This is a genomic window from Sphingomicrobium lutaoense (assembly GCF_014195685.1).
Classification (GTDB): Bacteria; Pseudomonadota; Alphaproteobacteria; order Sphingomonadales; family Sphingomonadaceae; genus Sphingomicrobium; species Sphingomicrobium lutaoense.
This window is the reverse complement of the sequence record NZ_JACICF010000001.1, coordinates 505,317-561,934: the sequence shown is the minus strand read 5'-3', so window position 1 is coordinate 561,934 and position 56,618 is coordinate 505,317. Positions and strand designations below refer to the sequence as shown.

The window sequence follows — 56,618 nt, the reverse complement described above, 5'->3', positions numbered from 1 at the left end:
CCGAGGCGATGGGGGCCGATCTTGCCTATATCGGCTCGCCCTTCATCGCGACCCACGAAGCGCGCGCGATGCCCGAATATAAGCAGGAAATCGTCAAGAGCGGGGCCGCCGACATCGTGGCTTCCTCGCTGTTCACCGGCGTGCATGGCAATTATCTGCGCGGTTCGATCGAGAAGGCGGGAATGGATCCCAACAATCTTCCCGAAAGCGATCCGTCGAAGATGAACTTCGGAGGCGCCAAGGCCTGGAAGGATATCTGGGGCTCGGGCCAAGGCATCGGGGTGATCGACGAGATCGTCGGTGCGGGCGACCTCGTCGACCGGCTGGCGCGCGAATATGAAGAAGCCAAGGCGCGTATCTGCGCCTAGGCCCGCCTATCGGCGCGAATAGAAGTCGCGTTCGAGACGACCCATCAACGCGCGTGCGGGACTGGCGACCGGCTCGCTCACCACCTGCCCTTCATCGAGCCGGCGAACCCGCTGGTAAAGATCGATGCTTTGCCGAATGAGGTTCTGCGCCGCTTGCGGAAGAAGGGCGACGACCTTTTCATCGCTCTCATTGGCCTTGCCGAGGCGCCGTTCGGGCCGCTGCCCCTCGATCACCGTCAACTCGCCCGTTTCGATCGCGCGCTGTGTCAGCAGCCAGGCAACGATGTGCATGATCCGCGTCGTGACCTTCAGCGACTCGCAGGCGAACCCGACCCGCGCGAACGGTTCGAGCAATTGCCGGTCGTCCCGCCCCGCTTCGTCAAAATAGGATCGCGCTTCGTCGGCGAGGACCATGGCCTCGGTATAGAGCTGGTCAACCAGCCGCGGCGTGATCCGCATTTCGGTTGCGCTTGATTCGTCCATAAGCTTCGTTTTGCCATGCCTTGGCGGTCGAGAAAACGCCCGAAAGGCTCCAAATGCTCCGTTAACCGCACGCCGTCCCGCGATGGGACAGCGAGCTCAAGCAATGATGTCAGGGGTAATCTGGTCGTCGAGATCGGCGATCCGGTCCTTCAAGGCGAGCTTGGCCTTCTTAAGCCGCGCTAGTTCGAGCTGGTCGGCCTTTCCGCTTGCCCGTTTGCGCTCGATTTCCTCGTCGAGCAGCCGATGTTCCTCCTTCAGCCGGGCGAGAAGTTCGGCGGGATCGTCATCGTCATTCATCGCGCCACCCCCAGACGGCCATTCACGCCAGACTGCACCAGCCCAGCGACGATGACAATGTCGGACAGGCGACAAACCCCATCATTCGTGGTTTAATAGGCGAGTCGTCAATCCACCGATGGAAAGGACATCCAATGGACAAAGCCCATGTCGAGGCAATCGCATCCAAGCATAAAGCACTTCATATGCGGATCGAAAGCGAGGAACATCGTCCTCGTCCTGACATGGACTTGCTGAGTAGGCTTAAAAAGCAAAAGCTTGCACTGAAAGACGAACTGGTGGGGCACTAACCCGCCGCTGCTCAAAAAAATGGGCCGGCATTCCTCTCGGAAGCCGGCCCATTTTTTTGTCTGGATGATAGGATAAATCAGTCGGTGCGGTCGTCGCGGCTCACGCGCTCAGTGCGTTCGTGCTTTTCCTGCGCTTCGAGCGTCATCGTGGCGATCGGCCTGGCTTCGAGACGGGGCAGCGAGATCGGGTCGCCCGTCACTTCGCAATAGCCATATTCGTCGTCATAGAGCCGGCGGATGGCGGCATCGATCTTGCCGATGAGCTTGCGCTGCCGGTCACGGGTGCGCAGTTCGAGGGACCAGTCGGTTTCGCTCGAGGCGCGGTCGGCCAGATCCGGCTCGCGAAGGCTATCGACCTGGAGCTGCGCCATGGTGGCCCGGCTTTCCTCGACGATCGACTCTTTCCATTCCCGCAACTTGTTGAGGAAATAGGCCTTCTGCCGGACATTCATGAATTCCTCGTCGCTCGACGGACGATAATCGTCGTCGAGCACGAGCTCATCGAATTTTTCAGAGCCATTCAGATCGTGGATCGCGGTCGCCAAGTAACCCTCCCAAAATCACAGCCCTCTAGCACCGCAATTTTACCGAAATGCGGCAAAGAGGGGCGAATTATGTCAGGCTTTTTCGGCACTTAGACCAGCCCGACGGTGTCCCCGAGTTGCGCCTATAAATAGACTAACGGTGATTAACAAGAGATGAGTGGAGAGGATCGGCGGTTCTTGTGGACTGTTGCGTGGATACCGCATCATAAAGCGCGGAACTGCGTCGTTCAGCTATTTCTGTTTGTCCACAGTTAAATCTCATATGGAGCCGTAATGAAAATATTGCTCACCAATGATGACGGAATCCATGCGCCGGGACTCGAAATTCTTGAACGCATCGCTTCAAAACTGTCGGATGACGTAACGGTCGTCGCGCCTTCGGAAGAGCAGTCGGGGGCCGGGCACAGCCTGACGCTCACCCGCCCGCTCCGTATTCGCAAGCATGGCCCGAAGCGCTTTTCGGTGACCGGAACGCCCACCGATGCGGTGATGCTCGCACTCGGCAGCATCATGAAGGACGATTGGCCCGATCTCATCCTGTCGGGTGTCAATCGCGGAGCCAATCTTGGCGAGGACGTCACTTATTCGGGCACTGTCTCTGCGGCGATGGAAGGGGCATTGGCGGGCGTGCCGTCGATCGCCCTCAGCCAGGCGAGCGCTCGTCCCGGCGATGCCGATGGCGTCCAGTTCGAAGCCGCCGAAGCGCATGGTGCCGCGGTCCTCGAAAAACTCATCAAGGCGCTCCCCGAGAAACGCACGCTCATCAACATCAATTTTCCGCCGCTCCCGGCCGACAAGGTCAAGGGCGTGCGCGCCTGTTCGCAGGGTTTTCGCGATTATGCCCGCCTCGAGGTGATCGAGCGCAAGGATCCGCGCGGCTTTCGCTATTACTGGTTCGGTCTGGGCGAAACAGTGGAGACACCGGGACATCGCACCGATCTGGAAAGCGTGGCCGACGGCTTCATCTCGGTGACGCCGCTCGATCTCGACCTCACCCATCATGAAGCGATGGCCGCTCTCGACGGTCTTCTCGAAAGCTAGCGGATCAGACGGTGATGAAAGCGCGCTCGCTGCCTTGCAGGCGAACGGCGGTGAGCTGTCCGGTGGCGTAGCAGCCGGTGTCAATTCCGATGCGATTCTTCTTGGATTCGGGCTTTCCGGTGATCGTGTGGCCGTGAACCACCACCACGCCATGGTCCTTGTCGGACTTGAGGAACCGTTCGCGAATCCACAGTAGGTCGCTTGCCTGCTGCTCATCGATCGGGGTGCCGGGACGGATGCCCGCATGGACGAACAGATAATCGCCGATCTTCTTCTTCAAACGGAGATTCTCGAAGAAAGAGCGGTGGCTCTCGGGCAAGGCTTCGCGCAGGAGTGATCCGGCGTCGCCGCCCGCATCATAGAGCTCCTTGCGACCGATACCGTAGCTTTCCATCATTTCCTTGCCGCCATACGACAGCCAGCCGGCGGCCTTTTTGCCCTTGCCGTTGAGCACCTCGAGCATCGCTTCCTCATGGTTGCCCTTGAGGAAATACTGCTTCTCGCCCGGCAGATTGCCCCCGATCAGCCGTTCGACCACGCCGCGACTGTCGGGGCCGCGGTCGATATAGTCGCCGAGAAAGACGAGGCGGCTCTGGCCATCATAATCGGCAAGATCGGCCTCGATCGCGCCGAGAAGCGCTTCGAGCTGGTCGATACAGCCATGAATATCGCCGATGGCATAGACCCGCTTGCCGTCCGGCAAGGTGGCTTTACCCTTTGACTTGGCCTTGCGCAGGAGACTGATGACCACTGGACTGGTGAGACTTTCCTTCTACGGCCCCTAGGAGCCATGTCCGAGCCATGTAATAGCAAGATGCCTAGATGGAAACCACGGAAGGATACGGCAAGGGGTCTGCATAGTTAACCCTTATACCCATGCCGTTGGTATTCACTGAGAGCATGGCTGTCCGAGGACGAACGGTCGCGGGCGGAAGCTTCCACGGAATTTGTGTCACCCCTGCGATTGTAGGTGGCTGGAAAGCAGCTCAGGTTGCTCTTAAGGCACGGCGGAGTAGATTGTCGCGGCGAGGAGAATGAACGCGTGAAAATCGTCATCATCGGCACCGGATATGTCGGTCTTGTGTCAGGGGCCTGTTTTGCCGACTTCGGCCATGACGTGATCTGCGTCGACAAGGACCCGGCCAAGCTCGACATGCTCGCGCGCGGCGAGATGCCGATCTGGGAACCTGGCCTCGAAGGCCTCGTCAAACAGAATGTCGCCGATGGGCGTTTGTCCTTTACGGGCAAGCTTTCCGAAGCGCTTCCCGATGCGCAGGCAATCTTCATCGCGGTCGGTACGCCCTCGCGGCGCGGCGATGGCCATGCCGATCTCACCTATGTCTATGACGCAGTGCGCGAAATCGCGCGCGCCCTGAGGGACCCGGCGGTGATCGTTACCAAGTCTACCGTGCCGGTGGGCACAGGCGACGAAATCGCCCGCATCCTCGAAGAAGAGGGCGCGCCCGAAGGAACGGTGGTGGCCTCCAACCCAGAGTTCCTGCGCGAAGGCGCGGCGATCGTCGATTTCAAGCACCCTGATCGCATTCTGGTGGGTGCCGAGGACCAGAAGGCGCGCGATGTGCTCACCGAAATCTATCGCCCGCTTTTCCTCAACAAGGCGCCGATGCTGTTCACTTCGCGGCGCACGGCGGAGCTGACCAAGTATGCCGCAAATGCCTTTCTCGCGACCAAGATCAGCTTCATCAACGAAATGGCCGATATCTGCGAAGCGGTCGGCGCCGACGTGCAGGAACTGGCGCGAGGCATCGGGCTCGACGGGCGGATCGGCCCCAAATTTCTTCACCCGGGCCCGGGCTATGGGGGAAGCTGCTTTCCCAAGGACACGCTTGCGCTCCTGAAAACTGCCGACGACTTCAATGTCGACGCCAAGATCGTCAACACGGTGGTCAGGTTCAACGACGACCGGAAGGCCGCGATGGCCGAGCGCGTCGCCAGGGCGCTTGGCGGCAGCCTTGAGGGCAAGAAGGTCGGGATCCTCGGCCTCACCTTCAAACCCAATACCGACGATATGCGCGAAGCCCCGTCGATCCCGCTCGTGCGCGGACTGATCGAGGGCGGCGCGCAAGTGATGGCGTTCGACCCCGTCGGGATGAAGGAAGCCGCCAAGGTGATGCCCGAAGAACTCGTCTATTGCGAACAACCCTATGGCGTGGCGGACGATGCCGATGCGCTGGTCATCTGCACTGAATGGGACAGCTTTCGCGGTCTTGATCTTGCCCGCATGAAAAAAGCCATGCGGGGCACGGCACTGGTCGATCTTCGCAATGTCTACGAGCGCGACGAGGCCGAGCGCGCAGGCCTCGACTATTATCCGATCGGGCGCTGAGGCGCGCTAGACGGCGGGGCCCTGCAAGGGGAATTTGGGGATCTCGACTTCGAAGGCGTCGCCATTCTCGGCGACCATCTGGTAGCTGCCTTCCATCGATCCGGTCGGCGTGGCGAGCGGGCAGCCCGAGACATAGTCATAGCTCGAACCCGGCGCAATTACGGGCATGTCGCCCACCACGCCTTCGCCGATGACTTCGCTCGCGATGCCGCGTCCGTCGAGAATGAGCCAGCGTCGGCCGAGCAGTTGCACCGGTCCCTTACCCTTGTTCTCTATGCGGATATGATAAGACCAGAACCAGCGGTCCTCGCCCGGAGCGGATTGTTCGGCAAGATAGTTCACGGCCACGCGGACGGTGATGTCACCGGTGGTCGCGCTATGTCCGAACAGCATGTCGAGGGCCTTGGTCGCGGTCATGGACGAAGGCTAAGCAAGCCCGGCGGCTCCGCGCAACCGCGTTATCAATCTTTCACGCGCCGGAAGGATGTTCGCGGCTCGGTCGGTCAGCAAGTCACGCTCCAGAAAATGGCCGCTAAGCGCCAATCCCGCGAGAACATCCTCCCAGGATGCGAATGATTCACCCGAGCGCAGAAAAGGCGGCAAGGCAAGCAACCTGCCCTGGTAAGGCTCGGCCGCTCCGGCGCTGACGGCCCGGCCCGACCGGGGCGATACCGCGACCAGATCCTCGCTGCTGCCGGTCACCGCGCATTCCGAAAGGTCGAGGCCGAACCCCAGTTCGGCGAGCATGAGCAGTTCGAAACGGACCAGCGATGTGCCCCAGCCGCTCGCCGAAGGTGCGGCCTCGATCGCCGCCAGCAGCCCCGACAGCGCATCATGGAGCCGTGGGTAGGCCTGCCCTTCGGGAAGCGCGGTCGCGGTGAGCGCGCAGGACCAGGCAATCGCCGCCGCCGGGAGCGGTTCGCCGAATAGCGGGCCGCGACTGTGAGTGAGTTCGACCTGCCCCTGCGCCAATTGCTGTTCGCTGCGCGCGCTGATCGCGGCCTGCACATCGTTGCCAGGCTGAAGAACGGGGCCGAGGCGCTTGCCACGAGCGCCGCGTACATAAGCGGCTAGCAGCCCTTCTTCGCGTGTGAACAGGCGGACAACCCCGCCATGCTCGCCATGGGCGCGGAGCGCGGTCACAATCGCGGAGAGCGTCAGCCGCATCAGCCGCGGGGATGGAAATAGTCATGGATCTGGCGCGCGGTCGCGCGGGAAATGCCCGGCGCCTTTTCCAGATCGTCGAGCGCGGCCGACTTGACCGCCTTGGCAGTCCCGAAATGCATCAGCAGGGCGCGCTTGCGCGCGGGCCCGACTCCCGGCACTTCGTCGAGCGTCGATCCCGTGAAGCTCTTGGCCCGCTTGGCGCGGTGCGTGCCGATGGCGAAGCGATGCGCCTCGTCGCGCAAGCGCTGGAGGTAGAAGAGCAAGGGCGCATTGGGCGGGAGCCGGATCTCACGCCCTCCGGGCATGTGGAAGACCTCCCGACCGGCGTTGCGGTCGGGCCCCTTAGCGACCGCGACCACCGGCACGTCCTCGACGCCCGCTTCCTCCATGATGTCGAGGACGCTCGACAATTGTCCCTTGCCACCGTCGATGAGCAAAAGGTCGGGCCAGTCGCCTTTCGAACGGTCGGGATCGTCCTTGGCGAGCCGGGCGAAGCGCCGCGTGAGCACTTCCTTCATCATGCCGAAATCATCGCCCGGCGTGATGTTCGACTTGATGTTGAACTTTCGATAGCTGTTCTTTTGGAAGCCTTCGGGCCCCGCGACGATCATCGCGCCGGTCGCATTGGTGCCCATGATATGGCTGTTGTCATAGACTTCGATCCGTTCGGGCGGTCCGTCGAGTTCGAAAGTCTCGGCCAGTTCGCGCAGCAGTTTCGCCTGTGTGGTGCTTTCCGCCAGCCGCCGGTCGAGCGCCTCGACCGCATTGCGGCTGGCCTGTTCGATGAGCCTGCGTCTTGCCCCACGCTGCGGCCGCGACAGTTCGACTTTCCGTTCGGCCCGCTCGGACAGGGCCTGCGCGATCAAATCGCTTTCGGGCAGGTCGCGATCGACGAGGATGCGCGCGGGCGGCGGCACATCTTCATAAAATTGCATCATGAAATCGGTGAGCACTTCATCGAGCGGAACACCTTCGGTGCCCTTGGGGAAGAAAGCGCGATGCCCCCAATTCTGCCCGCCGCGAACGAAAAAGGCCTGGATCGACACCTGCCCCGCTTTCTCGGCCAGCGCAAAGACGTCGCCATCGCCCAGCCCCTCGGCATGGATGGTCTGCGATCCCTGCACATAGGTGAGCGCGCGCAGCCGGTCGCGATAGATCGCCGCCAGTTCGAAGTCCTGCTCCTCGGCGGCGCGGGCCATCTGTTCGCCCAGCTTCTTCTGCACTCCCGTGGACTTGCCCGCGAGGAAGAGTTTGGCGTCCGCCACCAGCTCGGAATAATCCTCTTCCGATATCCGCCCCACGCAGGGCGCCGAGCAGCGCTTGATCTGGTAGAGGAGGCAGGGCCGGTCGCGCCCGCGGAAAAAGCCGTCCGAACAGCTGCGCAACAGGAACATCTTCTGGAGCGCGTTAAGCGTGCGCCGAACCGATCCCGCGCTCGCGAAGGGGCCATAATATTGGCCCTTGGTCCGCCGTGCGCCACGGTGCAGCCGCACCTGCGGGAAGTCATGATCCTCGCGCAGGAGGATGAAGGGAAAGCTTTTGTCGTCGCGAAGCAGCACATTGTAGGGCGGCCGGAATCGCTTGATGAGCTGCGCTTCGAGAAGTAGTGCCTCGGCTTCGCTGTTGGTGGTGACGATGGTCATCGACCGAGTCTGCGCCACCATGCGTTGCAGCCGCTTGGTCAGGCGTGCGACCTGCGTATAGTTGGACACCCGGTTCTTGAGCGCCCGGGCCTTGCCGACATAGAGAACATCGCCCTTGGCATCGAGCATGCGATAGACGCCGGGGCGCACCGGAAGCGTCCGCACGACATTGCGGATCGCCTTGATGCCTGCCTCGATATCGGGCTTGGCCCCGCCGCCCTTGACGGTCGAAGTGGCCTTGTCCTCGTTGAAACGCTCCTTGGCGCCGGGCTGGTCGGGTCTGTCGGCCTTGCTCACGGCATTGGATTTAGGAAGTTTCCCCGCCGGGATAAAGCTGCACGGCAACTTTCACTGCCGTTCAGCGAGGCGAAACGGCGATTTGGCTATATCGGCGCAATGATGATCAAAGCCATGACCAGCCTGGCGATCGCTGCCCTCGCCTTCACGGCGACGAGCGCCGACGCGCAGGTTCGCGCCAAGCTCTTCAGCCGCGACAGCCTTGCCGCTGCCGTCACTCCGTACGCTGCGGAGGCCCGGCACGGTGGTTGGCAGATTGGCCCCATCGCGCGGGGGCGCAACTATTCGCTTGGCATGCCGCTCTATGCGCGCGATTTCGGCCATGGCGGCTTTACCTTCGATTTTCCCTATGCCAGCGCCCGCGCAGGCCATGTACATTACGTGACCCGGCCGGTTCGGACATTAGCGGGCGCCTCGATCATACGGGTTCGTTACCAAGTTGAGGCTTCGCCCGGAACGCGATTCATCCCCCAGGAAGATAGTCATCGTCCAGCGACAGTTAGTCTCTACTTTCAGCGGGCTGGAGACAATTGGTCAGGGCGGGGACGGTTCGCCGCGTACCGGTGGTATGCACCACCAGCTGAGGTAAGACAGATCAAACCGGGACAGTTCGAGATGAGGGTTAGGCTAGACGACCCTGCGTGGGTTGGCGTCACCGGTGGGATTACCGCGGGAAATAATCCGACCGCTTATCGTGCCGCATTGCGGCATGCAGGTCGGATCGGCCTAGTTTTTGGCTCGGCGGGCCTGCGCGGCCACGGCGTGTTCGCCACGGCGCCCGCCCGTTTCACCGTCACCGATTTCTCGATCCGCTAGGCCGCCGCGCGCGCTTCGTCGCCCAACATCCATTCGACCGCATGGCGGGCGTGGATCTCGGTGGTGTCATAGACCGGAAGCACGTTGGCGCGCGCATCCACCGCAAGGACCAGTTCGGTGCAGCCAAGCACCACCGCATCGGCCTGCGCCCGCGCCAATTCGGTGAGCAGGGTCTTGAACGCGCGCTGGCTGTCGCGCCGCACCTCGCCCCGCGCCAGCTCGGAAAAGATGATGCGATCGACGGTCGCGATCCAGTCGGGCGAGATGTTCATGATCTCGATCCCGGCGGCTTCATAGCGTTCGCGGGCAAACGGCTCGGTCATGGTGAAACGGGTGCCAAGCAAGGCCACCCGCCTGCGGCCATCGGCCTTCAGCCTGGCGATCGTCGGATCGGCGATGTGCAGCAAGGGTAGCTTGGTCGCTTCCTCGACCGCCGGCGCATATTTGTGGGTCGTGTTGGAGGCGATCATGATGGCCTCCGCGCCGCCCGCCACCAGTGTCAATCCCGCCGCGACGATATAGCGCTGCGCGGTCTCGACATCGCCGCGCTGCTGGGCAGCCGCATAGGGAGCCAGATCGATGCTTTCGATGATCATGCGAGCGCTGGAGAGGCCTCCGAGGCGGCGCGCGATCAGACGGTTGATATGATCGTAATAAAGCGCCGTCGAGTTCCAGCTCGTCCCGCCGATCAATCCAAGTTTTTTCATGGTCCTCCCGATAGCCCGCGCAACCGGGGCTACCGGCTGGGGGCTCTAACCCAGTAAGCGAATTTTAGGCGACCTTGCCCGATTTGTTCCTTGAACCCAAGCCCTTATCGCCCCCTAAGGCGATTTTTCCTCGCGGGCCGAGGTCAGTCGAGCGACTTGACGATTTCCTCGACCATCTTCTTGGCGTCCGACAGGAGCATCATCGTATTGTCCCTGAAGAAGAGCTCATTCTCCACGCCTGCATAGCCTGCGCCGCCCATCGAGCGCTTGATAAAGAGCGTCGTGCGTGCCTTTTCAACGTCGAGAACGGGCATGCCGTAGATGGGCGAGGTCTTGTCGGTCTTGGCAGCCGGATTGGTCACGTCGTTGGCACCGATGACGAAGGCGACATCGGCTTGCGCGAATTCCGAATTGATGTCCTCCAGCTCGAAAACCTCGTCATAGGGGACATTGGCCTCGGCCAGCAGCACGTTCATATGGCCGGGCATGCGCCCCGCGACGGGATGGATCGCGAACTTCACCTCGACACCCTTCTCCTTGAGAAGGTCGGTCATTTCGCGAAGGACATGCTGCGCCTGCGCCACCGCCATGCCATAGCCCGGCACGATGATGACCTTGTCGGCCTGTGACAGGAGGAAGGCCGCATCCTCGGCGCTCCCCGCCTTGTAGGAGCGGTCGATTGCGCTTCCCTTGTCGCCGCCCGCCGAAGCATCCTGCCCGAACCCGCCAGCGATCACCGAGACGAAGCTGCGGTTCATCGCCCGGCACATGATGTAGGAAAGAATGGCGCCCGAAGAGCCCACCAGCGCGCCGGTGATGATCATCGCCGTATTGCCGAGCGTGAAGCCCATCGCCGCCGCGGCCCAGCCCGAATAGCTGTTAAGCATCGACACCACGACCGGCATGTCCGCGCCGCCGATCGGGATGATGAGAAGAAAGCCGACGAGAAAGGCCAGCGCGACAATGATCCAGAATTCCATCCCCTCGCCCGCGCCCGCATCGCCGCTGAGCGCATAGAGGCCGGTCAGCGCGAGGATCCCGCCAAGCGTCCCGAGATTGATGACATGGCGTGCGGGCAGAAGGATAGGCGCACCCGACATGTTCCCGTTGAGCTTGGCAAAGGCAATGACCGAGCCCGAGAAGGTGATCGCACCGATGGCCGCGCCCAACGCCATTTCGATGCGACTGACCGCCAGGATATTCCCGTCCGCTCCGAGGATCCCGAAGGCCGAGGGATTGAGAAAGGCTGCCGCAGCGACCAGCACCGCTGCCATGCCGACAAGGCTATGAAAGGCGGCCACGAGCTGCGGCATGGCAGTCATCGCGATCCGCCGCGCGACCGTCAGGCCAATGATCCCGCCAAGGAAGATCGCCATGCCGATTTCGGCGATGCTGGCAATTTCGTGCGTGGCCAGCGTGGTGACCACGGCGATCGCCATCCCGACCATGCCATAGCCATTGCCACGGCGGCTGCTTTCCGGGCTGGAAAGCCCGCGCAGAGCGAGGATGAAACAGACCCCGGCTACCAGATAGGCAAGGAGTACCCAGGCAGGCACGTCGGCCGCGCCCGCCGCCAGAAGCAACGCAAATTCCATCATTTGCGCTCCTTCTTCTTATACATGGACAGCATGCGCTGGGTGACGGCAAAGCCCCCGAAGATATTGACCGAAGCGAGCGCTACCGCGGCAAGGCCGAGCCATTTGGCGCCGGGCACCCCGGCTGCCGCCGCGGCGATGAGGCCGCCGACGATGATGACCGAGCTGATCGCATTGGTGACGGCCATCAGCGGCGTATGCAGCGCCGGGGTCACCGACCAGACCACATAATAGCCCACGAAACAGCTCAAGACGAAAATCGACAGGATGGAAATGAAGTCCATGCACGCCCCCTTTTCTTCACGCATCTTGTGGCAAGCATGGCGGGCGCTGTCGAGAGGCTGTAGGGGGAGCGCCCCGGCGGGTGGTTAACCCGATCGAGGTTTCCGATTTAATAACCTTTTTGTCCGATAGGCGAAGGGGCAATTGCAGGATGCGTTTATGGCCGAGCGCCGCGACATCGATGGAAAGGCTGCCAAGGGCCGTTCGTCAAAGCTGTTCATCTGGACGGCGGTGGCGGCGATCCTGTTCGGCCTCGTCGAGTTCGGCTCGCCGCTCGACGATGTGATGCGCGTGCTCCGTAATTTGGCCCATGAGAATGAGGCCAGCGGCGAAATCGTTCTCATTGAGATCGACAAGAAAAGCGTCGAGGAACTGGGCGCCTATCCCTGGCCGCGCTCGATTCATGCCGACATCATCGACCGAACGCGCGAGGCCGGAGCCAAGTCGGTCTATTTCGACATGGTCTTCGCCGGGCGCACCACGCCCCGGGACGATTCCCGCCTCGTCGAGGCGATCCGCCGCGCCGGCAACGTCACCATTGCCGCCGTCGAGGAACGCGACCGCGATTCGGCAGGCTCGCAGCTCGAACTGCCACTCGAAGATCTGCAGAAAGCCGCCGACCTCGCCTCGATCAATGCCTATTTCAACTTCCAGACCGCGGTCTGGGACCTCCACTATCGCGAGGATGTGCTCGGCAAGGACATTCCCAGCTTCGCGTCGAAGATGGCGGGGGTAGACGGTAAGGTCGGCGAGCTCTTCCCGATCGACTATTCGATCCGCTACGACAGCGTGCCCAAGGTCAATGTGGTCGACCTGCTACGCGACGACAGCAAGCTCGACATGCTGCGCGGCAAGACCGCGGTGGTCGGGATCAGCGTGATGCAGCTCGGCGACCAGGTCTATATTCCGGGCAAGGGCCGTGAGGCCGGCGTCTATGTGCAGATTCTCGGCGCCGAAACGCTGATGCGCGGACGGCCGGTTCAACTCGGATGGTGGCCGTCGCTTCTGGTCGCACTCCTGGGCTGCGCCATCGCGGTCTTCGCGTCGCGAAGCACGGTGCGGGTCGGCGGTCTGGTCGCTGCGGGCGCGACGCTGGCCCTTGTTCCCATCCTGACCGAAGCGCATCTCATCTTCGTCGACATCGCGCCCGGGCTGTTCGCCTTGGCCATCGTCTCCTCGATCCAGGGCTATCGCTACTTCCAATCGCGCGGCTTCGTGAACGAACTGTCGGGACTGCCCAATCTCGTGGCGCTGCGCGGCGACAAGCGCGGCAAGGAATTGCCGCTCATCGCCGCCCGCGTCCACAATTTCGCCGAGATCGTTTCCACCCTGAATGCCGAGGGCGAACGCCAACTGGTCGAACAGATCGCTTCGCGTCTCGGCATCGGGCGCAAGGAAGGCGGAACGCTGTATCAAGGCGATGAAGGCATCTTCGCCTGGTTCGCCGAGCCGCGCACCGCGATCGGCAATCATCTCGAAGCGCTCCACGCCCTGTTCCGCAGCCCGGTCAAGATCGACCAGAATGCGTTCGACCTTACCGTCAGCTTCGGCGTCGAGGTCGGCTCGGGACGCAGCCTCGCCAACCGTCTCGGCAGCGCGCTGGTCGCCGCCGACGAGGCTGACGAGGAAGCGATCAAGTGGAAATATCACGACCCCGCGCGCCAGCAGGAAGTTTCGTGGCGCCTGTCGCTCCTTAGTCAGCTTGATGAAGCGATCGAGCAGGGGCAGGTCTGGCTCGCCTTCCAGCCCAAGCTCGAACTCGAAACCAAGAAGCTCGTCGGTGCCGAAGCGCTGGCCCGCTGGACCCACCCTGAAAAAGGGCCGATCAGTCCCGCCGAATTCATTGCCGCCGCCGAACAGCATGACCGCATCGGCAGACTCACTGATTTTGTCCTCGCAAATTCGATTGCCGCGATCGCCGATTTCTCGCACCACGTCCCGGGTTTCAACATCGCGATCAACCTGTCGGCAAGAAACCTCACCGACCATAATTTACCCGACCGCGTGCGCTCGCTACTCGACCGGCACGGCGTCGCCGCGCACCAGCTGACCCTCGAATTGACCGAAACCGCCGCTCTCGAGGGCAGCGGGGCCGACATCGACCTTCTCAACCAGCTGCGCGACATGGGCGTGCAGATTTCGATCGACGATTATGGCACCGGCCTGTCGACGCTCGACTATCTCAAGAAGGTGCCTGCCACCGAGATCAAGATCGACCAGAGCTTCGTTCGCGGCATGCGCGAAAGCCGCTCTGATCTCATCATGGTCCAGTCGACCATCGCGCTTGCCCATTCGCTTGACCGCAAGGTCGTCGCCGAAGGCGTCGAGGACCGCGATATCCTCGACCAGCTCGAGATGATGCGCTGTGATATCGTTCAGGGCTTTATCGTCGGACGCCCCATGGGCCGCGGCGAAATGGTTCGCAGACTAACCAAAGAGAAACGCCAGAAAGTCGCCTGAAGGCGAAAAGGTTAACAAGGACCTTGCAGGCCATTATTTGGTAAATTCCTTGCTAACCATTTCCATTAGGGTTAATAAGTCCTCAGCACGTGTGCTTTGCACGCCAAATGCAGGGGATATGGTATGAAGAAGAACAAGCAGCCTGTGCGCAGCTTCTGGGACTGGGTCCTGGGCGGCGGATGGGGCGGCACCGGCGGCGCCGGTTAAGCCTCAGGCTAACTGAACGGAAAGACCCGGTTTCGGCCGGGTTTTTCTTTGCCTGTCAGATACTTGGGGAAACTAGGGACAACGCGCCCATCTCCCCGATTTCACATTATCCGAAGCTGGCAGAAGCGCCCGGAACAGGCTGATCTGGAGCCAGATTTTCCGCGCTTATACAGGCCAATAACACAGTCCGTAAATTTACGCCGCGACTCGTATTTGGCGCGAGATCGAATCGGCGACGAAACGAGCGCGTCCGGCCGGAAATAATCTCCGCCAGCGACGCCGATTTATTGAATAAGATCAGCCCTTGTCAGGCGGATTGCAGCCGTTCGTGCACTTTCCGGCCGTCCTGGGTGAGCCGGATGCCCGCAACGATTTCGTCATCGTCGGGCAACACCACTCGTCCGGCATCCTTGTCCCAGAAGGCCGTGAGGAAGTTGGCGAGGTTCCGGCTGAACAGCGCCGAGGCATCCGCCGCGAGCGACCGGGCGGGCTGGATGGGAGTGATCAACTGGACGCCGTGGCGAACAGTGGTCGAACCGGCTTCGATACCTTCGACATTACCGCCCGCTTCGGCAGCAAGGTCGACGATCACACTGCCGGGCCGCATCGAGGCCACTTGCGCATCGCTGATCAGCCGGGGCGCGGGGCGCCCGGGGATGAGTGCGGTGGTAATCACCACGTCCTGCTTGGAAATATGCGAAGAGACCAATTCGGCCTGCGCCTTCTTGTAGGCTTCGGAGGTTTCGCCCGCATAACCCCCCTCGCCTTCGCCTTCGATCCCCTCTTCTTCCTCGACGAAGATCGGCTTCCCGCCGAGCGAGCGGATCTGCTCCTTGGTCGCCGAGCGCACGTCGGTCGCGCTTACCTGCGCCCCCAGCCGCTTGGCAGTTGCGATGGCTTGGAGGCCCGCTACGCCAACGCCCATGATGAAAACGCGCGCCGGGCTGACCGTCCCTGCCGCGGTCATCATCATCGGAAAGGCGCGCCCATAGGCCGCCGCGGCATCGATCACTGCCTTGTAGCCCGCCAGGTTGGATTGGGAGGACAGGATATCCATCGACTGGGCACGCGTGATGCGCGGCATCCACTCCATGGCGAGCGCCTCAATACCCGCTTCGGCATAGCCAGTGACGGCATCGCTCCGGCGAAGCGGATCGAGCGCCCCGATCAGAAGCGCGCCCTTGGCCGCCCCCTGTAGGGCATCGGGCTCGGGCCCCTGCACGCAGAGAATGGCCTCGGCGCCATCAAGAACCCCGGCACGATCACCGAGCGCAGCCCCCGCTTCGGCAAAATCGGAATCACGGATTCCCGCCTGCTCTCCGGCGCCCTTTTCGACTGCGATCCTCGCACCAAGAGCGCTGAGCTTCTTGACGGTCTCGGGAATGGCGGCGACGCGTGTTTCCTCACCGCCTTCCTTTAGGATCGCGATTTTCATCCGGTCAGTTGCTGATCGCGTAGACGACGACAGCCGTGACGATCGCGGCGAGGATCGTTCCCCATTTCAGGAGGGTCAGGAAACCCGCATAATTCCTGCGATGTGCCGGATAATCCATTTCGGTCGCGGTCGGATATGCCTTCTTCTCGGCCATGAAAGTCCCTTTATCTATCTCGAAAGCGGCCCCTGCGAGCCACAGGTCATGCTTATTCTGTATCAAGCCTCAACGCGCTTCTAAAGGGCTTTTCCTCCCTTAACCACACCTTCACCATCGCCCGCTAGGATCCCGGTCAAGGAGTCGATATGCGCGAAGATGATATCCGGTCCCTGTTGCTGCTTGATTCAGACGCGGAGCAACGGCGCCTTCTGGCGTCGGTGGCAGGCCGCGCTGGCTGGACCGTGGTGAGTGCCGCCGACAAGGAGACCGCCGAAGGCCTGCTCCAGGGCCCGCATGGTCGCGAAGTGCGCGCCGCCATCCTGTCGAGCTGGGATTCTGAAAACGGTCCGGGCCTGATCGCGGCCATCCGCGACCAGAAGGAAGATTTGCCGGTCATCGTCCTCGCCGAGGACGGCTCGATCCCCCTCGCAGTGGAAGCCATGCAGGCAGGCGCATCCGATTTCCTCGCCAAGCCCGTCGCTCCCGAGCGCCTGACCGAGGCGCTCGCGACCCATGCCGACCGCCGCCGCCCGGCGGGCGAACTCGCGCCGCTCTCCGAAAAACTGGCTCCCACTCTCAGCCTCGAACAGCTTGTGGGCGCCGCGCCCCAGTTCCGCGCCGCGCTGGCGGTCGCTGCCAAGGCCGCGCGCAACCGCCTTCCCGTGATGATCATCGGCGAACAGGGCGCGGGCAAGGAAAGCTTCGCCCGCGCCATCCACGCCGCCAGCCTGCGCAATCGCGCACCCATCGTGGTGGTCGACTGCAAGGCGATCTCGCCCAACGCGATCGACAGTGAATTGTTCGGCCATGTCCCGGGCGCCTTCCCGGGAGCGTTCAGCGAAAAGGTCGGCAAGCTCGTCGAGGCCAATGAAGGCACCATCCTCCTCGACGACATAACCTCGCTGCCCGCCGAAACGCAGGCCGCGCTCGACCGCGTTCTCGCCACGGGCGAAGTGCGCCCTGTCGGCTGCAATGGTTCTAGCAGCGTCGACGTGCGCCTGATCGCGACCGCCTCGGGGCCGCTGCCAGACGACTTCGATGCTGGCCTCAAGGAGCGAATCGAGACCACGATCGTCACGCTTCCGCCGCTCCGCGACCGGTCGAGCGACATTCCCGCGCTTGCCCGCCATTTCCTGTCGCGCATCGCCGACCAGCCGGGAATGCGCGCTCTGTCGATTGGCAATGACGCCTTGGCCGTCCTCATGCGTTATGGCTGGCCGGGCAATCTGCGGCAGCTTTCCGCCGCGCTGTTCCGCGCCGCGGTACAGTGCGACGGCAACAGCCTGACCGCGGAGGATTTCCCCCATATCGCGGTCCAGTCGCGCTTTTCGGGGCGGCGCACCGACGCCGCGCCGCAACTGTCCAAATCCTCGAGCGACCGCGCTCTCGAAGGCTCGGGCCCCGTGACCATCTATGACGAGGAAGGACATATCCGCACCTTGTCCGACATCGAGGCCGACCTCATCCGCCTTGCCATCGGCCATTATCGCGGACGCATGACCGAGGTGGCCCGCCGCCTCGGCATCGGTCGTTCCACGCTGTACCGCAAGCTGGGCGATCTCGGCATCGATACCGCTGCCTGACGAGGCCCGTCGACAGGATGGGGCAAGCGGCCTAATCCTTCCGATATGAAAATCCTTATCACGGGTGCCGCCTCCGGCATCGGAAAAGCCTGCGCCGACCATTACCGCGAGCGCGGAGCCGATCTCGTGCTCGTCGATCGGACCGCGGGCAACGGCATCGTCGAGGGCGATGTTTCCGATCCCTCGCTCTGGGAGGGGCTCGACCTTTCGGGCCTCACCCACGCGGTGGTGAACGCGGGCATCGGCGATGCCGCTCCCGTCCATGAGATGCCGTTCGAGAAATGGCGGCGCGTGATGCAGGTCAATCTCGACGGTGCATTTCTCACTCTACGGGCAGCGCTGCGAGCCATCGACAGGGGCGCGATCGTGATCACTGCTTCGGCCACCGCCATCAAGCCGACCCCGATGACCGGTGCCTATGGGGCTTCCAAGGCAGCGGTCGCGCACCTGGCGCGCATCGCGGCCGCCGAAAATGCGCGCCGCGGCGTGCGCGTGAACGTGATCGCGCCGGGCGGTGTCGATACCGCCATCTGGGACGGTCCGATCATCGACGGGCTCGTCGAAAAATTGGGAAGCCGCAAAAAGGCGATTGCCGCGATGGGCGCCGATATACCGGTCGGGCGATTTGCAACGCCCGAGGAAATCGCCCGCCAGATCGGGATGCTGCTCGAGGAAGAGACCATCACCGGGACCATGCTGGTCAGCGATGGCGGCTTCACGCTCTAGCCGATTTTCGGCGTCAGCGCCTGGTCGCGGAGCCCGCGCCAGACCTTCAGTGCCTGGACCGTCTCCGGAACATCGTGGACCCGCACGATCTGCACGCCCTGCTCGGCGGCCTTGAGCGCCAGCGCGATACTGCCCCCCAGCCTCTCGTCCGCCGGCGCTTCGCCCGACAATGCGCCAATCAACCGCTTGCGACTGGCACCGAGAAGGATTGGACAGCCCAGCCCGTGGAAGATGGCGAGGCCATTCATCAATTCGAGATTGTGCGCGACGCTTTTCCCGAAGCCGATGCCGGGATCGACAATGATGTGATCGCGTGAAACCCCTGCCGCGACGACAGCCTCGATCCGCTCTTCCAGCCAGCGGTAGATGTCGACCAGCACATCGTCATAGCGCGGACTGTCCTGCATGGTCTGGGGGTCGCCCTGCGCGTGCATCAGCACCACAGGAATACCCCCGCGGGCGACCACCTCGGCCGATCGCTCGTCCCAGGTCAGCGCCGAGACGTCATTGACCATGTGCGCGCCTGCTGAAATCGCCGCCTCCATGACGGCGGCTTTCCGGGTATCGACGCTCACCGCATTGCCGCCGCGTACCAGCCGCTCAATGATCGGGCGCACGCGGTCCGTTTCATCGCCTTCCCAGACGGTCATCGCGCCCGGGCGGGTGGATTCGCCCCCGACATCGAGGATCGCGGCCCCCGCCCCAGTCATGTCAGCTCCGGCGAAGCAGGCAGCCTCCACCTCCTCATGCTTGCCTCCGTCCGAAAAGCTGTCGGGCGTCGCATTGATGATCCCCATCACCTGCGGCTGGTCGAGGGGAATGGTCCGTTCGCCAAGGCTCAAAGGCCGCGCGGCCCGCGTGAGACAGGCCCATCGCTCGGCAGCCGTGCCATCGAGGCGATCTTCGATTCCCTCGACCGGAACCAGTTCCACCGACTGCCGCCGGCCTTCGCCGTCGAGTCCGATCAGTTCGACCATGGAGAACCAGCAAAGCCCGCCCGCCAGCCGGGCGACCTTGCCATCATGACCGAAAGGAGAATCGACGAAGCCCGTCGGGCGCAAGAGCATGTCCATGCCCCCGCTATAGCCACCAAATCCGCCTCATGTTGAGCACTTTGGTAAGTTTTGGGGGTTAATTCCCTTCTCTGAAAGCAACCGAGCGCGCTCGCCGCGCGGAGATGTCCGGAGGAGCTGTAAAAGCATGCTAGCCAAAAGCGTCATGGCGGTTCTACTTGCCAGCATGTGGCCGCAAGCATTGACCACCGGGGCAACCCCCCTCGCTTTTGAAGATCGTGCGCCGCGCGGCGACGATCGATTCGAGCTGCATTTCGGCCAGGACAAGACCCGGCGCAGCGCCGACGTCTTCGTCTATCGCGCCTCCACTCACTCGGTCTTCGGTCCCGTCCTGTTCATTCTGCCGGGCGAAAAACGCAATGCCCTCGACTATCGCGACGCCTGGGTCGACGCCGCCGAGCGCTATGGGCTGATGATCATCGTGCCTCGCTTCGACAGCCGCGACTATCGCGGCTCGGCGGGATATAATCTCGCCAACATGCTGCGCGAGGAACGGCGCCACCGCTACGATACCCCCGACGTCAATGATCCCGAAGATTGGCTGTTCTCCGACATCGAACGGATCTTCGATCATTCCGTCGCGCGCTATGGCCTCGCCCAGCGCCGCTATGACCTTTTCGGTCACAGCGCGGGGGGCCAGATCGTCCATCGCATGGTGATGTTCGCTCCCGAGGCGCGCATCAACCGCGCCGTTGCCGCGAACGCGGGCTGGTACACGGCGCCGGAACTGAACGCGCCCTTCCCTTATGGCCTCGCGCAGACGCCGCAAGGCATCGAGCCGGTCGAAAATGCATTCGACCGCCAATTGGTGATCATGCTGGGTGAACTGGACGACCGGAGCGAGCGCCGCGGCACCCTGCGCCAGACGCGCCATGCCCGCCGCCAGGGCCGAGGCCGAGTCGAGCGCGGGCAGTTCTTCTATGAAAAGGCACGCGAACTGGCCGATTCGGCTGACATGGAGCTCAACTGGTCACTCGAGGTCGTCGACGGCGTGGGCCACAATTACCGCGAAATGAGCCGCGCCGCGGCGCACCAGCTCTATGGCGCGCCCACGGTCAAATATAGCAGCCTATAATCCGCCGAGGTGCCGCTGGCGCCAGATGTCGAGCGGCTTCAATTCGCCCTTCTCCTCGACCTGCCAGAAAGTCCAGCCGTTGCAGCTGGGCGCGCCCTGAACGAGCTTGCCGACTTGGTGGATCGAACCTTGGTGCTCGCCGCATTTCACTGATCCGTCGAGGCCCACCACGGCCTTCCAGCGCCGTTTGGCGTCCATGAGCACGGTTCCGGCCGGGACCAGCCCGCTTTCGACCAGCAGCCCAAAGGCGACGCGGGGCGCGGAACGCTTTTCCGCCATGGTCACCATATTGCTTTCATCGAGCGGCAGGGTCATCTCGATGCGCTCGCGCGCCGCCGCGATATATTCTTCCTCGCGTTCGATGCCGATCCAGCGCCGCCGAAGCCGCTTGGCCACCGCGCCGGTCGTCCCCGTCCCGAAGAAGGGGTCCAGGACGACATCGCCGGGCTTGGTCGAGGCCAGCAGGACCCGGTAAAGCAGACCCTCCGGCTTCTGCGTGGGATGGACTTTCTCACCTTCGTCATTCTTCAGCCGTTCACCGCCCGAGCAGATCGGCAGCGACCAGTCCGAACGCATCTGGAGATCGTCGTTCAGCGCCTTCATCGCGCGATAGTTAAAGGTATATTTGGATTTCTCACTCTTGGAGCACCATAGCATGGTCTCATGCGCATTGGTGAACCGCGTCCCCCGAAAGTTGGGCATCGGATTGGTCTTGCGCCACACGATATCGTTGAGCAGCCAATAGCCCATGTCCTGGAGAAGCGACCCCACGCGATAGATGTTGTGATAGCTGCCGATCACCCAGATCGACCCGTCATCCTTGAGGATGCGCCGCGCCTCGGTCAGCCAGTCGCGCGTGAAATCGTCATATTGGGCAAAGCTTTCGAAGCGGTCCCACTCATCGTCGCAGGCATCGACCTTCGATCCCTCGGGGCGCAACAGGTCGCCGCCCAGCTGAAGATTGTAGGGCGGGTCGGCGAAGATCATGTCCACCGACTTGTCGGGCATCCGCGCCATGGCGGCGATGCAGTCCCCCTCGATGATCGTATCGAGCGGAAGGCTCTTCGCGACTTGCCGTCGACTACGTTTCTGCGCCCGCGCCAGTTGCGGGGCGCAATAGGCCTCGATCGGGGTCAATTCGTTCATGGGTCCGCCCTTTGCTCTACAGGCGAGCGACCCTGAGTCCTCCGGGACTCGCGGTCAAGTTCGCAAGATGATTCAAGGGCTTGCGGATCGACTCGGATATTGTGCCTGACAAGCAGGCGACCACAAGATGTTGAGTCTCCAGCAATGGGCCGGACTCAACCCCTAGTGGTGTGACTCGAAAGACTCGGACCGGCTCAAATCAGAGAATATTGGGCGATCGGAGCGAAGGAACGGCGATGGAAGTCGCACGGACCCTGTTTGCGGATCGCTTCGACATGGGCCTTGGTGCAATAGCCCTTGTGCTGTCCGAAGCCGTAGCCCGGGTGGATGAGATCGGCTTCGCGCATCATCTCGTCGCGCACTTCCTTGGCGACGATCGAGGCCGCCGAAATGCAGGGCTCGATGCCGTCCCCGCCGACGATCGGGCGGGTCGGCCAACGCCATTCCTCCCGAAAGTCGCCGGGGCTACGATTGCCGTCGACTAGCACTTCGTCCACCGCGCCTTCGAGGGCTTTGCACAGTTGCTCCATCGCGCGATGCATCGCCAGCATGGTGGCCTGGAAGATGTTGATCCGGTCGATTTCCTCGACGCTCGCGACGCCAACGCCGTGAAGGCAATGGGCGCGCACGATCTTGACCAGCTCGGCGCGCCGCTGCGGGGTCAGCTTCTTGCTATCGTCGAGGCCCTCGATCGGATCGGGACAGAGGATGACGGCCGCAGCGACGACGGGACCGGCGAGCGGCCCCCTCCCCGCTTCGTCGACCCCGGCGCGGATCAACGCTTCCTCGGGCGGTCGATCCGGAAGGTCGGATAACGGCGATGCTCGCCCGCCTTGTAGAGGAAGATGGTGTTGCCCGCCGGGTCGCGGGTCCGCGCCTCGCGCCACATCCAGGGCTGGTTGCGCGGGCCATGTTCGAAGGGAATGCCCTTGCCCGCCAGGTCGCGGACGCGGCGGTCGAGGTCGTCGAGTTCGAAATAAAGCGCGGTGAAGTCCTCGACCTCGACCTCGGGATCGCATTGCACCGACAGGGTCGCGCCGCCGCCGCATTCGAAACGGGCGTAGCCGTTGTCGGGGCTGTCGACGATCTGCTTGAGGCCGATCTTGCGGTAGAATTCGACCATTTTCTTATAGTCGGATCCTGTGACGGTTACCTGGTTGAGGCGGGGGGCGGTGTCATTTCCTACATCGAGGCGGACTGCGCCATGGCCCATCGGGCCGTGGCCGCGCCCGAGGCCCGGGGCTTCGAGGAGCGCGAGGCGGACGAAGTCGCGGGCCTTGGCGATGGCGTCGTGGATCTTGTCGCCCTGGCCGAGGAAAGTGGCGACCGCGCTGGCGAGCGTGCAGCCGGTGCCGTGGGTGTGCATCGTGTCGATGCGGGTGCCCTGCCAGCTGGTGATATTGTCTTCTTCGTAGAGGACGTCGGCGACGGCTTCGCCCTCTTCCTCATGCCCGCCTTTCATGAGCACGGGCGCGCCGTGGCGGGCGACCAGTTCGAGCGCGGCGGCGACGGTGTCGTTGCGCGCGGTGAGCCGCTTGAGTTCGGGGATGTTGGGAGTAATGAGCGTCGCCACGTCCATCAGCGCGCCCAGGGCATCGACCGTTTCGTCATCCGAGAGCGTCGCGCCCGAGGTGGCGACCATCACCGGGTCGACGATGATCGGGCAATGCAGACGTTTGAGCCGGTCGGCGACGGTGCGCGCGGCGAAGGCGCTGCCGATCATCCCCACCTTGATCGCATCGGCACCGAAATCCTTGAGGCAGGCGTCGATCTGCGCGACCACCATTTCGGTGGGCACGGGATGGATGCCTTCGACCCCCCGGCTGTTCTGCGCGGTCACCGCGGTCACTGCGGTGAGCGCATGGCCGCCGAGCATGGTGATCGTCTTGATGTCGGCCTGGATGCCGGCACCGCCGCCCGAATCCGATCCGGCAATGACAAGGATGCGCGCGATGCTCACGCCGCTGCCACCGCCTCGCAGACCTGGTCGACCATCGCCTCGACGAGCGAGGGATCATCGCCTTCGGCCATCACGCGGATAACGGGTTCGGTCCCCGACTTGCGGATCACCAGCCGACCGCGCTGTTCGAGCTTCGCCTCGGCATCGGCAATCGCGGCCTTCACCTTGTCATCTTCGAGCGGAGCGCCGCCGCCATAGCGGACATTCTTGAGAAGCTGCGGCACCGGAGTGAAGAGCGACAGCATTTCGCTGGCGGGTTTGCCGCCTTCGACCAGCGCGGCGAGGATCTGCAGCCCCGCGACCAGGCCGTCGCCCGTAGTGGCATGGTCCGACAGGATGATATGGCCCGACTGTTCGCCGCCGAGGTTGCAGCCCGAGGCCTTCATTTCCTCGAGCACATAGCGGTCGCCCACCTTGGTGCGCTTCATGCCGATGCCTTCCTCGGCCAAGCGGCGTTCGAGGCCCAGATTGCTCATAACCGTGGCGACGAGCGCCCCGCCCTTGAGCTGGCCCCGTTCCTTCAGCGTCAGGGCGATGCGCGCCATCAGTTGGTCGCCATCGACGATCGTGCCCTTTTCATCGACCACGATCAGCCGGTCGGCATCGCCGTCGAGCGCGAGCCCGATGTCGGCGCCCGATTCCACCACCGTCTTGCGAAGAAGGTCAGGCGAGGTCGAGCCGCAGTCGCGGTTGATGTTGGTGCCATCGGGGCTGGTCCCCAGTTCGATGACGTCGGCGCCCAATTCCCACAGGGCATCGGGAGCGACATGGTAGGCCGCGCCATTGGCGCAATCGATCACCACCTTCAGACCCGCGAGGCTGAGTTCGCCCGGGAAGGTTTCCTTGGCGAAATGGACATAACGGCCGCGCGCATCGTCGATCCGCTTGATCCGGCCCACCTCTTCGGGGGGCGCCAGTTCGGGTTCCTCGTCGATGAGGCGTTCGATTTCGCGCTCGTCGGCGTCGGACAGCTTGTAGCCGTCGGGGCCGAAGAGCTTGATACCATTGTCCTCGAAGGGATTGTGGCTGGCCGAGATCATCACGCCCATGTCGGCGCGCATCGAATGGGTGAGCATCGCCACCGCGGGCGTGGGCATCGGCCCGACCCAGACGACATCGACGCCGACCGAAGCGAAACCCGCCGACAGCGCATTCTCGATCATGTAGCCCGACAGGCGCGTATCCTTGCCGATCAGCACCTTGTGGCGATGATCGCCACGGCGGAAATGACGCCCCGCCGCCTGCCCGACACGCAGCGCCATTTGCGCGGTCATCGCCGAAGCGTTGACGCGGCCCCTGATGCCGTCGGTTCCGAAATATTTGCGTTCCATGAAAAGGCCAATGATCCCCTGATGCTGTCCGAGCCCACTCGGGAAAGCCGATATGGGGCTTAATATCAAGCCATTAACAGCGGGTTTCGCCCTTGGTTGCAAGTCCACCCGGCCGCGCTAGATTGGCGGATTGCGGAACCGGCCCGAAAGGCAAAATCTGATGCTAAACTGGGCCTCTTCGGCCATCGATGCCCTTGGCAACGCGGTCTTTTTCGAAGTCGAAATCCTTGGTGCGCAGGTCGGCCTCATCGTCATCTGGCTGGCGCTGCCGATGCTTTTCTTCACTTTCTACCTGGGGTTCGTGAACCTTCGGGGCTTCACCCACGGCCTTGCTACGGTGCGCGGGCGCCTCGCTCCGTCGGACGGTTCGGGCGAGATGACCCAGTTCCAGGCGCTGTCGACCGCGCTTTCGGGCACCGTCGGGCTCGGCAATATCGCGGGGGTCGCGGTGGCGCTGGCGATGGGCGGGCCGGGCGCCATTTTCTGGATGTTCGTCATCGGCTGGTTCGCGATGACGCTCAAATTTTCCGAAGTCACGCTGGGCATGAAATATCGCGAGGAAATGCCCGACGGAACGGTGCGCGGCGGGCCGATGTACACCTTGAAGAACGGGCTGGCGGCGCGCGGCCATCCGCGCCTCGGCAAATGGGCGGGCGGCATCTATGCCTTCTTCGCCATCTTCGCCGCGCTTCCCATGTTCCAGGTTAACCAGAGCTTTTCGCAGGCCGGCAATGTCTTCGGACTGGGCGACGATACGGGCACCGCGCTTCTTTACGGACTGGTGCTGTCCTTCTTCACCGCGCTCGTCATCTTCGGCGGCGCGCGCTGGCTGGGCCGCGTCACCGCCGCGATCGTGCCGACCATGGGGTCGATCTATCTCCTCGGCATTCTCATCATCCTCATCGTCGGGTTCGACGAGATCCCCGCCGCGCTGGCGGCGATCGTCGGCGATGCCTTCACCGGCGAAGCCGCCGCGGGCGGCGCGATCGGCGCCTTTGTCGTGGGGATGCGCCGAGCGGTCTTTTCCACCGAGGCGGGGACGGGTTCTTCGGTGATGGCGCACGTCCATGCGCGCACCCGCGAGCCGGTATCCGAAGGCATGGTCGCCTTGCTGGAGCCGTTCATCGACACGGTGGTGATCTGCTCTCTCGGCGGGCTGGCGCTGGTGGTGGCGGGCACCTGGGTCGATCCCGCCCTCGACGATATCGGGATCACCAGCCAGGCCTTTGCCAATGTCGCCTGGTGGATGCCCTATCTTCTTGCCGCGGCGGTCATCCTGTTCGCTTATTCGACCATCTGCGCCTGGGGCTTCTACGGAGCGCAGGCCTGGGGCTATCTGTTCGGCGGCAGCCGGGCCGCGCTGATGACCTACAAGCTGTTGTTCATCGCGCTCCTGCCCGCAGGCGCGATCTTCTCGCTCGATATCGTCATCAGCTTCGTCGACAGCGCCTTCTTCCTGATGGCGGTGCCCAATGTCATCGCGCTGTACCTGTTCGCCCCCGAACTGAAGGCGATGCTCGCCGATTACCGGGCGCGCAAGATGGCGCCCGGCAATCGCGAATGAGGCGCGCCGCCTATTTGCGGTAGGAGGGCGGCAATGCCTGGCGAGCGATGTGGCGGTAGCGGTCGCGAAGCCGCGTCTGGCGCGTCTCTAGGCTTTGCTGCACCCCGTCGATCCACACCTGTTCGGCGGCGCTCGACAGTTCGAGCGGATCGTCCGACCAGACCACGACATCGGCGCGTGCGCCGCGCTTGAGGACGCCAATCTCTCCTGCCATGCCGACCATCGCGGCGGGGCGCGAGGTGATCATCGCGAAAGCCTCGTCCCAGCTCACGCCCTCATGGCCCGGGACGCGGTTCAGAGCGACGAGATTGCCTGCATATTGGCGCTGGTTGCGCGCGCCGCGCGAGACCCATTCGGTAATCAGTGACACCGAGACGTCGACCCCCGCCTTGCGCATCCGCCCGATGTTCGACTGGGTCGCGGCCAATTGCTCGAAGCTGTCGGGGCGGTTGAGCAGCGGTTCGGCGATCACCGGAACGCCTGCCGCGGCGATTTCGCGCGCGACCATCCAGCCTTCGGCGACGCCGACCAGCACCATGTCGAGCCGCGGGAATTCGCGGCGCAGCTTGAGCGCGTTGACGATGTCCACCGCGCGATTGACATGGACGAACAGCTTTTCCTCGCCGCGCACGACGGGTGCGAGCGCACGCAGGTCGGCATCGGTCCAAAGGCTGTCGTCGGGGCCGCCGGGCTGGCGCCCGTCGCGCGCCGCGCGCAGGGCCTCGGTAAAGGTGAGATAGGCCGCCGAGCGCGAGCCGCCCGCGAGGCTGGTGCCGCGCTCGCCCAGCTCGACCAGCTGGAAGGCGCGCGGGCGAGTAATCGGGTCATAGTCGGCGGCGGTGTCGATCACCGCGCCGCGTCCGGCGAAGATATGCTCGCCCGCATTGGGCGCGATCACCGCGCGGGTGACGCCGTCGGCGCGGCTCACTGCCACCGGGCTGGCGGCGGGATTGACCGACCAGCCGATGTCGAGCGCCGCCGAATAGGGGCTGTCGTCGGCATCGCTGTCATCGGCGCCGGGCACCCCGCCATCGACCTCCACGAGGCCGATGCGCGAGAAGCTGGCGACGATGCCGGGGGTAATCCACTTGCCGGGAGCGGCGATGATGGTGGCGCCCGCGGGTATCGTGGTGCCGGGGCCGCCGACCGCGACCACGCGGCCGTCGTTGATGACCACCACGCCATTTTCGATCGGCGGGGAGCCGTCACCCACCACCAGCTTGCCGCCGGTAATCGCGACGGGCTGGGCCGAAAGCGGAGCCGCGATCAGCGCGGCGGCGGCAATGAGAAGCTTCTTCATTTCACATCTCCTTCGCCGGGCTGGCCCAGCTCGAAGTCACTGGTCGGTCGGAGCGCGGGATTGGCCGCGTCATAGAGAAGCGCGCCGTCCACCCAGACCTTCGCGGGGCGGGTGTAGACGCTGTAGGGATTGCCGTTCCACAGCACGACATCGGCCATCTTGCCGGGCTCGAGGCTGCCGGTGCGATCGAAGATGCCGAGCGACCTCGCGGGGTTGGCCGACAGCCAGGTCCAGGCCTCGGCATCGCTGATATCGAGCCCCGCTCGGCGGCCTGCGGCAAGTGCCTTGGCGGTTTCCTGGTTGAGGCGCTGGATCCCGTCGGGATCGTCCGAATGGGTGATCGCGCAGCCCCCCGCCGCATGGACGAAGGGAATATTCTCGTTGATCGCGTCGTAGCTTTCCATCTTGAAGCCGTACCAGTCGGCCCACATCGCCGAGCAGGTGCCTGCCTCGGCGAGGAGGTCGGCGATCTTGTAGGCTTCGACCGCGTGCTGGAAGCTGGTGACCTTGTAGCCGAACTCCTTGGCCATCTGGAGCATGATGCTCATCTCGTCGGCGCGGTAGCAATGGTTGTGGACGAGGATCTCTCCGTCGAGCACGCCGCGCAGCGTGTCGAGCGTGAGGTCGCGCTTGGGCATCTTGCCGCCCTTGGCTTCATATTTGTCCCACTCGCGGTCATAGGCCTCGGCCTTGATCCACTGTTCGCGTGTGACCGCGACATTGGCCATGCGCGAAGCGGGGCCGCCCTTGCCGCCATAGACGCGCTTGGGATTTTCGCCGCACGCCATCTTGAGGCCGTAGGGGGCGCTCGGGAACTTCATGTCCATCACGTTGCGGCCCGGCACGTTCTTGAGCGTGACCGAGCGGCCTCCGAAGAGGTTGGCCGAACCCGGCAGCACCTGGAGCGCGGTGACGCCGCCATTGGCGAGCGCCCGGGAAAAGCCCGGGTCCTGCGGCCAAATCGAATGTTCGGTCCAGACATAGGCGGTGTTGGGGTCGGTGGCTTCGTTGCCGTCCGAATGGGCCTGCACCGAGGGCGCGGGATAGTTGCCGAGGTGGCTGTGCACGTCGATAATGCCGGGCGTGACATACATGCCGGTGCCGTCGATCGTGGCGATGCCCTCGGGGAGTGCCATCGCGGCGGCGTGGCCGACGGCTTCGATCTTGCCGTTCGCGATATAGACCGCGCCATTGTCGATGCGGCCGCCCACGCCGTCGAAGATGGTGGCGTTGGTGATCAGCGTGGGGACGCCGGGATAGGGCTGGTAGCGCGAGGGGTACGGGTCCTTGCTGAAACGCTGCGGCGGAGCATTGTCGCCCGCGCTTTCGGTGCCGCCGACCTGGCAGGCCGTGAGCGCGAGTGCGCTGGTGGCGAGTGCCAGATGTTGAAACAAAGACCGCATTACGAAACCTCCTTGGCCTGATGGGAGGCGCACCATGGCGAGGTTTGGGGCAAAGAAAAAGGGGCGACGCGAACGCCGCCCCTCTTCTTTTGAAACCGGCCGTCCGCTTAGCGGGTGCGCGGCGCGGTTTCCTCTTCGGGATGCATGCCCGGCGCGGCCGGTTCGGCGAGTTCGGCGGTACCCGCCAGATCATCGTCGTCCTTGAGCGTGTCGAGATGCATCAGCTTCTTCACGAAGGGCGAGACCAGCATCACCACGACGCCGATGCCGACGGCATACCAGCCGACCGTCGAGTAGACGTCGATGACGACCTGCTTGCCCGCTTCCTCGCCCACGCCTTCGGCGCCGGTGGCGGCGGCGATGAGGCCCGCGGCGAAGTTGCCGGTGGCCGATGCGAAGAACCAGGTGCCCATGATCAGCGAGGCCATGTGCCCGGGCGACAGGCGGTTCATCGCGCTGAGACCCACGGGCGAGAGGCAGAGCTCACCGGTCGTGTGCAGAAGGTAGATGAGGAAGATGAAGATCACCGGGGTGGCGACCCCGAGACCGACGGCCTGCGCGCCCCACACGAGGACGAGGAAGCCGAGGCCGACCTGGATCACGCCAAGGCCAAACTTCATCGGGGTGGAGGGTTCCCAGCCGCGGCGGGCGAGCCAGGTCCAGAGCGCGGCGAACACCGGTGCGAGAAGCACGATGTAGATCGCGTTGATCGACTGGAACATGGCAGCGGGAACGCCGCCCGTGTCGACATGGCGGTCGGTGAACAGGTTGAGCGAGGAGCCCGCCTGTTCGAAGAGCGCCCAGAAGACGATCGACACGAAGATGAGGAACATGGCCGCGAAGATGCGGTCGCGTTCGTCACGCGAGAGGCGTCCGACGGCGATGTAGAGCACATAGGCAACAAGGCCGAGGCCGAAGATCGCCAGCACCCAGCCGACAAGTTCCTGATACTGGATGGCCAGCCAGCAGATGGCGACCATGCCGAGACCGGCGCCGTAGATCGTCCATTCGCGCGGAAGGCCGACAGTGCGTTCCTTCAGCAGTTCGGGATTCTTCGGCTCGCCGCGTCCGAGCAGGAGCGGCTTGCCCCAGACGAACACGATGAGGCCGAGGAGCATCCCGATGCCGGCAGCGCCGAAGCCGTAGGACCAGCCGAAGTCGGGGTGCATGCCGAGATAGCCGCAGAGCAGCGAACCCAGCGCAGCACCGATGTTAATCCCCATGTAGAAGATCGTGTAGGCGGGGTCGCGGCGGATGTCGGTACGCGGATAGAGCTGTCCGACCATCACCGAGATGTTGGCCTTGAGGAAGCCCGAACCGACGATGATCAGCGCCAGCGCCAGCCAGAAGATATTGATGAAGAAGCTCGATTGGCCGCCATCGCCTTCGAAGGCCATGAAGAAGTGGCCGAAGGTCAGCAGGATCGCGCCGAACAGAACGGCCTTTCGCTGACCGAGATAGCGGTCGGCGAGATAGCCGCCCACCACCGGGGCGATATAGACGAGCGCGGTATAGGCGCCGTAGATGATCGAGGCATCGCTATCCGAGAACATCCAGTGCTGGACGAGATAGAAGATGAGCAGGGCGCGCATCCCGTAATAGGAAAAGCGCTCCCACATTTCAGCGAAGAACAGGACGAACAGCCCCTTGGGGTGTCCCAAGATGGTGCCTGCGCTGTCACCATCGGGCAGCCCCGAGGGGGCCACTGCGTTCGTGTTAGCCATAAAAACCTCCCACTGGCGCGGACCGCCGAGGCCCGTACCATTGCGACAAAAAGATGCCGCACCCTAGCGACGAAATGCGTGAAGTGAAGAGTGTTGTTGCAATTTCCTGTGGCGCTTGGGACACGGGCGCGCATGGAATTGAACGATCGATCGAGCCTGCTGGCCCATCTTGAAACGCGCCGTTCGGGGCGTCCGCGCGACATGGTTGCGCCTGGCCCCGATGCGGAACAGCTGGCGCATATTCTCGAACTGGCCGCGCGCACGCCCGACCATGGCAAGCTGGTTCCCTATCGCTTCGTGATCGTCGAGCGTGACCAGCGTCAGGCATTGGCCGACCTCTTTGCCCGCGCCCTGTTCGACGAGGACCCCGACGCGCATGACGCCAAGGTCGCCAAGACGCTCGACAAGGCGCATCATGCACCGGCGCTGATCGTCCTCGTCTCCAGCCCCGTTCGCGCGCACAAGATCCCCGTTTGGGAACAGGAACTGACCTGCGGCGCGGCGGGGATGAACCTTCTCCACGCCGTCCATGCCCACGGTTTCGTCGGCGGATGGATCACGGGTGCGCAGGCCTATCACCCGATGGTCACCCGCGCTTTCTGCGAGGAAGGCGAGCGGATCGCGGGCTTTTTCTTCATCGGCAGCCCGTGCCAGCCACTCGAGGAGCGCGACCGCCCCGACCCGAGCGAGCTGGTCACGCGCTGGGAGCCGCCCCGCGACTAGAGCGGGTTGCCAGATTTTGCGCGGTGCTGTATTAAGTCAGCATGACGCTTAGAAATCAGGACAAGCCCGTTTACGTTCGCATCCGCGAGGTCATCCTCGATGCGATCCTCGTCGGCCATTATGGCGACGGCGATCCCCTGCCCTCGGTCCGCGCCCTCGCCGCCGAGCAGGGCGCCAACCCCCTGACGGTCGCCAAGGCCTACCAGGGGTTCCAGGACGATGGGCTGGTCGTGGTCAAGCGCGGCGTCGGGATGTTCGTCGCCAGCGGGGCGCGCGCCAAGCTCAAGAGCCGCGAGCGCGACCGTTTCATCAAGGACGAATGGCCCGAAATCCGCGCACGGATGAAGCGGCTGGGCATTTCGCCCGCCGAGCTTCTCGACCGCGAGCAGGCCTAGGCGAGCGTTTCGGCGGGAACGCTGTAGAGGATTTCGGCGCCCGCGCTGGCAGCCGCGCCCTTGCCCAGCGCTTCGGGCACCAGCACCGACAGGAAATATTCGGACGCCGCCTTCGTGCGCGGATCGTCGGTCGCGATCGCGACCTTTTCCAACAGCCATGCCGCTACCATCACCGAACACATGTCGAGGAAGGGATAGCTGCCCGCCAGCTTGTGGTCGGGCGCGGCTTCGCGCAGCATGGTCGCGGTCTGTTCGATGACATCGGCGAGCGCCATCAGCCGTTCGTCCTGCGTGTCGGCATGGACATCGGCAATCAGCCCGTCGAAGGCGAGCCCGCCGTCGAGCCCGAGCTTGCGGCCGACGAGGTCAGCGGCCTGGATGCCGTTGGTCCCTTCGTAGATGGGCGCGATGCGCGCATCGCGTAAGTGCTGGGCGGCACCCGTTTCCTCGATATAGCCCATCCCGCCATGGACCTGGATCCCGAGGCTGGCGACCTCGACCCCGACATCGGTGGACCAGGCTTTGGCCATCGGGATGAGCACCTCGGCGCGCAGCGCGGCTTCGGTATCGCCCGTTTCGCCTTTGTCGATGCAACCGAAGGCATAATAGCAGAGCGCCCGCGCGCCCATGGTGAGCGCGCGCATGCGCATCAGCATCCGCCGCACGTCGGGATGTTCGGCGATCGCGGTGGGGCGCCCGCCGCGCATCCCCTGCGTGCGGTCGAGTGCATAGGCGACCGCTTCCTGGGTGGCGCGTTCGGCAAGACCCACGCCCTGCAGCCCGACATTGAGGCGGGCATTGTTCATCATCGTGAACATCGCGCGCATCCCGCCATTTTCGGGCCCGACCATCCAGCCGGTTGCTCCGCCATTTTCGCCATAGCGCATCACGCAGGTCGGCGAGGCATGGATGCCGAGCTTTTCTTCCAGTCCCGTGCAGACCAGGTCGTTACGGCTGCCGTCGGGGAGGATCTTGGGAACGAGGAAAAGCGAGATGCCACGCGTGCCTTCGGGGGCGCCCGGAGTGCGCGCGAGCACGAGATGGATGATATTGTCGGCAAGGTCATGCTCGCCATAGGTGATGTAGATTTTCTGCCCGCTGATCCGCCAGCTGCCGTCGCCGGCGGGTTCGGCCTTGCTGGTGAGCGCGCCGACATCGCTGCCGGCTTGGGGTTCGGTGAGATTCATCGTCGCGGGCCATTCGCCCGAGACGATCTTATCGAGATAGCGCGCCTTCAACTCGTCCGAGCCATGCGCTTCCAGTGCCTCGACCGCGCCGAGGCTGAGCATCGGGCAGAGTGCGAAGCCGATATTGGTCGCGTTGAGATTTTCCATGAGCGCCGCCGAAAGTGCGAGCGGCATCGCCTGGCCGCCGAAATCCGTGGGCGCCGACAGCGTCATCCAGCCTGCATCGACAAAGGCCCGATAGGCTTCGCGATAGCCGGGCGGCATGGTGACCACCCCGTCCTCAAGCTTCGCCCCCACTTCGTCGCCGATCCGGTGAAGCGGGAGGAATTCGCCTTCAGCAAAGCTGGCCGCGCCTTCGAGCACCGCTTCGACCGTTTCCGGATCGGCATGGGCGAAGCGTTCATGCTGCGCCAACCCTTCGATCCCGACGACATGTTCGAGGAGGCGGGCCTGGTCAGCGACCGGAACGGTAAAGGGCATGCTACCTCCTTGCGGGCGATGTCGTTAGCGCCCATAGCGCGGGCGATGGCCAAGTTTCTAAGGACGGAAATCCGAAGTGCAAGTGAGGGGGCGCTGATCGAGGCCGCCACGCTGATCGGCGACGGCCTGCCCGTCGCTGTGCCGACCGAGACCGTCTATGGCCTTGCCGCCGATGCCACCAATGCCGAAGCGGTGGCGCGCATCTATGAAGCCAAGGGGCGTCCGAGCTTCAATCCGCTCATCGTCCATGTTCCTGACCTTGGCGCCGCCGAGAGGATCGGCATCTTCAGCAAGGAGGCGCGCGCGCTCGCCGAAGGGCATTGGCCGGGCCCGCTGACTCTGGTGGTGCCCAAGCGCGAGGATGCTGGCATTGCCGACATCGTGACCGCGGGGCTCGAGACCATTGCCATTCGCATTCCCGCGCATCCGGCGATGCGCATGCTGCTCGAGATGGTGGGGCGGCCGCTTGCCGCGCCCTCGGCCAATGCCAGCGGGTCGATCAGTCCGACCACCGCGGCGCATGTGAAGAAGAGCCTCGAAGGCCGGATCGCGCTGATCCTCGATGGCGGGGCGGCAAAGCGCGGAATCGAATCGACCATCATCGCCGCGACCGATGGAAGGCTGCGCCTGCTCCGGCGGGGGCCGATCGATGTCGCTGACGCGGTCGAGGAGGATCGCGGGACGATCGAGGCGCCGGGCCAGATGGAAAGCCATTATGCGCCTTCCAAGCCGCTTCGCCTCGATGCCCGGGAAGCCGAAGAAGGCGAAATCCTCATCGGCTATGGCGAAGTCGAAGGCGAACTGGCGCTGGGCAAGGACCCGGTGAGCGCGGCGGCGCGCCTGTTCGCCGCTCTGCACGAAGCCGATGCCTCGCCCTATCCGCGCATCGCGGTCGCGCCGGTGCCGGGCGACGGGCTCGCCGCCGCGATCCGTGACCGGCTCAGGAGGGCTGCGGCGCCCCGGACTTGACCCGCTCGGCGAAGCTCTTCCGGAACTTGGCGAGCTTGGGCGCGATCACCGCCATGCAATAGGGATTGTTGCTCCCTTCGCGGGCGTAATAGTCGCGATGTTCCTGCTCGGCCGGATACCATTCGCCGCGCGGTTCGATGGTGGTCACCACCTTGTCGTCATGTTCGGCATTGGCGCGGGCGATCGCCCGGCGCGCGGCATCGACCTGCGCGACGTCTGAAGTGAAGATCGCGCTGCGGTATTGCGGGCCGATGTCATTGCCCTGGCGGTTGAGCTGTGTGGGGTCATGGGTGGCGAAGAAGATGTCGAGAAGATCATCGAGGCTGATCTGTTCGTCGTCGAACACGACCTTGACCGCTTCGGCATGGCCGGTGTCGCCGCCGCAGACCTGGCGGTAGGTCGGATTGACCATGTCGCCGCCGGTATAGCCGCTTTCGACGCTTTCGACGCCGATCACGTCGAGGAAGACCGCTTCGCTGCACCAGAAGCAGCCGTTTGCGAGAATGATCGTCTGTTGGGCCATGGGGCGCCTTTCTTCGTCTGTCGAGGAGCGAAGATAAGGGGCCTTGAGGCAGGGTTAAAGGGCGGCCCTAGCGATTTTGCGAGGCGCGAAGGCTCGCCATTTCGAGGCGCTTGCCCATCCATTCGGCCAATTCCTCGAAGCCCAGCGGGCGGTCGAAGACGATGCCCGCGCGGCGATCGGCATACCAGCGCACTTCGCCCTTGATGGGCTTGAGGCTCTCGACGACGATGACGACTTTCTTGCCAAGGCAATATTCCTCGACCGGCTCGACCTTGATGCCGCCTTGCGAGATGTCCTGCACCGAGACGGTGTAATAGGTGCTGCCGATCTTGAGATTGGCCTTGCAGTCGACCTTGAGGCGCGGCGGGCGGGGGCGGAAGCCGTGGCGCGGTTTCCGGCCTGCGAGCATTTCGCCGAGGTCGAGATTGCGCCCGAACTTGAAGCCCGCGGCGCCTTCGCGCGTCCAGACCACGGTCGAGGGAATCTTCTGGCTGTTGAGTTCGACCGACACTTCCTCGCCAACGGGAATCTGCTGCGAGAGTTCGGCCATGAGACCACCGGCCGAGAGATTGCGCACGCGCACGAGGATTTCGCGGCCCTCGGCGGTTTCCACCTTGGCGACGCGGAGCATCGGCATGACCCGCTCGTCGACGCGCCGCTCGACAGGGCGCGGGACGTCGGTCGACAGGGTGAAGATCGTGGAATCGAAAGCGATATTGTCCTGACCGAACGGCCGGTGCCGCTTTCTCCCCAAGAGCGCACCCAACATGGCGTTCTCCCCACAAAAGACCTAGAATGGAGGTAAATTTGAACTTCGAAGGTTAAAAAGCCGTTTCCATTGCACGAAATGGCGGACAGCCTACAATCGAACGAAGGAATTATTGCGCCGAATTGAAGCTATAGCTGGCGAGTAGGATGGACTTTATGACGCAAACGCAGCCGAGGCTGCTCCTGATCGACGATGAACCTGCGTTGGCGGAATTCCTTGCCGGGGCCGCCACGAGCAGCGGCTTTCAGCCGATCATTGCCGATGACCATGAGCATTTTCGCCGCTGTTACGTCGAGGATAGCCCCGAACTGGTGGCGATCGATCTCGGGATGCCCGGCATGGACGGGATCGAACTGCTGCGTTTCCTTGCCGAACAGAAAGCGTGCCAGCCGATTCTCATCATCTCGGGGTTCGACCGGCGCATCCTCGAAAGCGCCTTCAACCTGGGCGAGGAAATGGGGCTGAAGATGGTGGGGCCGGTGTCCAAGCCTGCCCGGCTCGAGGAGCTGGAGATGCTGCTGGTCCAGCTTCGGGAGCAGCTGGTGCGATGACCGCTCCGCCCGATCTCAAGCTGTTGGACGGGTTTGAACGGGCGCTGATCAACGAGCGGCTGCATTATGCCTACCAACCCAAGATCAGCCTTGCGACGGGCAAGCTGAAGCGGGTCGAGGCGCTGGTGCGCTGGCACGATCCCGAGATGGGCGCGGTGCCGCCGTCTCGCTTCATTCCGCTGGCCGAGGGGCATGGGCTGATCGACCAGCTGACGCGCTACGGGCTCGACCGCTGTTTTACCCAGTGGAAGGAATGGCGCGCCAAGGGGATCGAGTGCGAACTGGCGTTCAACATCTCGGCGATGAACCTCAATGCGCTCGATTTTCCCGATATCGTCGAGGCCAAGTGCGAGGAACATGGGGTTCCCGCCGAATGCCTGGTGCTGGAATTGACCGAAGGCTCGACCCAATCGCTGGTCAATCTGATGGACACGCTGACGCGCTTCCGGATCAAGGGGATCGGGCTGGCGATCGACGATTTCGGGACCGGCTATTCGACCATGAAGCTGGTACGCCAATTGCCTTTTACCGAAGTGAAGATCGACCGTTTCTTCATTTCCGATGCGACCCGTTCGATGGACAGCCGAGTGATCGTCGAGGCGATGATCGGACTGGCGCATGGACTGGGGCTGTCGGCGACCTGCGAGGGCGTGGAGACGCGCGAACAGATCCAGCTTCTTCGCGCGATGGAATGCGATGTCGCGCAGGGTTATGGCGTGAGCAAGCCACTGCTTGCCGAGGACCTACCGGGCTGGATCGAGCAATGGGAAGCCGGCTGGGACGAGATGATCGCACCCTAGAAGAACCTGGCCGCGCGTTCGAGCGCTGCGAGCCCCGCGTCGAGCGTTGCATCGCGCTTGGCAAAGCAGAGCCGGATCATGTGGCGGTCGGGATCGTCGATATAAAAAGGCGACATGGGGATCACCGCGACCCCCGCCTCCTCGACCGCTCGGCGCGCAAATGTCTCATCGTCCGCCGCGATCCCCGAAGCAGCAAGATCGACGGTCATGAAATAGGTGCCCGCGGGCGAGATGGCGCGGTAGCCCGCCTGCTCAAGGCCGCGCAGCATTCGGTCGCGCGAAGAGCGAAACCCGTCCTGCATCGGGGCAATCCAGTCGTCCTGCCCCAGCCCTTTCGCCACCGCGGCCTGGAGATTGGGGGGCGTCGCGAAGGTGGTGAACTGGTGCGCTCGGGCCGCGATCGAGGCAAGGTCGGGATCGGCGACCAGCCAGCCCACCTTCCAGCCGGTGAGCGAGAAGATCTTGCCCGCGGAGCCGCACTTGATCGTGCGCGCGGCCATATCGGGCAGGCTGGCAAAGGGAATGAAATCCTCCTCGCCGAACAGGATATGCTCCCACACCTCGTCGCTGACGACGATGAGGTCATGCGCCTCGGCGACCTCGGCAACCGCCATCAATTCCTCGCGGTCGAACAGCCGTCCGGTCGGGTTGTGCGGATTGTTGAGGATGATGGCGCGACATCGCGGGCCGACCGCCTGTTCGAGCCTGGCACGGTCGATGCGGAAGTCCGGGGCGTCGAGCTTCACCTCGACAGGCGTGCCCCCTGCCCTTCGCACCATCGGTTCATAGGCATCGAAGGCCGGGGTGAAGATAATCACCTCGTCGCCGGGCGAAACGAGCGCCTGCGCGATCACTGCCAGCGCCTCGGTCGCGCCGCTGGTGACCACGACATGATCGGGCGTGAGGTCATGGCCGTAATGGCGGCGATAATGGTCGGCCACGGTCTGGCGCAGTGCCGGAATGCCGCGCGAAGGCGGATATTGGTTCGACCCGCCGGTAACCTCGCGTGCGGCTTCTTCGAGGATGGCGTCGGGCCAGCCGAAATCGGGAAAGCCCTGCCCCAGATTGACTGCGTCATGGCGGGCAGCGGCCTGGCTCATCCGTTCGAAAACGCTGACGTCAATGGCTTCGTAGAGTCTGTTCATCCGGTTCATGGGGACAGCATGGCCTCGATTTCTTCTTCGTCAAAGCCGAGTTCGGCGAGAACCGCGGCACCATCGGCGCCAGGGCGGTGCGGCGGCGCGAGCGGGGCGGGTTCGGGGCCATAGCGCGGAGCGGGCGCGGGCACCGGCCCGAGAGCACCTTCGGCAAAGGAGCCGCGCGCGACATGATGCGGATCGCGCACCGCTTCGTCGAGCGCGAGGACGGGCGTGACGCAGACATCGCTGCCCTCGAAGATGGCGGTCCAATGATCGAGCGGCTTTGCTTCGATCGCGGCGGCAATTGCCGCGCGCTGCACCGGCCATTGATTGCGGTCGAGGAGACTGGCGAAGCGCGGATCATCGACAAGGCCGACAAGCGTGAGGAATTCGCGGTGAAACTGCGGTTCGATCGCTCCCAGCGCGAGAAAGCGGCCGTCGGCGCAGCGATAGCAGCCATAGATGGGCGCGCCCCCGTCGAGCAGATTGGCTTCGCGGGCGTGCGTCCACTGGCCTGCGTTGCGAAGCGCGAACATCAGGCTACCGACCAGCGCGGCGCCGTCGCTCATTGCGCAGTCGATCACGCGACCCTTGTCTGCCCCTGCCGCCATTTCGCGCAGGCAGGCGGCCATCGAGAAAGCCAGCATCATTCCCCCGCCCGCATAATCGGCAACGAGATTGAGCGGTACCGCCGGGCGGTCGGCGGGCCCGATCGCGTCCAACAGGCCCGAGAGCGCGAGATAATTGATGTCATGCCCTGCCTCGTCGCGGCGCGGCCCATATTGTCCCCAGCCGCTGATCCGGCCGATCACCAGTCGTGGATTGAGCGATTGGAGCCTATCGGGGCCGAGACCCAGGGCCTCGAGCTTTCCTGGGCGAAAGGGATCGATCAGGCCATCGGCGCTTTCCACCAGCCGTGTAAAAGCGGTTCGGCAGTGCTCCCACTTGAGATCGAGCGCGATCGAGCGGCGGCCCCGCAGCATCGGATCGCCCGGCACCGAAATCAGCCCTTCGCGCTCGATCCGGATCACCTCGGCGCCATGGTCGGCGAGCATCATCGCCGCGAAGGGGCCGGGTCCCAGCCCCGCCAGTTCGATGATTCGCAGTCCCGAAAGCGGCCCTGTCATGCCGCGCAGCATGGAGGCCGCCGCTGGCCGCCGCAAGCTACCTTTCGGAGCCTTTGCACACGATCGGCACTTGTGCTGGCGCGCCCGCTTGCTAGCCTTGGTCGATGATCCCCGAGCGGCCCCTTTACGATGACGAGCAGCAGGCCTTTCGCGCCAGCGTCCGCCGTTTCATTGCCGAGGAAATCGCTCCCCATACCGCGCGGCACGAAGCCGAGGGGCAAGTCGAGCGCGCGCTGTGGCGGAAGGCAGGCGCGATTGGGATGCTTTGCCCGCAGGTACCCGATGCCTATGGCGGGCTCGGCATGGATTTTCGCGCCAATGCGCTGATCGGCGAGGAACTGGGCTGGGCCGGAGCGCAAGCGGGCTTCACTCTCCAGTCCGACATCGTTGCCGATTATCTCGTCCATTATGGCAGCGAGGAGCAGAAGAAACGCTACCTGCCCGCGATGGTCGAAGGTCGCACCATCAGCGCGATCGCCATGACCGAACCCGGCACCGGAAGCGATCTCCAGGCGATCACCACCCGCGCGGTGCGCGAGGGCAATGGCTGGCGATTGAGCGGGGCCAAGACCTATATCACCAACGGAGCGATGGCCGACCTGGTGATCGTCGCGGCCAAGACAGGCGATGGCGAAGGCGCGCGCAGCCTGTCGCTTTTCCTCGTCGAGGAAGGCGATGCAGGTTTCACGCGGGGCAAGCGGCTCGACAAGATCGGCCTCAAGGGGAATGACACCTCCGAACTCTTCTTCGAGGAAGTCCGGCTTCCCGCCGACCGCCTGCTTGGCGCGGAAAATGGCGGTTTTTCCATGCTGATGGACCAATTACCGCAGGAGCGTCTGTCGATCGCGGTCAATGCGCAGGCCGCCGCGCAGCGCGCCTATGACGAAGCCTTGGCGTTCACCAGCGAGCGGCAGGCCTTTGGCAAGCCCGTGGCGGCTTTCCAGGCGACGCGGTTCCGGCTCGCCGAGATGAAGACCCGCCTGCAGGTGGGTTGGGCGCATCTCGACTGGGCGATCGCGCGCCATGTCGAAGGTGCGCTTAGCCCCGGCGAAGCGAGCGCCGCAAAATTATGGCACAGCGAAATGCTCGGCGAACTCGCCGATGAAGCGCTGCAGCTGCATGGCGGAGCGGGCTATATGAACGAATATCCGATTGCCCGTCTGTGGCGCGACGCGCGGGTCACGCGCATCTATGGCGGCACCTCGGAAATCATGAAGGAAATGGTGGCGCGCGAAGTGGGGGATGGCAGTTGAACCGGCTGAACCGGCGCGCATTGCCACCGCCACCCGCCGCCCGTTATGATCGAGGGCGGCAGGAAAATTGGAGATTGGTGACAAGGTGACGGACCCGAGCCCCATTGCGCCGCATCCCGAGCCGAGCGTTCCGATCGAGAAGATCCACCCCGATGACTGGGTGGTCGCGCTGATTGCCGACAGCCCCGTGGCGTCGGTGGTTTCCGATCCGCGCCTTCCCGACAATCCCATCGTCGCTGCCAACCCGGCCTTTCTCGAGCTCACGGGCTATTCGGAAAAGGAAATTCTCGGGCGCAATTGCCGTTTCCTGGCGGGTCCCAAGACCGAGACCTGGTTGTCGGAGACGATCAGCGAGAGCGTGCGCGAGCATCGGCCCGTGCTGGTGGAGATTCTCAATTACAAGAAGGACGGCACGCCTTTTCGCAATGCGGTGCTGGTCGCGCCCATCTATGACGAGGACAATGCGCTTCGCTATTTCCTCGGCAGCCAGGTCGAGTTGAGCGGCGATGCGCCGGGGCCGCCGTCGCGGCGCTTGAGCGAGGCGCAGCAGATGATCGAGCGGTTGAGCCCGCGGCAGAAGGAAGTGACCACGCTGGTCGCCGCGGGGCTGCGGAACAAGCAGATCGCGCACGAACTGGGGCTGTCGGAAAAGACCGTGAAGATGCATCGCGGGCTGGTGATGGAGAAGCTCGAGTTGAAGTCGAGCGCCGAACTCGTTCGGGTGGCGGTCGAAGCGGGCCTTTAGGCACTACCGACCAAGGTCCATCTGGCGCCGCCTTGTGAGCCCGGTGCATGATGCGAACTGGGCGCTATACCTGCCAATCCCGCTGGCTAGGGTGTGCGACGGTTCATCTCTGCCGCCGACCCGAAACCCGGAACCCGCAGCGCCCACCCTCTCTTCCTGTGGCCGTCGCGAGCGCTCCCCTCGCGGCGGCTTTATCTTGGCAAGTGCACGCCCGCGATCATGCAGCGAAGCGATCCACCCGATTTCTCGATCGTGGGAACGGGCATGGTCAGGATGCGGGCATGGCGCTCGATCCGTTTGCGCTGCTGTGCGTCAAGGGCGGCCGCCGCGCGGGCGGACAGTGCGAGGACGGGGCCGTCGCTGCCGGCCAATTCAAACGCGTTGCCAGCGAATTCGCTGATTTGCTCCTGGCTCAAGGTGATGAGGTCGCGGCCCTGTTCCTGCAGGCGGTTTGCCAGCGCGCGGCGCTGGTCGGCATCGGCGACCATGTCGAGTGCGGCGAGAGCATAGCCCGAGCCGAGCGCCATCATCACATTGGTGTGATAGAGGGGGCTGCCCGAAGCGCCTTGCGCGTCGAACAGCATCGGGCGGTAGGCGAAGTCTTCGCAGAAGCGGTGGAAGAGGACCGGATCGGTGCGGGGCGACACTGCTGCGAAGGCGGTACGGGTCTGGCGGTCGAGAATCATCGATCCCGTGCCCTCGAGGAAGCGGCCTTCCTTTTCGGTCGGGCTGTAATCGACGATTTCGGTGACGCGATAATGGCGCGAGAGAGCATCAAGGATGTCGCGTCGCCGTTCGGGGCGGCGGTTGGCCGCTCGCATCGGGTAGAGCGCGATGCGCCCGTCGCGATGCGTGCTGAACCAATTGTTCGGGAAGACGCTGTCGGGGGTTTCGGTGCCTTCGTCCTCGAACAGGTGGACGGTGACGCCCGCGGCTTCGAGCGCTTCGGCGAGCGAGGTGACTTCGTCGTAGGCGCGGCGCGCGTCGCTGTCCGCGCCGTGCGTCTGGAAGTCGTTATCGAGCGCGGTCTGCGGATTGACGTGGAAATGGTGCGGGCGCACCAGCACCACCGCGATTGGCGGGTGCGATGCGCCCTTGTCATTCATCTTCGGTCAGCCGCCATAGCGGCGAGCGCGGCGGCAAGGGCCTTTGCTCGCCTCGCGTCCTGACCTTCGAGCGACAGAGCGGCAATCTCGGCCTGCACTGCCGACAGCCTTGCCGCATCGCCGCTATCGGCCCCTGCACGGAGGCGCTCGGCCTGTGCAGCGGTCAGCGCGCCCGAGCGTTCGAGCTGGTCGACATAGGCCTTGGCGACCGTGGGATGCGCGGGCCATGTCACGGGGAACTGCTGCTGCGGATTGAAGCTTTCGCCCGTGTCGGCGAGCGCAGCGGCAGCGATTTCATTCTCGCTGAGATGCTCGCTGGGCTTCAAGGCGAAAACATCGAGGCCGCGGGCGATCTCGGTGGCGTAGATGAGGCCGTCATTATAATAGCTCGACCAATAGCCGCCCATCACCAGCCGGTCGGCATGCACCGGGCCGCGGTCGAAATAGGCGATTTCGAAAGGCTTTTCGCTGTCGGTGAAGTCGATGATCGACAGGCCGCCCTGATACCAGCTCTGAACGAAGATATCGCGGCCGGGCACGGGCACCACCGAGCCGTTGTGCGCGACGCAATTTTCCTCGTCCGACTGGGGCGCGGGAAGCTTGAAATAGCTGCGGAACTCGAGCTTGCCGTCAACGATGTCGTAGATGGCATCGGCGCCCCAGTCGCGCGGGTCCGAGGCGCGGCAGCGCGGGCGGCCCCCGCCTCCCCATTCGTCGGTGAACAGTACCTTGGTGCCATCGTTGTTGAAGGTGGCGGAGTGCCAATAGGCAAAGCCCTTGTCGGTGACCGCGTCGATGCGGCGCGGGTTCATCGGGTCGGAAATATCGAGAAGGATACCATTACCCGAGCAGGCGCCGGCAGCAAGCTTCGCCGTCGGAAAGATGGTGATGTCGTGGCACATGTCGGTGCGATAGGTCGACTGGGTGCCTTCGCCATGGTCGCCTCCGCGCCACAGGCCGGCGATCTGGCCGTCCTGTTCGAAAACGCGCGGGCTGGAGACGATGCGCGCGGCGGCGGGATTGGCGAGCGGGATCTCGACCACGTCGATCGAGAAAAGGCTGGTGCGCTGATCGCCGGGAACGTCGCCGACGCAGCCTTCGAGTTCCTTGCCGTCGCGGACCGAGCCGGTACCCGAGACATAGACGAGGAGCCGTTCGTCATTGCTGTCGACCACCGAATGGGTGTGGCTGCCGCGGCAGGTCTGGACCTGGCCGACCTGGCGCGGGCGGCGGATGTCGGAAATGTCGAAGATGCGGATACCGCGGAAGCGATTGGGGCTGATATCCTCCATCACGCCCTGCTGTCCGCAGTCGCGGCGCGCGCGGGTCTGTTCGACCGACATGATGAGGAGGTTGCCAACGACCGAGACATCGCCCTGGCCACCCGGGCAGACGACCGAAGTGACGAGCTGCGGCGCGGCGCCCTTGACCATGCGGTAGATATTGAAGCCGTGATAATTGCCGACGAAAAGATGATCGCCCGAGAAGGCCATGTCGGTCTGCGAGAAGGACAGAAGCGGTGAGCGTTCGTGCCATTCGCTGTCTTCGTCCACGCCTTCGTCGCCGCGATCGGGATCGGCGGCCTTTTCCGCGTCTTCGTCTTTCTTCGGCTTTCGGGCGGGGAGCTGCGCGGGGTTGGCGGGGTCGAAGAAGCCCGCGGGCTTGGGAAGCGCGGCAACCAGTTCGAGATTGGAGATGGCAGTCCCAGCATCGCGGAAGCCTACCGCGAGGGTCGAGCGGGGATCGGGCGACAAGCCCGCGAGCAGGCGGTTCATGCGCGTGATCTCGGCGCTCTGGTCGTTTTCGACATCGCTGATGAATTCAAAGAGGACGGGATCATAGGCCGTGCCCGGCTGTTCGCGCAGCCATTCGACCATCTCGATCGCGCCTTCGTGGTGGGCGATCATCAGATCGAGAAAAAGGCGATCGAAAGCGCCGCCGCGCGCGGCCGCGAGGCGTGCCATATCCTCATCGCTGGCCATGCCTTTCATGTGGTGCATGGCATGAGTGCCGTCGGTCGAGGCGCCATGATCGGTGAGCCATTCGCGCATGAAGGCGATTTCATCGTCCTGGCCCTTGGAAATGCGGCCGGCGATCTCGACGATGTCGGGATTGTTGGTGCGTTCATCGACCAGCGCGGCCATCCGGCTGGCTTGCGCATGGTGCGGTATCATCGACTGGAGAAACTGGATGTCGGCGAGGCTGTGGCGCGTGTCGGCGATGCGGCTGGCTGCATCGGCGCTGATTTCCTTGGAGGCGTCGCCCGGGGCGCCCGGCAGGATTATGGGTGCATTTTGCGCTCGCACCGGTGAGCTTAGCGCGAGTGCTATGACAAGCCCCGATAAGGCATTTGACGTTAACGAATTCGCCTTTGTCATCGCTATAGGTAACCTTCCCAAAAAAACACCCCGTCTGGTCTACATGGCAGAGTAAAAAAGGAAAGGGCGCTGACGCTCGCCTTGTCCTGTCTGCTCTAATAGGCACGATGCAAACCCGCCATCGCTCCAACAAAGCTTTGCCGGCGAAAAATAATCACCCTGTCCTAAAGCTCCCGTGCCCGGCGAGCCAAGCGATCCGTACGAACAATTATTACGGTCTGCCGTATTTTCCACATATTGCACAGAGCGGCGCCAGGCGCAGAATGAATGCTTCTCAAGCAAGGAATGCCTGAATGGAGAAAACCTTTAAGGATTTGGCCCTCGACGCGCTCGAGAAAGCGGATCGAGCACAATCGATGCTCGCCCAAAACGCGTACTTGGAACTAGCATTCTTTTATCGGAGGCAGATGCGTCGGTAAGCAAGTGGACCAGTTCGTTCTGTGTGCCGGCAATTTCGAGTCCAGCCAAGTTCGGGAATGCCAGTTGTACTTTCCGAGGAAAGCCCTTCTTTCAGATAAGCGCCGCAAGTTGGCAGATGACACCGCCTAGTAAAAAGGGCGCCAGATTGACACTGGCGCCCTAGTGCGATTCGACACGCAGTTTGTGTTAGCTAATCGATCTATCAGTCGCTGAAAAGCCGGGCGATCACAACTGAACTACACTTCTCCAATAAACTTGCGGGCGCTCGCACCCTGCACACGGCTAGCGCCCACAACCAGTGGGCAGCGCCTCCTGGCCGGATATCCAGGACTAGTCAGTTAAAAAGATTTGAGGCTCCGCCGTTTCCGGCGAAGCCTCTATGTGAGACCAGTGGGTGTGGTCTTTGCCAAGCCGACCAAAGCTTGGTTCTTCCTTTTCGTACAAACTCTTTAAAAGGCGGTCTCCACCAAGTTCAAATTGGATGAGTATGTCACGGCGTAGTCAGTTCAAAATGGATCAGCAGGTGACCTGACGATAAATTCTGGCGCTCATTGTGGGGACATGAAAACACGTGAACCGCGTACACCTGTAATTATTCCTGCACGGCTACGTGATCGTACTGGCTGGACCGATGCCACAGTATTGAACATGTCGCAGCGGGGACTGATGTTTACGTCCAGCGCCCAAATGCAACGGGGCCAATATGTCGAACTTCGCCGGGGGCCTTACGTCATCGTGGCTAGAGTAGCCTGGACCAATGGCAAGCATTGCGGCGCCAGGTCTCAAGACAGCCTCCCGATTGATGATATCATCCGACTACGCCCACCGCCCAAACGAGATTCGGAACTAGTCGAACGACGCGCTTCGCCCCGCAAAGATTCCGGGAAACCGGACGCGCGTAATATTGGCCGCAACTTTGAAAACATAGCGTTAGCCGTCGCGGGTCTAATCGGAGTCGCTTTTATAGCGCACACGACATTTGTTGCGCTCTCTCAACCCATCCAGAAGGTCGTCGCATCACTGGCCGCACAATAGTAGCACTGCTGCCTCTGGGCACCAGAATGACAATCGTTACGACCGGCCCGCTCCCTACGTTAACTTAATTACTTTTTAACTCGCCATGGCTAACCCACCCCTAGAAATATCCAATCTGGATAGATGAAGAAGTGGGTGATCAATGACCAGAACCATTAAACTCGCGCTACTGGGTGCTTTGGCATGTGGCACGGTGTCAACTCCGGCCACAGCAGCCACGGATGGCACGCTCGGCGCCACCTCGACCGGAAGCGTCAACATCAACGCTTCGATTGCCGGCCGCGTCCGCATCTCGGGTCTTAGCGACGTCACTTTCACTAATGTTGATCCTACGATTGACGCGACAAATGCTCAAAACGTCTGTGTCTGGAGCAACACTGCTACGCGTGGGTACAATATTACCGCTATGGGAAGCGGGGCTGGCGGTGCTTTCACGTTGGCGAGCGGCGCCCTCCCGGTTGTGCCCTACACCGTCGAATGGGCAGGCAACTCCGGCGCGACCAGCGGAAACGCGCTCGCTTCTGGGACGGCCTACACCGGCCTCACAAGTGCAGCAACCAACCCCAATTGTTCATCGGGGCCATCAGCAAGTGCCAGCCTAATCGTTAAGATCGGTGCGTCAGAGCTGCAATCAATGACGTCAGGGACCACCTATTCGGGAACACTCACTCTACTGGTGGCCCCCGAGTAAGGACTGGCACACACTGCAAATTTGGCTAATCTCTCCTCCGGGGTGGGGCTGAGAATGAATGCAAACCGATCGGGTGCTCACTGGATTGCGGTTTTTGTCGCCGCGATTGTAGCGCTTCCCAATCCTGCGACTGCACAGTCGGCACCTAAGGTTCGCATATCGGGCCTCAGCGACATCGATTTCGGACCTATTCCTGACCTGTCGCTTGACGCGACGAGTTCCCAAAGCGTCTGCGTTTACAGCAAGGACTCTGCCTACAATGTCACTGCGATAGGTTCGGGTCTGGCAGGTGCATTCGCTCTAAATGGCACCTCGGCGCCACTGCGCTATGAGGTTGAATGGTCAGATCGGAGCGGCGCCCCTTCGGGATTTTCGTTGCAACCGAACATGCCTCTTGGGGGACAAACCACCGCAGCGACCCATCAGGCTTGTCGAAATGGGCCAGCGGCGAGCGCGACCCTCATCGTGCGTATTCGCTCAAGCGAGTTGGGCAGAGCGCGCATGGGAGCTTACAGCGGATCTCTCACTCTTCTCATTGGACCTGAGTGATGAGGCGATTTCTGTATGCGGTAGCTTGCGTTCTGGCGGCCTCCGCACAGCCGGGCATCGCGCTAGGTGCCGGCATTCAATCTCCTCCGGAAGGTTTCGAGGACCTTGCAGAGCAGCGCTTGCTGATCGTCGACCTGTATTATGGCGGCAAAAATATTGGCCAGGTCGAGGTGATTTTGGAAAACGGCAAAATGAAGTTCAGCCAACCCTCAGAGGTAGCTGACCTCATCCCGCTTATTACCAATCGTGAGAAATTAAAGGATCTCCTTGCACAACCCCTTGCGCAGAACAGCAATCTCGCGTGCGGTAACTTCAATTCTTCCAGATGCGGTAGATTGGAAGAGGATGGGGTGGGAGTGATCGTGCATGAAGACCAGTTCCGCGTGGACTTATTCCTTTCTCCGGAATTCTACCCCGATCAGGCAACCGCAGCGCAAACGTTTGTTAGTCCCAGCCATCGAGCTCCCGGATTGGCCTTCTCCGTAGCTGCGACAGCATCTGGAACGGAAGCCGACAGTGAATACTTTTTCCAGAACGACCTTGTCGGATCCTTGGGGAGTGCAAGGTTTAGATCTCGAGCGTCGATTTCTTCTAGCTATGGAAGCGAACTCGAAATCGCGGAACTGGAGAAGGATTTCGACGGCTGGCGAGCAAAAGGTGGGCTGTTTCATGTGCCTGGAAACGAATTCACAGGACGCCGCCGCTTACTGGGGGTGGGATACGAAACCCAACTGGACTCGCGTGCGGATCGAGAGGAGCTGACCGGATCACCTCTAAGCATATTTCTTTCGCGGCCCGCCCGCGTGGAAATCTTCGTGGAGGGCCGCCTGGCAAGCGCCGCATTCTATGAAAGTGGACCGGTTGATCTGGGGACCCATGACCTGCCCGCTGGATCCTATCCCGTCACAATACGTGTTGTTGATGGTGGGAGCGTCCTGCGTGAAGAGCGCCGGTTTTTTACCAAGGACGACAAGGTGCCTCCGGTAGGAGAAACCGCACATCGCATTTTCGGTGGAATCCTCTACGATTATGGAGGATCGCCAAAATCGCCCTATCTGGAAGGCGCTATCGAGCGCCGTCTCAGTCGTGGTGCCGCCATGGACGCTAGTGCGATAGCGACAAACTCAAAACTGCTCCTGCAGCTTGGAAGCACCCTGCTTTCGGAAATCGGAGATATTCGCGCATCCGCCTTCATCTCGAACGATGCAGATCATGGATTCCGACTCCAAGCATCCTCCCGTGCAAGTCGACACTTTTCATTTCACGGTGACCTACGTCGCGTCTGGAGCAAGGATTCTTCTCCCCTTATTCCTGCAGACTTCAACTTGCGCAACTTCCGCACCTCGCTGCGGCCAGGAAGTTTCCTATCAAATGGAAGCTATAGTCAGGCGTTAGGAATTTTGCGTTTCCGGCGGGGCAAGGTCGGGTTGGGCTTGAATGGTTATTACCGGAAAGAGTCCGGCATTGCCGCGAATTATTCGTTCGGCCCTTCAATCGAATACAACGTAATACAGAGACGGCTGCTCCGGGTAGATCTGGTCGCCGACGCGCAGGAAACTAATTCGTCGTTCTCCTCCTTTGCGGGCGTACGCGTCTTTGCGACATTAGGACCTGCAACTGCCAACTTGAGGACCGGGCGCGCCGTTTATGACCCTGGTCATGCCAGTAGATCGCGTTGGGTAATGGACGGTGATACGACGGTCAGTAAGACTTTTGACTGGGGGCGTGCGTACGGATCCGCTGGACTGGTGCGTGACATTCAGCAGACTGCCTTGAGAGTGGCCGGAGCCGCAGATCACGAACTGGGGTACGCGACCGGAGAAGTCGTTCATGCTCTGCAAGGATCCAGTCTGACGCAGTATGCCATCACTGCCCGTACGGGTGCTGCCTATGCCAACAAGGAAATAACCGTTGTAGGCTCGAGGTTTCGCGAAGCCGCTGTGGCAGTGAGGCTAGAGGGTCAGGGAACCGATGAATTTGATGTAATGGTTGATGATCGCAAGCTCGCGCGCACCAGAACTGGAAAGACTATCACCCTGTTCCTGGAGCCTTACCGCAACTACCGAATTACAATCCGTCCTTCGCGGTCAACCAATGTCGGGTTCGACTTATCGCCCAAAGAAGTGACTCTCTTTCCAGGAAACGTAGCCCCCGTTACTTGGACGATTGCACCCAAGGTGACTTACTTTGGCCGAGCCCTTACATCGAATGGCGAGCCTCTTGTCCGTCACATGCTTCGATCTTCTCAAGGGATCGGTCAGACCGACGACCACGGCTTTTTCCAAATCGACGCCACGCCGGGAGAAACAGTCGTGGCTCAAGGACAAGAGCCCTGCCGAATTGATCTTCCACCTGTCGACTCTGAAACCGAATTCAAAGCTTTCGAGGAAATAATATGCGCGCCCTGAACCCCACGCATCTTTCCTGTTTTGGAGCGATGCTGCTATTAAGCTTGTTAGCCGTGCCCACGCCCGCAATGGGGGAACTGTTAATAGACAAGCTAATTGTAGAACTTCGACAAGGAAAGGTGAACCGTCAAGATCTCACTGTCTGGAACAAATCTCCCGACCGAGTTTACATTTTAGTAGAACCAAGCCTTATTACCAATCCTGGAAAGTCTACCCAGAGGCGGGTGAATTCCGTTGATCCTCGCGAAATTGGCCTTTTGGCTTCGCCACAAAGGATGATTCTAGAGCCTGGCCAACAGCGGTTGCTCCGTATTGCCAGTCTAACAACTGACGCTTCCCTCGAGCGAGTGTATCGGGTGACAGTGCGACCTGTTGTCAATGAGGACGCTGCGGACGGAGGACTCGAATTGTTAGTGGGATACGATCTACTCGTCCTCGCCCGTCCTGCGATCACCGACTTTTCTGTAACGACCCTCCGGCAAGGTCAGCAACTGACCCTAAGGAACGAAGGGAATTCAAGCGTGGAATTACTAAAAATCAGGCAGTGCGACCGGAGCGGTCATTGCTCAGATCAAACAGGTAAGCGACTATATGCAGGAGCTGAGTGGCAGACACAACTTAACAGCCACGGCCCTGCAGAACTCTTCTTCAGCACTGCGGACGGGCCAAAAACAAAAACCGTAAAATGAGCCCCTCTTATTGTGGGACGATCAGAAGATATTGTCGGTTAGCATCGTATTGACGTTTGACGAGATGCACCCGCGATCGTGATCCAGAAAAGGGGGCCGCGCCATTCCCCCGACCCTCGACCTTTTCTACGGATGCACTGGGTTTCACCGAAACGGAAATCCGAACTGAGGCCTGCCTTCCCTCACCTAACCGATCCTGCCCATGTGCGCGATCAATAGCTGTGAACTGCAGGGCTAACGCCGTTGCGATCGAGAAACCAATTGATGCCACATCGTCCATACTGGCGAAGATAGGCCCCCTTCATGACTAAGGATTTGCCCTTCTATCCAATCTGAACAGGCTCAGACTTGCATGCTAGTTGAGCTCCGGGGATCGCGGGACTCTGGCCCTGCACAAGTCAGAATTCATCTTCGCCTCCTGCACGCGAGCTGGGCTCGCGGGCGCTCGCGATTTTCTCAAAGTTGGCAAGATGGCGGCGCCATTCCTGGGCTCTACAAACCAAGCGTCCTATTTGCTACCTTGGCGAAATGCCGTGGAGAGATAGATTTCGGCATTGCCAGCATGAGCGGAGCGAAAATTCAGCGCAATAATTCTCATTGTCCGTTATTTCTGAACGGCTCGGCTCGGGGCAGCGTGAAACATATCTCTGCGCCTTTCCCTGATGGCTCCTCGACCCATATTCGTCCTCCCTGGGCCTCCACGATCGTGCGTGATAGCGCGAGTCCTAGACCCAACCCTTCGGGCTTGGCCGAAGAAAAGGCATCAAACGCCTGATTGCTCATTTCAAAGCCCGGGCCGTCGTCCCGAATGGACACTTCTACCCAGTTCCCCTTCGCGCTAGCTTGGACTTCAACTTTCGGTGGCTCGTCACCACCTGCTTCAAGCGCGTTCTTTATGAGATTGTAGAAAACTTGTTTCACAAGCGCCTTGCGGCCACTGATATGTAGTGCTGCGGTGGTGTCGTCTACATGTATACTGGACGTGTCGTAATTCGGGTCGGCTTCAAGAAGCTCTAAAGCGTCCGACACTGGGTCGTACAACGGGAATGTTTCTGTCGCATCGTCGTTTGGCGAGACCAACTCGCGTGCCGCGCCAATCATCTCCCCGAGGAGAGTGACCTGCTTCCTCGCTTTGCGGAGGTAGGTGACGACCTGTCGATCACCATCCTTTCCATCCTGAAGCCGTCGAATGGCTACCGACAAAAAATTTGCAATGACAGTAAGTGGTTGGTTGACCTCATGAGCGAGAGTGGCAGTTAGCGCGCTCATCGACTGCAACCTGGCTTGTGCAGCCGCCCTCGCTCGCAGAAACTGTAAATTCCTTTCGTCATCAATTGATTGGTCAACGCCATAAATCTTGACGACCTGCCCCTCATCGTCGAGTTGCGGACTGGCGGTAATCCTACGCATCGAAGCCGAACCGTCCGCGGTTCGGCCCTCCAGTTCAAAAGTTTTCGAAGTCTTATTGGCTTTTATCTGGTCCAAAGCCTCACTGAACTTCGAGAAGCTTTCCAGATTTAAGAAATCGGTGAGTTCAAGATGTCCCAGCTCCGCTCGATCTATTCCGTAGATATGTTGGAGGTTATCTGAAAATATGAAGGTCGCATTAGAAACGTTATATTCCCAATCGCCTAACTGCCCCAAAGCCTGGGCATAATTAAGTCTTTCAATTGAGGCTTGGGCAGCCGCGACCTGCCTTGCTCTTCTGCGCAGATACACAAAAAGAAAAGCTAACGCGATCACGCTGCCCACGACCGAAATTGAGATCACTGCAATCGCGATCAGGCGGTCTTGGACAAGAGCGCCGAGGTAGCGATCGCGGCGCATCCCGCTCGTAGCAAAAACGTGATAGTCTTCGATCCGCCGGTGAGAAAATATGTACGGCTCACCCGTGATTGAGTGCGGGCCAATGTAAGTGCCATTTGGATTCGCGTATTGCCTTCGCATGACCAGGGTGCCCGCTAGGTTGTCGCCACCGGTGTAATTGCTCCCAGTGCGACGTATTCGTGTGACACCATCGAGGCCGATCAGAGAAATTAACTCGCTCTCCTCGTAAACGTCATGTTCGCTGAATGCCGTCAACACCGTCGGAGAAAAGAAAGCGAACAGATATCGCTCGCTGTCCGCGCGTGGTTTAATTGCCAGTGCGAGAACCTCTTTTTCAGCGCCTATTGCCAAGGGGCGACTCAACCACCCCTCTCCTCCGAATTTCGCCAAACGTTCGCGAAGCTCATTCTCAAGCGTTGGCTCTAAAAGGAAGTCTCGATCCGTAGCCGCACGAGCTGAGGGAGTGCGCACATAAATACCACGCAGAATGACCGACCTGCCGAGAGCTTCGCGGAGCACATCCGCAAGCTCCTCGCCAGTCATTTCTGGGCTGTGATCTAATTCGTGGCCGACATAATCCAGCGATTGTCGTGCGACTGCGAGCATTCTCAGCGTGAACTGTTCAAAGGTTCTCGCCCGCATCTGGTTCTGAAGCTTGGCCTCGTTAACCATTTGATCGCGCTGTGCCGAGAACCACTGCAGTGTCATCCCAGTCACGAGCGCACAGAAAATCATGAGAAATATTGTCGCAATGAAAACGACCCGTCTGGCACCAGGCATGCTGTATCCGTGCGTAAATTGAAGTGGCAACCCGACCTCTGCCTCTACGCCGTCATTCTTAAGAAAATTCATACCGTAGTACTACTGCAAGGAAATGCCACCATAATACTGTAGTAGTATACCGAGATTTCTATTTGCCCTCGCAGAACGTATCCATAATGATTATTTTTCAGGGGGCGTATCTCATGCAGAATGTTGCTCAACATAACATCGTCGACATTAATCCTGGTCTTTTGGTCAACGTAGACCACGAAGATGTGAGCGTAACTGCAGAAGATTTTGAGCAGGAGTTTAGAAGAAGGAGCATTCGGTCCCAATTCCTGCCCTCCGACCTGTTCGCAGAAGCCGGCTGGGAAATGCTGCTCTTTCTGGCCTTGCGCCACACTCAGCAGCGCCGCACCACCGTTAGCGAAGCCTGTAAGGCAACTTGCGCTCCTTACGCCAGTGCGTGGCGATGGCTGAACCGCTTGATGGAAGATGACCTGGTCGTTGTCAGGCAAGATCCACTGAACCGCCGTCGGAAGTTTGTAGAGCTGACGCCGGAAGCATTCACCCGCATCAGTTTGGCGGTGAGAATGCAGCGGGCCGAGGCTGCATAGCGTTAGGTGATACGCGGGTTCGATGATTCCTCTTCTGCCCGGATGATCACAGCAACCAATTGCGCGAGATTACGGACCCCCAATCGCTCCATCGCTCGCGCCCGGTGCATCTCCGCGGTCCGCACGCTAATATCGAGAAGATGAGCCACTTCCTTATTGGAACGGCCTTCACTCAAGAGCTGTGCAACCTCGAATTCGCGAGGCGTTAGCGCCTCTAGCGCCGCCTTCGCCTCGGCTTGGCGTTGAAATTTATAGCCAGAACAGGAGACTGTCTGAGCCTGTTTTTCGATCGCCTCCACCAACTCAGCTTCTTTATATGGTTTGTGCAGAAAATCCTTCGCGCCTACTCTGAGCGCCGACACAGCGGCATTCACGTCGCCGTGCGCAGTCAATACAATTGTGCGCAGATCGGGACGGCTAGGCGCAAATTGCGCCACCATGTCCAATCCGCTCATGTTGGGTAGGCGCAGGTCCGCCAGGACAACACCGCCTTGCAAATGCGGTTCCAAATCAAGGAAAGCCTCCGCGCAGCGGAATTGATGCACTTGGTAACCATAGAGCTGCAGCAAGCAATCCAAGCTTTCCCTGACCTCCGCGTGGTCATCTACGACATAAACCCGCGTAACTTGAGGATTAGGACCTAAATTATGCCGTTTGATGGCGACCCCATTGTGATTGGGCATTACATCTCTCGCTGTCGCCACAAGGATGCAGCGTGGGTACCGAGCGACGTCATCATTAGACCAATTCGGATGAAAGCGCAAACGACCTAATAATTACAATGGGTTAAACATCCATATTACACTGGGTAATGATTCCGTTACTGCTATAGAGGTGTATCACCTATTCGAAATCGATCACACGAAGCTCATATTGCAATTCACCGGTCCGAACGATGCGCACCCTTTTGCGATGCGCTGGGTGGACTTCCCAGACATGCTGGCCCGACTCAAACGCTTTCTGAATTCGGACAGCTGCGCGCGCCTTTGACCGAACTTCTACAACAGGCACGGGCTCACTCACAGCATCGGACTGCGGGACTGCCGACATCAACCATAGTGCCAGGAAATTCGTCATGCAGGGAGAATGACATTCAATTAAAAATGCGGGGTGAAATGTTGATCCAAATTGGTAGTGATTGGAAATCAGGCTCAGGATCTCCCACCCACTGGCTGCCGACCTTGAATTGTCGCTGGCCTTTCCGGCATTCGAAGCGCGGTGGTCCAGACCGAATTCATTTCGGACGGACTGATTATTTATCGTTAATCGCGCTTTAGGGTTTATCATTTAATTCGGATCCCCTCCATTCAAGCAGGGCCCGAAAAATGACGAAACTGTCCGCCGTCTCGGCACTCACGATCGCCTTTTTGAGCATCGAGCCGGCATTCGCCCAGAATACTACGCTGAATGCTGATTTTCAGTCCGGAGCGATCGCAGAGTATTCCGGAAATAACTCAAACCGAACCTCTAATGCGGTTCTTTTTGATGGGCTCAATTCTGCCTTTGGCTCGACCAATGTTAGTTCAATAAATATCAGCCAATCGACTGATGACGGAAACTGGGGAGGAAGCGGCAACAACACAGCGGTTACAGCGACCATCCATTTTGTCGATGGTTCGTCGATAACATTTCAGGCATCGCTCGAATGGGTTCGAAATGCGGGCGGCGGCGGATATGATTGGATTGGAGTTACCAGCCAAGCCAATCAGGATGATGGGTACAAGGTTTCCGATCCCGCCCTAAAAAAAACTTATGTCCTACAATTTCCGCAAAGCTCACTCGACCTGTCCTCGTTGCTTCCGGATGGAGTCGACGGTAGCCAAAACTCAGGCGCCACTCTTAGCGCACTCAATCAGTATTTTCCTGGACCCGGATCGTCGTCGCTGACTTTCACCTCTTCCAACACCTTCAGCTATGCTGAGAACTCCGGCGATACCAACGCGATTGGCACAGTCCAGACAGCGAATGCTACGGGAGCGGTTCGTTACGCGATAGTCTCAGGCAATTCTCAGGGTTGGTACGAAATCGATCCTGCGTCCGGCGTCCTCTCCCTGACTCCCACAGGAGTCGCTGCAGCCATACCTAATGATTTCGAAACATCGCCGAATAGTCGATCAATTACGGTTGAAGCTGACGATGGATCAGGCGTCGTTGCACAGACTATCACACTAACTGAAACCGACGTCCTCGAGGTCGGTCTGATCACCTTCACGAGCGGCGGCAGCTTCGACTATGCGGAGAACTCTGCCGAGACCGATGTCCTGGCGACGGTTGCGGCGACCGGCGGCGCCGCCCCCCTGACCTACTCGATCATCGCGGGCAATGCCGATGGCTGGTACGCGATCGATCCGGCGACCGGCGAGATCAGGCTGACCGCTGCTGGCGTGGCCGCGGCAGCCAACGACTTCGAGACGGCCCCGAACGCGCATGTACTGACGGTTCAGGCCTCTGAC

General features: G+C 61.8%; 51 protein-coding genes (1 of these 51 only partly in view). 22 read left to right on the top strand and 29 right to left on the bottom strand.

Annotation, left to right across the window (positions count from 1 at the left end):
- Positions 1–368: the 3' portion of an NAD(P)H-dependent flavin oxidoreductase gene (locus FHS50_RS02675; RefSeq protein WP_183932841.1), read on the top strand. It extends 577 nt beyond the left edge of the window; the window shows 368 of its 945 coding nt (coding positions 578–945); the start codon falls outside the window, past its left edge; it ends in the stop codon at positions 366–368.
- 6 nt (positions 369–374) lie between these two features.
- On the opposite strand, the gene FHS50_RS02670 is transcribed toward FHS50_RS02675, so the two are convergent.
- Together FHS50_RS02670 and FHS50_RS02665 are read right to left on the bottom strand one after the other, a co-directional pair.
- A complete protein-coding gene (locus FHS50_RS02670) occupies positions 375–851 on the bottom strand; it encodes a DUF1465 family protein (RefSeq protein WP_183932840.1) in 477 nt (158 codons plus the stop codon).
- Between the two features lie 96 nt (positions 852–947).
- Positions 948–1,148: a YdcH family protein gene (locus FHS50_RS02665; RefSeq protein WP_183932839.1), complete on the bottom strand. Its 201-nt coding sequence runs from the start codon at positions 1,146–1,148 to the stop codon at positions 948–950.
- Between the two features lie 134 nt (positions 1,149–1,282).
- Here FHS50_RS02665 and FHS50_RS02660 point away from each other — a divergent pair, with 134 nt between their 5' ends.
- A complete protein-coding gene (locus tag FHS50_RS02660; protein WP_183932838.1) occupies positions 1,283–1,438 on the top strand; it encodes a YdcH family protein in 156 nt (51 codons plus the stop codon).
- Positions 1,439–1,515: 77 nt separating this feature from the next.
- On the opposite strand, the gene dksA is transcribed toward FHS50_RS02660, so the two are convergent.
- Positions 1,516–1,983: an RNA polymerase-binding protein DksA gene (dksA, locus tag FHS50_RS02655; protein WP_246332925.1), complete on the bottom strand. Its 468-nt coding sequence runs from the start codon at positions 1,981–1,983 to the stop codon at positions 1,516–1,518.
- A 273-nt stretch (positions 1,984–2,256) separates the two neighbouring features.
- On the opposite strand from dksA, the gene surE reads away from it, so the two are divergent.
- Positions 2,257–3,024 (top strand): 5'/3'-nucleotidase SurE, encoded by a 768-nt coding sequence (gene surE / locus FHS50_RS02650; RefSeq protein ID WP_183932837.1) that lies wholly within the window; start codon positions 2,257–2,259, stop codon positions 3,022–3,024.
- A gap of 4 nt (positions 3,025–3,028) precedes the next feature.
- Here surE and FHS50_RS02645 read toward each other — a convergent pair whose 3' ends face one another.
- Positions 3,029–3,775, bottom strand: coding sequence for a metallophosphoesterase family protein (locus tag FHS50_RS02645; RefSeq protein WP_183932836.1), 747 nt, complete (start codon positions 3,773–3,775; stop codon positions 3,029–3,031).
- 291 nt (positions 3,776–4,066) lie between these two features.
- Between FHS50_RS02645 and FHS50_RS02640 the strand changes: the two genes are divergently transcribed.
- Positions 4,067–5,371: a UDP-glucose dehydrogenase family protein gene (locus FHS50_RS02640; RefSeq protein WP_183932835.1), complete on the top strand. Its 1,305-nt coding sequence runs from the start codon at positions 4,067–4,069 to the stop codon at positions 5,369–5,371.
- 6 nt (positions 5,372–5,377) lie between these two features.
- On the opposite strand, the gene apaG is transcribed toward FHS50_RS02640, so the two are convergent.
- Genes apaG through uvrC form a run of 3 tightly spaced genes read right to left on the bottom strand, consistent with a single transcriptional unit; the run spans position 5,378 to position 8,478 of the window.
- On the bottom strand, positions 5,378–5,788 hold the full coding sequence (gene apaG / locus FHS50_RS02635; RefSeq protein ID WP_183932834.1) for a Co2+/Mg2+ efflux protein ApaG: 411 nt from the start codon (positions 5,786–5,788) through the stop codon (positions 5,378–5,380).
- A 9-nt stretch (positions 5,789–5,797) separates the two neighbouring features.
- Entirely contained in the window at positions 5,798–6,538 is a 741-nt protein-coding gene (gene recO, locus FHS50_RS02630) for a DNA repair protein RecO (RefSeq protein WP_183932833.1), read from the bottom strand.
- Positions 6,538–8,478 carry an excinuclease ABC subunit UvrC gene (uvrC, locus tag FHS50_RS02625; protein ID WP_183932832.1) on the bottom strand — a complete coding sequence of 647 codons (1,941 nt, stop codon included), beginning with the start codon at positions 8,476–8,478 and terminating at the stop codon, positions 6,538–6,540. Before uvrC ends, recO begins: the two co-directional genes overlap by 1 nt.
- A 99-nt stretch (positions 8,479–8,577) precedes the next feature.
- Here uvrC and FHS50_RS02620 point away from each other — a divergent pair, with 99 nt between their 5' ends.
- Entirely contained in the window at positions 8,578–9,294 is a 717-nt protein-coding gene (locus FHS50_RS02620) for a hypothetical protein (RefSeq protein WP_183932831.1), read from the top strand.
- On the opposite strand, the gene FHS50_RS02615 is transcribed toward FHS50_RS02620, so the two are convergent.
- The 3 genes from FHS50_RS02615 to FHS50_RS02605 all read right to left on the bottom strand — a co-directional run bounded on the left by FHS50_RS02615 (position 9,291) and on the right by FHS50_RS02605 (position 11,880).
- Entirely contained in the window at positions 9,291–10,001 is a 711-nt protein-coding gene (locus tag FHS50_RS02615) for an aspartate/glutamate racemase family protein (protein ID WP_183932830.1), read from the bottom strand. The genes FHS50_RS02620 and FHS50_RS02615 overlap by 4 nt on opposite strands.
- Before the next feature lie 143 nt (positions 10,002–10,144).
- The gene (locus FHS50_RS02610) at positions 10,145–11,596 is read right to left on the bottom strand and encodes an NAD(P)(+) transhydrogenase (Re/Si-specific) subunit beta (RefSeq protein WP_183933861.1); all 1,452 of its coding nucleotides are present in this window, start codon (positions 11,594–11,596) and stop codon (positions 10,145–10,147) included.
- Positions 11,596–11,880, bottom strand: coding sequence for an NAD(P) transhydrogenase subunit alpha part 2 (locus FHS50_RS02605; protein ID WP_183932829.1), 285 nt, complete (start codon positions 11,878–11,880; stop codon positions 11,596–11,598). The genes FHS50_RS02610 and FHS50_RS02605 overlap by 1 nt, the downstream gene beginning before the upstream one ends.
- Before the next feature lie 157 nt (positions 11,881–12,037).
- Here FHS50_RS02605 and FHS50_RS02600 point away from each other — a divergent pair, with 157 nt between their 5' ends.
- Entirely contained in the window at positions 12,038–14,338 is a 2,301-nt protein-coding gene (locus tag FHS50_RS02600; protein WP_183932828.1) for an EAL domain-containing protein, read from the top strand.
- A gap of 514 nt (positions 14,339–14,852) precedes the next feature.
- On the opposite strand, the gene FHS50_RS02595 is transcribed toward FHS50_RS02600, so the two are convergent.
- Positions 14,853–15,980: an NAD(P) transhydrogenase subunit alpha gene (locus tag FHS50_RS02595; protein ID WP_183932827.1), complete on the bottom strand. Its 1,128-nt coding sequence runs from the start codon at positions 15,978–15,980 to the stop codon at positions 14,853–14,855.
- A 4-nt stretch (positions 15,981–15,984) separates the two neighbouring features.
- Positions 15,985–16,134 (bottom strand): aa3-type cytochrome c oxidase subunit IV, encoded by a 150-nt coding sequence (locus FHS50_RS02590; RefSeq protein WP_183932826.1) that lies wholly within the window; start codon positions 16,132–16,134, stop codon positions 15,985–15,987.
- A gap of 149 nt (positions 16,135–16,283) precedes the next feature.
- On the opposite strand from FHS50_RS02590, the gene FHS50_RS02585 reads away from it, so the two are divergent.
- Together FHS50_RS02585 and FHS50_RS02580 are read left to right on the top strand one after the other, a co-directional pair.
- Positions 16,284–17,720 carry a sigma-54-dependent transcriptional regulator gene (locus FHS50_RS02585; RefSeq protein WP_183932825.1) on the top strand — a complete coding sequence of 479 codons (1,437 nt, stop codon included), beginning with the start codon at positions 16,284–16,286 and terminating at the stop codon, positions 17,718–17,720.
- 45 nt (positions 17,721–17,765) lie between these two features.
- The gene (locus FHS50_RS02580) at positions 17,766–18,446 is read left to right on the top strand and encodes an SDR family NAD(P)-dependent oxidoreductase (protein WP_183932824.1); all 681 of its coding nucleotides are present in this window, start codon (positions 17,766–17,768) and stop codon (positions 18,444–18,446) included.
- Here the strand turns inward: FHS50_RS02580 and folP are convergent.
- A complete protein-coding gene (gene folP, locus FHS50_RS02575) occupies positions 18,443–19,519 on the bottom strand; it encodes a dihydropteroate synthase (protein ID WP_183932823.1) in 1,077 nt (358 codons plus the stop codon). The two genes, FHS50_RS02580 and folP, sit on opposite strands and share 4 nt — an antisense overlap.
- A 145-nt stretch (positions 19,520–19,664) precedes the next feature.
- Here folP and FHS50_RS02570 point away from each other — a divergent pair, with 145 nt between their 5' ends.
- Positions 19,665–20,594: an alpha/beta hydrolase family protein gene (locus tag FHS50_RS02570; protein WP_183932822.1), complete on the top strand. Its 930-nt coding sequence runs from the start codon at positions 19,665–19,667 to the stop codon at positions 20,592–20,594.
- Here FHS50_RS02570 and FHS50_RS02565 read toward each other — a convergent pair.
- From FHS50_RS02565 to glmM, 4 genes are all read right to left on the bottom strand, one after another.
- Positions 20,589–21,740 carry a site-specific DNA-methyltransferase gene (locus FHS50_RS02565; RefSeq protein ID WP_183932821.1) on the bottom strand — a complete coding sequence of 384 codons (1,152 nt, stop codon included), beginning with the start codon at positions 21,738–21,740 and terminating at the stop codon, positions 20,589–20,591. The genes FHS50_RS02570 and FHS50_RS02565 overlap by 6 nt on opposite strands.
- 194 nt (positions 21,741–21,934) lie before the next feature.
- Positions 21,935–22,519: a ribonuclease HII gene (locus FHS50_RS02560; RefSeq protein ID WP_183932820.1), complete on the bottom strand. Its 585-nt coding sequence runs from the start codon at positions 22,517–22,519 to the stop codon at positions 21,935–21,937.
- Positions 22,516–23,700, bottom strand: coding sequence for a bifunctional hydroxymethylpyrimidine kinase/phosphomethylpyrimidine kinase (gene thiD, locus FHS50_RS02555; RefSeq protein WP_183932819.1), 1,185 nt, complete (start codon positions 23,698–23,700; stop codon positions 22,516–22,518). The genes FHS50_RS02560 and thiD overlap by 4 nt, the downstream gene beginning before the upstream one ends.
- Positions 23,697–25,031, bottom strand: coding sequence for a phosphoglucosamine mutase (glmM, locus tag FHS50_RS02550; protein ID WP_183932818.1), 1,335 nt, complete (start codon positions 25,029–25,031; stop codon positions 23,697–23,699). Before glmM ends, thiD begins: the two co-directional genes overlap by 4 nt.
- A 160-nt stretch (positions 25,032–25,191) precedes the next feature.
- Between glmM and FHS50_RS02545 the strand changes: the two genes are divergently transcribed.
- Positions 25,192–26,595, top strand: a complete 1,404-nt coding sequence (locus FHS50_RS02545) for an alanine/glycine:cation symporter family protein (RefSeq protein WP_183932817.1) — start codon at positions 25,192–25,194, stop codon at positions 26,593–26,595.
- Positions 26,596–26,605: 10 nt separating this feature from the next.
- Here the strand turns inward: FHS50_RS02545 and FHS50_RS02540 are convergent, their stop codons facing one another.
- The 3 genes from FHS50_RS02540 to FHS50_RS02530 form a co-directional block, all read right to left on the bottom strand.
- Positions 26,606–27,895 carry an amidohydrolase family protein gene (locus FHS50_RS02540; protein WP_183932816.1) on the bottom strand — a complete coding sequence of 430 codons (1,290 nt, stop codon included), beginning with the start codon at positions 27,893–27,895 and terminating at the stop codon, positions 26,606–26,608.
- Positions 27,892–29,298 carry an amidohydrolase gene (locus tag FHS50_RS02535; protein WP_183932815.1) on the bottom strand — a complete coding sequence of 469 codons (1,407 nt, stop codon included), beginning with the start codon at positions 29,296–29,298 and terminating at the stop codon, positions 27,892–27,894. Before FHS50_RS02535 ends, FHS50_RS02540 begins: the two co-directional genes overlap by 4 nt.
- A 107-nt stretch (positions 29,299–29,405) precedes the next feature.
- Positions 29,406–31,022 carry a peptide MFS transporter gene (locus FHS50_RS02530; protein WP_183932814.1) on the bottom strand — a complete coding sequence of 539 codons (1,617 nt, stop codon included), beginning with the start codon at positions 31,020–31,022 and terminating at the stop codon, positions 29,406–29,408.
- Positions 31,023–31,154: 132 nt separating this feature from the next.
- On the opposite strand from FHS50_RS02530, the gene FHS50_RS02525 reads away from it, so the two are divergent.
- Positions 31,155–31,745: a nitroreductase family protein gene (locus tag FHS50_RS02525; protein WP_183932813.1), complete on the top strand. Its 591-nt coding sequence runs from the start codon at positions 31,155–31,157 to the stop codon at positions 31,743–31,745.
- 41 nt (positions 31,746–31,786) lie between these two features.
- A complete protein-coding gene (locus FHS50_RS02520) occupies positions 31,787–32,140 on the top strand; it encodes a GntR family transcriptional regulator (protein ID WP_183932812.1) in 354 nt (117 codons plus the stop codon).
- Here the strand turns inward: FHS50_RS02520 and FHS50_RS02515 are convergent.
- On the bottom strand, positions 32,137–33,807 hold the full coding sequence (locus FHS50_RS02515; protein WP_183932811.1) for an acyl-CoA dehydrogenase family protein: 1,671 nt from the start codon (positions 33,805–33,807) through the stop codon (positions 32,137–32,139). The two genes, FHS50_RS02520 and FHS50_RS02515, sit on opposite strands and share 4 nt — an antisense overlap.
- 45 nt (positions 33,808–33,852) lie before the next feature.
- Here FHS50_RS02515 and FHS50_RS02510 point away from each other — a divergent pair, with 45 nt between their 5' ends.
- Positions 33,853–34,776 (top strand): L-threonylcarbamoyladenylate synthase, encoded by a 924-nt coding sequence (locus FHS50_RS02510; protein WP_183932810.1) that lies wholly within the window; start codon positions 33,853–33,855, stop codon positions 34,774–34,776.
- Here FHS50_RS02510 and msrA read toward each other — a convergent pair.
- Both msrA and FHS50_RS02500 read right to left on the bottom strand, forming a co-directional pair.
- The gene (gene msrA, locus FHS50_RS02505) at positions 34,748–35,299 is read right to left on the bottom strand and encodes a peptide-methionine (S)-S-oxide reductase MsrA (RefSeq protein ID WP_183932809.1); all 552 of its coding nucleotides are present in this window, start codon (positions 35,297–35,299) and stop codon (positions 34,748–34,750) included. The genes FHS50_RS02510 and msrA overlap by 29 nt on opposite strands.
- Positions 35,300–35,366: 67 nt before the next feature.
- The gene (locus tag FHS50_RS02500; RefSeq protein WP_183932808.1) at positions 35,367–36,068 is read right to left on the bottom strand and encodes a PilZ domain-containing protein; all 702 of its coding nucleotides are present in this window, start codon (positions 36,066–36,068) and stop codon (positions 35,367–35,369) included.
- A 155-nt stretch (positions 36,069–36,223) separates the two neighbouring features.
- Between FHS50_RS02500 and FHS50_RS02495 the strand changes: the two genes are divergently transcribed.
- On the top strand, positions 36,224–36,619 hold the full coding sequence (locus FHS50_RS02495) for a response regulator (protein WP_183932807.1): 396 nt from the start codon (positions 36,224–36,226) through the stop codon (positions 36,617–36,619).
- A complete protein-coding gene (locus FHS50_RS02490; protein WP_183932806.1) occupies positions 36,616–37,419 on the top strand; it encodes an EAL domain-containing protein in 804 nt (267 codons plus the stop codon). The genes FHS50_RS02495 and FHS50_RS02490 overlap by 4 nt, the downstream gene beginning before the upstream one ends.
- On the opposite strand, the gene FHS50_RS02485 is transcribed toward FHS50_RS02490, so the two are convergent.
- Both FHS50_RS02485 and FHS50_RS02480 read right to left on the bottom strand, forming a co-directional pair.
- Positions 37,416–38,573: an aminotransferase gene (locus FHS50_RS02485; protein WP_343050582.1), complete on the bottom strand. Its 1,158-nt coding sequence runs from the start codon at positions 38,571–38,573 to the stop codon at positions 37,416–37,418. The genes FHS50_RS02490 and FHS50_RS02485 overlap by 4 nt on opposite strands.
- On the bottom strand, positions 38,570–39,685 hold the full coding sequence (locus FHS50_RS02480; protein WP_183932805.1) for a CaiB/BaiF CoA transferase family protein: 1,116 nt from the start codon (positions 39,683–39,685) through the stop codon (positions 38,570–38,572). The genes FHS50_RS02485 and FHS50_RS02480 overlap by 4 nt, the downstream gene beginning before the upstream one ends.
- 104 nt (positions 39,686–39,789) lie before the next feature.
- Between FHS50_RS02480 and FHS50_RS02475 the strand changes: the two genes are divergently transcribed.
- Both FHS50_RS02475 and FHS50_RS02470 read left to right on the top strand, forming a co-directional pair.
- The gene (locus FHS50_RS02475; protein ID WP_183932804.1) at positions 39,790–40,938 is read left to right on the top strand and encodes an acyl-CoA dehydrogenase family protein; all 1,149 of its coding nucleotides are present in this window, start codon (positions 39,790–39,792) and stop codon (positions 40,936–40,938) included.
- Positions 40,939–41,023: 85 nt separating this feature from the next.
- Positions 41,024–41,683 carry a LuxR C-terminal-related transcriptional regulator gene (locus FHS50_RS02470; protein WP_322597108.1) on the top strand — a complete coding sequence of 220 codons (660 nt, stop codon included), beginning with the start codon at positions 41,024–41,026 and terminating at the stop codon, positions 41,681–41,683.
- A 191-nt stretch (positions 41,684–41,874) separates the two neighbouring features.
- On the opposite strand, the gene ctlX is transcribed toward FHS50_RS02470, so the two are convergent.
- Together ctlX and FHS50_RS02460 are read right to left on the bottom strand one after the other, a co-directional pair.
- On the bottom strand, positions 41,875–42,789 hold the full coding sequence (ctlX, locus tag FHS50_RS02465; RefSeq protein WP_183932803.1) for a citrulline utilization hydrolase CtlX: 915 nt from the start codon (positions 42,787–42,789) through the stop codon (positions 41,875–41,877).
- On the bottom strand, positions 42,786–45,095 hold the full coding sequence (locus tag FHS50_RS02460) for a DUF305 domain-containing protein (protein WP_322597107.1): 2,310 nt from the start codon (positions 45,093–45,095) through the stop codon (positions 42,786–42,788). The genes ctlX and FHS50_RS02460 overlap by 4 nt, the downstream gene beginning before the upstream one ends.
- Positions 45,096–46,148: 1,053 nt before the next feature.
- Here FHS50_RS02460 and FHS50_RS10875 point away from each other — a divergent pair.
- The 3 genes from FHS50_RS10875 (at position 46,149) to FHS50_RS02445 (ending at position 50,959) form a co-directional block, all read left to right on the top strand.
- Positions 46,149–46,622, top strand: a complete 474-nt coding sequence (locus FHS50_RS10875; RefSeq protein WP_183932801.1) for a PilZ domain-containing protein — start codon at positions 46,149–46,151, stop codon at positions 46,620–46,622.
- A 1,239-nt stretch (positions 46,623–47,861) separates the two neighbouring features.
- A complete protein-coding gene (locus FHS50_RS02450) occupies positions 47,862–50,270 on the top strand; it encodes a TcfC E-set like domain-containing protein (RefSeq protein WP_183932800.1) in 2,409 nt (802 codons plus the stop codon).
- Positions 50,258–50,959: a fimbria/pilus periplasmic chaperone gene (locus tag FHS50_RS02445; protein ID WP_183932799.1), complete on the top strand. Its 702-nt coding sequence runs from the start codon at positions 50,258–50,260 to the stop codon at positions 50,957–50,959. The genes FHS50_RS02450 and FHS50_RS02445 overlap by 13 nt, the downstream gene beginning before the upstream one ends.
- Before the next feature lie 594 nt (positions 50,960–51,553).
- Here FHS50_RS02445 and FHS50_RS02440 read toward each other — a convergent pair.
- Positions 51,554–53,638 carry a sensor histidine kinase gene (locus FHS50_RS02440; protein ID WP_183932798.1) on the bottom strand — a complete coding sequence of 695 codons (2,085 nt, stop codon included), beginning with the start codon at positions 53,636–53,638 and terminating at the stop codon, positions 51,554–51,556.
- Positions 53,639–53,724: 86 nt separating this feature from the next.
- On the opposite strand from FHS50_RS02440, the gene FHS50_RS02435 reads away from it, so the two are divergent.
- On the top strand, positions 53,725–54,165 hold the full coding sequence (locus tag FHS50_RS02435; RefSeq protein ID WP_183932797.1) for a helix-turn-helix domain-containing protein: 441 nt from the start codon (positions 53,725–53,727) through the stop codon (positions 54,163–54,165).
- Between the two features lie 2 nt (positions 54,166–54,167).
- Here the strand turns inward: FHS50_RS02435 and FHS50_RS02430 are convergent, their stop codons facing one another.
- Positions 54,168–54,848 (bottom strand): response regulator transcription factor, encoded by a 681-nt coding sequence (locus FHS50_RS02430; RefSeq protein ID WP_183932796.1) that lies wholly within the window; start codon positions 54,846–54,848, stop codon positions 54,168–54,170.
- A gap of 642 nt (positions 54,849–55,490) precedes the next feature.
- Here FHS50_RS02430 and FHS50_RS02425 point away from each other — a divergent pair.
- A partial coding sequence (locus FHS50_RS02425) for a cadherin repeat domain-containing protein (protein WP_183932795.1) occupies positions 55,491–56,618 on the top strand: 1,128 nt, incomplete at its 3' end.

What these genes read in the sequence shown, in the direction of transcription:
- FHS50_RS02515 (WP_183932811.1), bottom strand. Translation starts at nt 33,807, where the DNA reads ATGCCCTTTACCGTTCCGGTCGCTGACCAGGCCCGCCTCCTCGAACAT.
- FHS50_RS02500 (WP_183932808.1), bottom strand. Translation starts at nt 36,068, where the DNA reads ATGTTGGGTGCGCTCTTGGGGAGAAAGCGGCACCGGCCGTTCGGTCAG.
- FHS50_RS02615 (WP_183932830.1), bottom strand. Translation starts at nt 10,001, where the DNA reads ATGAAAAAACTTGGATTGATCGGCGGGACGAGCTGGAACTCGACGGCG.
- apaG (WP_183932834.1), bottom strand. Translation starts at nt 5,788, where the DNA reads ATGACCGCGACCAAGGCCCTCGACATGCTGTTCGGACATAGCGCGACC.
- FHS50_RS02525 (WP_183932813.1), top strand. Translation starts at nt 31,155, where the DNA reads ATGGAATTGAACGATCGATCGAGCCTGCTGGCCCATCTTGAAACGCGC.
- msrA (WP_183932809.1), bottom strand. Translation starts at nt 35,299, where the DNA reads ATGGCCCAACAGACGATCATTCTCGCAAACGGCTGCTTCTGGTGCAGC.
- FHS50_RS02670 (WP_183932840.1), bottom strand. Translation starts at nt 851, where the DNA reads ATGGACGAATCAAGCGCAACCGAAATGCGGATCACGCCGCGGCTGGTT.
- FHS50_RS02520 (WP_183932812.1), top strand. Translation starts at nt 31,787, where the DNA reads ATGACGCTTAGAAATCAGGACAAGCCCGTTTACGTTCGCATCCGCGAG.
- FHS50_RS02565 (WP_183932821.1), bottom strand. Translation starts at nt 21,740, where the DNA reads ATGAACGAATTGACCCCGATCGAGGCCTATTGCGCCCCGCAACTGGCG.
- ctlX (WP_183932803.1), bottom strand. Translation starts at nt 42,789, where the DNA reads ATGAATGACAAGGGCGCATCGCACCCGCCAATCGCGGTGGTGCTGGTG.
- FHS50_RS02620 (WP_183932831.1), top strand. Translation starts at nt 8,578, where the DNA reads ATGATGATCAAAGCCATGACCAGCCTGGCGATCGCTGCCCTCGCCTTC.
- FHS50_RS02535 (WP_183932815.1), bottom strand. Translation starts at nt 29,298, where the DNA reads ATGCGGTCTTTGTTTCAACATCTGGCACTCGCCACCAGCGCACTCGCG.
- FHS50_RS02430 (WP_183932796.1), bottom strand. Translation starts at nt 54,848, where the DNA reads ATGCCCAATCACAATGGGGTCGCCATCAAACGGCATAATTTAGGTCCT.
- FHS50_RS02580 (WP_183932824.1), top strand. Translation starts at nt 17,766, where the DNA reads ATGAAAATCCTTATCACGGGTGCCGCCTCCGGCATCGGAAAAGCCTGC.
- FHS50_RS02510 (WP_183932810.1), top strand. Translation starts at nt 33,853, where the DNA reads ATGGCCAAGTTTCTAAGGACGGAAATCCGAAGTGCAAGTGAGGGGGCG.
- FHS50_RS02660 (WP_183932838.1), top strand. Translation starts at nt 1,283, where the DNA reads ATGGACAAAGCCCATGTCGAGGCAATCGCATCCAAGCATAAAGCACTT.
- FHS50_RS02530 (WP_183932814.1), bottom strand. Translation starts at nt 31,022, where the DNA reads ATGGCTAACACGAACGCAGTGGCCCCCTCGGGGCTGCCCGATGGTGAC.
- FHS50_RS02485 (WP_343050582.1), bottom strand. Translation starts at nt 38,573, where the DNA reads ATGAACCGGATGAACAGACTCTACGAAGCCATTGACGTCAGCGTTTTC.
- FHS50_RS02435 (WP_183932797.1), top strand. Translation starts at nt 53,725, where the DNA reads ATGATTATTTTTCAGGGGGCGTATCTCATGCAGAATGTTGCTCAACAT.
- FHS50_RS10875 (WP_183932801.1), top strand. Translation starts at nt 46,149, where the DNA reads ATGAAAACACGTGAACCGCGTACACCTGTAATTATTCCTGCACGGCTA.
- FHS50_RS02570 (WP_183932822.1), top strand. Translation starts at nt 19,665, where the DNA reads ATGGCGGTTCTACTTGCCAGCATGTGGCCGCAAGCATTGACCACCGGG.
- FHS50_RS02595 (WP_183932827.1), bottom strand. Translation starts at nt 15,980, where the DNA reads ATGAAAATCGCGATCCTAAAGGAAGGCGGTGAGGAAACACGCGTCGCC.
- FHS50_RS02665 (WP_183932839.1), bottom strand. Translation starts at nt 1,148, where the DNA reads ATGAATGACGATGACGATCCCGCCGAACTTCTCGCCCGGCTGAAGGAG.
- FHS50_RS02490 (WP_183932806.1), top strand. Translation starts at nt 36,616, where the DNA reads ATGACCGCTCCGCCCGATCTCAAGCTGTTGGACGGGTTTGAACGGGCG.
- FHS50_RS02540 (WP_183932816.1), bottom strand. Translation starts at nt 27,895, where the DNA reads ATGAAGAAGCTTCTCATTGCCGCCGCCGCGCTGATCGCGGCTCCGCTT.
- FHS50_RS02590 (WP_183932826.1), bottom strand. Translation starts at nt 16,134, where the DNA reads ATGGCCGAGAAGAAGGCATATCCGACCGCGACCGAAATGGATTATCCG.
- FHS50_RS02605 (WP_183932829.1), bottom strand. Translation starts at nt 11,880, where the DNA reads ATGGACTTCATTTCCATCCTGTCGATTTTCGTCTTGAGCTGTTTCGTG.
- surE (WP_183932837.1), top strand. Translation starts at nt 2,257, where the DNA reads ATGAAAATATTGCTCACCAATGATGACGGAATCCATGCGCCGGGACTC.
- FHS50_RS02610 (WP_183933861.1), bottom strand. Translation starts at nt 11,596, where the DNA reads ATGGAATTTGCGTTGCTTCTGGCGGCGGGCGCGGCCGACGTGCCTGCC.
- FHS50_RS02585 (WP_183932825.1), top strand. Translation starts at nt 16,284, where the DNA reads ATGCGCGAAGATGATATCCGGTCCCTGTTGCTGCTTGATTCAGACGCG.
- recO (WP_183932833.1), bottom strand. Translation starts at nt 6,538, where the DNA reads ATGCGGCTGACGCTCTCCGCGATTGTGACCGCGCTCCGCGCCCATGGC.
- FHS50_RS02545 (WP_183932817.1), top strand. Translation starts at nt 25,192, where the DNA reads ATGCTAAACTGGGCCTCTTCGGCCATCGATGCCCTTGGCAACGCGGTC.
- FHS50_RS02440 (WP_183932798.1), bottom strand. Translation starts at nt 53,638, where the DNA reads ATGAATTTTCTTAAGAATGACGGCGTAGAGGCAGAGGTCGGGTTGCCA.
- FHS50_RS02445 (WP_183932799.1), top strand. Translation starts at nt 50,258, where the DNA reads ATGCGCGCCCTGAACCCCACGCATCTTTCCTGTTTTGGAGCGATGCTG.
- FHS50_RS02480 (WP_183932805.1), bottom strand. Translation starts at nt 39,685, where the DNA reads ATGACAGGGCCGCTTTCGGGACTGCGAATCATCGAACTGGCGGGGCTG.
- FHS50_RS02600 (WP_183932828.1), top strand. Translation starts at nt 12,038, where the DNA reads ATGGCCGAGCGCCGCGACATCGATGGAAAGGCTGCCAAGGGCCGTTCG.
- FHS50_RS02495 (WP_183932807.1), top strand. Translation starts at nt 36,224, where the DNA reads ATGACGCAAACGCAGCCGAGGCTGCTCCTGATCGACGATGAACCTGCG.
- folP (WP_183932823.1), bottom strand. Translation starts at nt 19,519, where the DNA reads ATGGACATGCTCTTGCGCCCGACGGGCTTCGTCGATTCTCCTTTCGGT.
- FHS50_RS02450 (WP_183932800.1), top strand. Translation starts at nt 47,862, where the DNA reads ATGAGGCGATTTCTGTATGCGGTAGCTTGCGTTCTGGCGGCCTCCGCA.
- glmM (WP_183932818.1), bottom strand. Translation starts at nt 25,031, where the DNA reads ATGGAACGCAAATATTTCGGAACCGACGGCATCAGGGGCCGCGTCAAC.
- FHS50_RS02475 (WP_183932804.1), top strand. Translation starts at nt 39,790, where the DNA reads ATGATCCCCGAGCGGCCCCTTTACGATGACGAGCAGCAGGCCTTTCGC.